The 57,671-nt window shown below is 43.3% G+C and carries 39 protein-coding genes and 1 riboswitch (2 of these 40 running past the window's edge); of the genes, 16 read left to right on the top strand and 23 right to left on the bottom strand.

What is annotated here, in order from left to right; all coding sequences use genetic code 11:
* From GGD38_RS01560 to GGD38_RS01540, 5 genes are all read left to right on the top strand, one after another.
* A protein-coding gene (locus GGD38_RS01560) for a DUF4465 domain-containing protein (protein WP_375299790.1) crosses the window boundary here: on the top strand, window positions 1-1,210 show its 3' portion. The gene continues 44 nt to the left of window position 1, outside the view; only the last 1,210 of its 1,254 coding nucleotides appear in the window; the start codon falls outside the window, past its left edge; its stop codon occupies window positions 1,208-1,210.
* 123 nt (window positions 1,211-1,333) lie between these two features.
* A riboswitch (cobalamin riboswitch) is annotated at window positions 1,334-1,545 on the top strand.
* 163 nt (window positions 1,546-1,708) lie between these two features.
* Window positions 1,709-3,007 (top strand): T9SS type A sorting domain-containing protein, encoded by a 1,299-nt coding sequence (locus GGD38_RS01555; RefSeq protein WP_375299791.1) that lies wholly within the window; start codon window positions 1,709-1,711, stop codon window positions 3,005-3,007.
* A gap of 165 nt (window positions 3,008-3,172) precedes the next feature.
* Window positions 3,173-6,955, top strand: a complete 3,783-nt coding sequence (locus GGD38_RS01550; protein ID WP_375299792.1) for an SBBP repeat-containing protein — start codon at window positions 3,173-3,175, stop codon at window positions 6,953-6,955.
* 3 nt (window positions 6,956-6,958) lie between these two features.
* On the top strand, window positions 6,959-8,962 hold the full coding sequence (locus GGD38_RS01545; RefSeq protein ID WP_375299793.1) for a TonB-dependent receptor plug domain-containing protein: 2,004 nt from the start codon (window positions 6,959-6,961) through the stop codon (window positions 8,960-8,962).
* A gap of 9 nt (window positions 8,963-8,971) precedes the next feature.
* Window positions 8,972-10,036, top strand: coding sequence for a YncE family protein (locus GGD38_RS01540; RefSeq protein ID WP_375299794.1), 1,065 nt, complete (start codon window positions 8,972-8,974; stop codon window positions 10,034-10,036).
* Window positions 10,037-10,117: 81 nt separating this feature from the next.
* Here the strand turns inward: GGD38_RS01540 and GGD38_RS01535 are convergent, their stop codons facing one another.
* Complete coding sequence (locus GGD38_RS01535; protein ID WP_375299795.1) at window positions 10,118-12,505, bottom strand: hypothetical protein; 2,388 nt, start codon at window positions 12,503-12,505, stop codon at window positions 10,118-10,120.
* Between the two features lie 116 nt (window positions 12,506-12,621).
* Complete coding sequence (locus GGD38_RS01530) at window positions 12,622-15,150, bottom strand: phosphocholine-specific phospholipase C (RefSeq protein ID WP_375299796.1); 2,529 nt, start codon at window positions 15,148-15,150, stop codon at window positions 12,622-12,624.
* 192 nt (window positions 15,151-15,342) lie between these two features.
* Between GGD38_RS01530 and GGD38_RS01525 the strand changes: the two genes are divergently transcribed.
* The 4 genes from GGD38_RS01525 (at window position 15,343) to GGD38_RS01510 (ending at window position 25,509) form a co-directional block, all read left to right on the top strand.
* A complete protein-coding gene (locus tag GGD38_RS01525) occupies window positions 15,343-17,268 on the top strand; it encodes a gliding motility-associated C-terminal domain-containing protein (RefSeq protein WP_375299797.1) in 1,926 nt (641 codons plus the stop codon).
* A gap of 40 nt (window positions 17,269-17,308) precedes the next feature.
* Window positions 17,309-18,343: a PorP/SprF family type IX secretion system membrane protein gene (locus GGD38_RS01520; protein ID WP_375299798.1), complete on the top strand. Its 1,035-nt coding sequence runs from the start codon at window positions 17,309-17,311 to the stop codon at window positions 18,341-18,343.
* Window positions 18,344-18,431: 88 nt separating this feature from the next.
* Entirely contained in the window at window positions 18,432-20,960 is a 2,529-nt protein-coding gene (locus GGD38_RS01515; protein ID WP_375299799.1) for a hypothetical protein, read from the top strand.
* A gap of 4 nt (window positions 20,961-20,964) precedes the next feature.
* Window positions 20,965-25,509, top strand: coding sequence for a TonB-dependent receptor plug domain-containing protein (locus GGD38_RS01510; protein ID WP_375299800.1), 4,545 nt, complete (start codon window positions 20,965-20,967; stop codon window positions 25,507-25,509).
* A gap of 73 nt (window positions 25,510-25,582) precedes the next feature.
* Here the strand turns inward: GGD38_RS01510 and GGD38_RS01505 are convergent, their stop codons facing one another.
* From GGD38_RS01505 to GGD38_RS01495, 3 genes are all read right to left on the bottom strand, one after another.
* A complete protein-coding gene (locus GGD38_RS01505) occupies window positions 25,583-26,332 on the bottom strand; it encodes a hypothetical protein (RefSeq protein ID WP_375299801.1) in 750 nt (249 codons plus the stop codon).
* A 259-nt stretch (window positions 26,333-26,591) separates the two neighbouring features.
* Entirely contained in the window at window positions 26,592-28,610 is a 2,019-nt protein-coding gene (locus tag GGD38_RS01500; RefSeq protein ID WP_375299802.1) for a gliding motility-associated C-terminal domain-containing protein, read from the bottom strand.
* 74 nt (window positions 28,611-28,684) lie between these two features.
* Entirely contained in the window at window positions 28,685-29,452 is a 768-nt protein-coding gene (locus tag GGD38_RS01495) for an AraC family transcriptional regulator (RefSeq protein ID WP_375299803.1), read from the bottom strand.
* 412 nt (window positions 29,453-29,864) lie between these two features.
* On the opposite strand from GGD38_RS01495, the gene GGD38_RS01490 reads away from it, so the two are divergent.
* Entirely contained in the window at window positions 29,865-30,296 is a 432-nt protein-coding gene (locus tag GGD38_RS01490; RefSeq protein ID WP_375299804.1) for an SRPBCC domain-containing protein, read from the top strand.
* A gap of 155 nt (window positions 30,297-30,451) precedes the next feature.
* Here the strand turns inward: GGD38_RS01490 and GGD38_RS01485 are convergent, their stop codons facing one another.
* Both GGD38_RS01485 and GGD38_RS01480 read right to left on the bottom strand, forming a co-directional pair.
* The gene (locus tag GGD38_RS01485) at window positions 30,452-31,192 is read right to left on the bottom strand and encodes a GNAT family N-acetyltransferase (protein WP_375299805.1); all 741 of its coding nucleotides are present in this window, start codon (window positions 31,190-31,192) and stop codon (window positions 30,452-30,454) included.
* Window positions 31,193-31,212: 20 nt separating this feature from the next.
* Window positions 31,213-31,536 carry a DUF2306 domain-containing protein gene (locus GGD38_RS01480; RefSeq protein ID WP_375299806.1) on the bottom strand — a complete coding sequence of 108 codons (324 nt, stop codon included), beginning with the start codon at window positions 31,534-31,536 and terminating at the stop codon, window positions 31,213-31,215.
* 33 nt (window positions 31,537-31,569) lie between these two features.
* Here GGD38_RS01480 and GGD38_RS01475 point away from each other — a divergent pair, with 33 nt between their 5' ends.
* Window positions 31,570-31,710, top strand: coding sequence for a hypothetical protein (locus GGD38_RS01475; protein ID WP_375303723.1), 141 nt, complete (start codon window positions 31,570-31,572; stop codon window positions 31,708-31,710).
* A 64-nt stretch (window positions 31,711-31,774) separates the two neighbouring features.
* Here GGD38_RS01475 and GGD38_RS01470 read toward each other — a convergent pair whose 3' ends face one another.
* The 4 genes from GGD38_RS01470 to GGD38_RS01455 all read right to left on the bottom strand — a co-directional run bounded on the left by GGD38_RS01470 (window position 31,775) and on the right by GGD38_RS01455 (window position 36,715).
* Complete coding sequence (locus GGD38_RS01470) at window positions 31,775-33,895, bottom strand: PAS domain-containing protein (RefSeq protein ID WP_375299807.1); 2,121 nt, start codon at window positions 33,893-33,895, stop codon at window positions 31,775-31,777.
* A gap of 50 nt (window positions 33,896-33,945) precedes the next feature.
* On the bottom strand, window positions 33,946-34,335 hold the full coding sequence (locus GGD38_RS01465; RefSeq protein WP_375299808.1) for a response regulator: 390 nt from the start codon (window positions 34,333-34,335) through the stop codon (window positions 33,946-33,948).
* A 118-nt stretch (window positions 34,336-34,453) separates the two neighbouring features.
* The gene (locus GGD38_RS01460) at window positions 34,454-35,083 is read right to left on the bottom strand and encodes a response regulator (protein WP_375299809.1); all 630 of its coding nucleotides are present in this window, start codon (window positions 35,081-35,083) and stop codon (window positions 34,454-34,456) included.
* A 129-nt stretch (window positions 35,084-35,212) separates the two neighbouring features.
* Window positions 35,213-36,715, bottom strand: coding sequence for a PAS domain S-box protein (locus GGD38_RS01455; RefSeq protein ID WP_375299810.1), 1,503 nt, complete (start codon window positions 36,713-36,715; stop codon window positions 35,213-35,215).
* Window positions 36,716-37,142: 427 nt separating this feature from the next.
* Here GGD38_RS01455 and GGD38_RS01450 point away from each other — a divergent pair, with 427 nt between their 5' ends.
* The 3 genes from GGD38_RS01450 to GGD38_RS01440 all read left to right on the top strand — a co-directional run bounded on the left by GGD38_RS01450 (window position 37,143) and on the right by GGD38_RS01440 (window position 44,789).
* Entirely contained in the window at window positions 37,143-37,535 is a 393-nt protein-coding gene (locus GGD38_RS01450; RefSeq protein WP_375299811.1) for a response regulator, read from the top strand.
* A gap of 469 nt (window positions 37,536-38,004) precedes the next feature.
* Window positions 38,005-39,234: a M48 family metalloprotease gene (locus GGD38_RS01445; RefSeq protein WP_375299812.1), complete on the top strand. Its 1,230-nt coding sequence runs from the start codon at window positions 38,005-38,007 to the stop codon at window positions 39,232-39,234.
* Window positions 39,235-39,290: 56 nt separating this feature from the next.
* Window positions 39,291-44,789, top strand: coding sequence for an AAA domain-containing protein (locus GGD38_RS01440; RefSeq protein WP_375299813.1), 5,499 nt, complete (start codon window positions 39,291-39,293; stop codon window positions 44,787-44,789).
* Window positions 44,790-44,842: 53 nt separating this feature from the next.
* On the opposite strand, the gene GGD38_RS01435 is transcribed toward GGD38_RS01440, so the two are convergent.
* The 12 genes from GGD38_RS01435 to GGD38_RS01380 form a co-directional block, all read right to left on the bottom strand.
* Entirely contained in the window at window positions 44,843-45,964 is a 1,122-nt protein-coding gene (locus tag GGD38_RS01435; RefSeq protein WP_375299814.1) for a PAS domain-containing protein, read from the bottom strand.
* Between the two features lie 290 nt (window positions 45,965-46,254).
* A complete protein-coding gene (locus GGD38_RS01430; protein ID WP_375303724.1) occupies window positions 46,255-46,632 on the bottom strand; it encodes a DUF4251 domain-containing protein in 378 nt (125 codons plus the stop codon).
* Window positions 46,633-46,782: 150 nt separating this feature from the next.
* On the bottom strand, window positions 46,783-47,541 hold the full coding sequence (locus tag GGD38_RS01425; RefSeq protein ID WP_375299815.1) for a DUF3307 domain-containing protein: 759 nt from the start codon (window positions 47,539-47,541) through the stop codon (window positions 46,783-46,785).
* A 106-nt stretch (window positions 47,542-47,647) separates the two neighbouring features.
* On the bottom strand, window positions 47,648-48,274 hold the full coding sequence (locus tag GGD38_RS01420; protein WP_375299816.1) for a hypothetical protein: 627 nt from the start codon (window positions 48,272-48,274) through the stop codon (window positions 47,648-47,650).
* 160 nt (window positions 48,275-48,434) lie between these two features.
* Window positions 48,435-49,760, bottom strand: coding sequence for an adenosylhomocysteinase (gene ahcY / locus GGD38_RS01415; RefSeq protein WP_375299817.1), 1,326 nt, complete (start codon window positions 49,758-49,760; stop codon window positions 48,435-48,437).
* A 119-nt stretch (window positions 49,761-49,879) separates the two neighbouring features.
* Window positions 49,880-50,296 carry an Rrf2 family transcriptional regulator gene (locus GGD38_RS01410; RefSeq protein WP_132568144.1) on the bottom strand — a complete coding sequence of 139 codons (417 nt, stop codon included), beginning with the start codon at window positions 50,294-50,296 and terminating at the stop codon, window positions 49,880-49,882.
* Window positions 50,297-50,503: 207 nt separating this feature from the next.
* On the bottom strand, window positions 50,504-51,157 hold the full coding sequence (locus GGD38_RS01405) for a response regulator transcription factor (RefSeq protein ID WP_375299818.1): 654 nt from the start codon (window positions 51,155-51,157) through the stop codon (window positions 50,504-50,506).
* Window positions 51,158-51,705: 548 nt separating this feature from the next.
* Window positions 51,706-52,422 (bottom strand): 4-hydroxy-tetrahydrodipicolinate reductase, encoded by a 717-nt coding sequence (gene dapB / locus GGD38_RS01400; protein WP_375299819.1) that lies wholly within the window; start codon window positions 52,420-52,422, stop codon window positions 51,706-51,708.
* Between the two features lie 142 nt (window positions 52,423-52,564).
* Window positions 52,565-53,218 carry a DUF5683 domain-containing protein gene (locus GGD38_RS01395; protein ID WP_375299820.1) on the bottom strand — a complete coding sequence of 218 codons (654 nt, stop codon included), beginning with the start codon at window positions 53,216-53,218 and terminating at the stop codon, window positions 52,565-52,567.
* 10 nt (window positions 53,219-53,228) lie between these two features.
* A complete protein-coding gene (locus GGD38_RS01390) occupies window positions 53,229-54,152 on the bottom strand; it encodes a ParB/RepB/Spo0J family partition protein (protein WP_375299821.1) in 924 nt (307 codons plus the stop codon).
* A 20-nt stretch (window positions 54,153-54,172) separates the two neighbouring features.
* Window positions 54,173-54,973: a ParA family protein gene (locus tag GGD38_RS01385; protein WP_375299822.1), complete on the bottom strand. Its 801-nt coding sequence runs from the start codon at window positions 54,971-54,973 to the stop codon at window positions 54,173-54,175.
* A gap of 388 nt (window positions 54,974-55,361) precedes the next feature.
* Window positions 55,362-56,063, bottom strand: coding sequence for a metal-dependent hydrolase (locus GGD38_RS01380; protein ID WP_375299823.1), 702 nt, complete (start codon window positions 56,061-56,063; stop codon window positions 55,362-55,364).
* A gap of 74 nt (window positions 56,064-56,137) precedes the next feature.
* On the opposite strand from GGD38_RS01380, the gene GGD38_RS01375 reads away from it, so the two are divergent.
* Both GGD38_RS01375 and GGD38_RS01370 read left to right on the top strand, forming a co-directional pair.
* Window positions 56,138-56,647 (top strand): NADPH-dependent FMN reductase, encoded by a 510-nt coding sequence (locus GGD38_RS01375; protein WP_375299824.1) that lies wholly within the window; start codon window positions 56,138-56,140, stop codon window positions 56,645-56,647.
* 184 nt (window positions 56,648-56,831) lie between these two features.
* On the top strand, window positions 56,832-57,671 hold the 5' portion of the coding sequence (locus tag GGD38_RS01370) for a metallophosphoesterase (RefSeq protein WP_375299825.1). Its footprint extends 405 nt past the window's final position; only the first 840 of its 1,245 coding nucleotides appear in the window; its start codon is at window positions 56,832-56,834; its stop codon lies off the right edge, out of view.

Genomic DNA, 57,671 nt, shown 5'->3' with positions numbered 1-57,671 from the left:
GTCTGGCGCATTAAGTGTTAAAGCGCAACGGCCCGAAGCTGCCTATGTTCGCGCTGGTGTGGCCGGGCAACCGAAAAAAAGAGCTGAGGTTGGCCCTTTAGTGAACAGAAGGTTTGTATCACTGTCAAATGCACGGGTGGCAGCTGATTGCCCAACCTGTCAGCAGATCACCTTTGGTGCTTTCACCCCTAATGGCACATACATCAGTGCGTATGGCTCAGATTCTATTTGGTATAACACCTACAGGTATGTGATCCAGGACCCGGTATGGTCTGGTGGTTATGTTGATTTTACAGCAGGCTGTTTGAACTTTACGCATTATGCCGATACCTCCTTTGGCGCCATGACCTATTGGGATGGTTTTACTGTAAGTAAAACAAATAACTTTCCTTGCGATACTGCCTGTGGCGATGCCTGTAATGGATTGCAAAGCCAGTTCTCTTCCATAACAGGTGGTGGTATAAGCGGTGTTAATGATCCGTATTCAGTGGCGTATTATGGTTATAATGCCATGTTCTTTCCTGAGAACCATACAACGCTTACGTTGAACAGCCCTTCAGCTATTTGTGGTTTGTATGTTACCAACAATGCCTATGCGTACAAATCGATGAAGTGCGGTGATCTGTTTGCGCATAAGTTTGCTGCCGGCGACTGGTTCAAATTAACCATTGAAGGTTTCTCGAGTGGTTCATCAACCGGAACGGTTGATTATTACCTCGCCAATTTTACCGGTTCCAATGCATACATTGTCGATAGCTGGAAATGGGTGAACCTTACTTCACTTGGTACGGTAGACTCACTGGCGTTTTATTTAAATACCAGCGACATGGGCGAGTGGGGGCCCAATACACCTATGTATTTCTGCATAGATGGTGTTAAAGTAGGATCCGATCCGTCATGCGGTACCTGCGCGGCAACCGATAATACCCATGGTTTGGTAAATGCCAGGGTGAATACGCAAAAAATTACTGTTGACGCTTCTGTCGCTACCCTGAGCGTTACGCCTAACCCGGCTTCTACCCAAATAACTGTACAGGCAAAGGTCGGCAGCCAGTTGGAGATCTTCGATGCATCGGGCAACAGGAAGTATGGCGTGAAAATGACAGCCGATAAGCAAACCCTTGCTATTTCTGATTACGCTGCAGGTATGTATATATTACGGGTTAATTATAAGGGAAGCGTACAAAAGCAATCGTTTATAAAGAAATAGTTCTCAGTTTACAGTTCACTGTTCACTGTTCAAAGTGGCTGCCGGTAGGTGGCCACTTTTTTTGGGTGATGGAATATTTATTAGACCGATATTAACATTAAAAGAACGTAACCCTAAAATAACTACCTTGCGCCCGTTATCGGTTCCGGTTGGCCTACAGGCTAACCAGGATTAAAAGGGAACCCGGTGCAAATCCGGGGCTGTCCCGCAGCTGTAAAAGGCTTCACGTAAGTGAAACAGCTTATTCTACACGCCACTGTCCCGACAAAGTTGGGGTGGGAAGGCAATAAGTTGGGCCTTAAGCCAGAAGACCTGCCATAACAATTATTTCGCGGCTTTCGTGGAAAAAAGCTGGTGAAAACAATTGATTCTTTGCAGGCGCAAATTCTCCTCTTGTTTTTACTTTTTTTCCCTTTTTCGTTTTTCCCAATGTGCATGGCCATTCAACCTGTGTCCTATTATGTACCCTATGCATAAATGGGTTGAAAATTATAGCATATGAATAAATTATACATACGGCTACGATGCTGTTTTGTATTGCTATTGCCTGCAGCATTGTGTAAGGCGCAGAACCTGGTGCCTAATCCCAGTTTCGAGAATGGAACCTGTGTGGTTAATTATAACAGTACACCGCAGAAGATACCTACTACTATAAATGACTGGTATAGCTGTACAGGTGCCAGTCCCGACCCGTTTGATGTATGTGGCAATGCTTTGCCTGCTGCATATGATGTATTTGTGCCCGATGTGTTGTTTGGTTACCAATATGCGCGTACGGGTAACCGCTTTATGGGTTTAGGTTTTTACAATGCCCCATGGTACGAATATATTGGAACAAAACTTACTGCGCCACTGGAAGCAGGGGAAACATACCATGTTGAATACTGGGTATCATGTGCCGATCTGATGTCATGGGCAACCGACCAATTGGGTATTTATTTTTCAACCAGTGACATTAGTTACCCTACCACCTCAACCTATGGTGGCTTGTTGAACTACACACCGCAGATCGTAAATACGGTTGGTAATTTTCTTATCGATACCACATGGCAAAAAGTGAGCGGTGATTTTGTAGCGGCCGGTGGCGAACAATACATTGTTATCGGTTACTTCAAACCAGCTATTGCCAGTGAGTTTTATCAATTCCCGGTAACAACTGCCGGACAAAATCCCAAAGCAAATCCTAATTATAAACCAGCTACAAACGGTACCGGTGGAACCGCGCGTGCTTATTACTATATAGATGATGTTTCAGTTGAAAAGCAATCGGCCCTGCCCATTCGGTTAATGAAGTTTACTGCTAAAGGGGTAGAAGGGAAGGTGCTGCTCGATTGGCAAACAGGTACTGAAAATAATAACTGTCGCTTTGAAGTGGAGCGTAGCGAAGATGGCAGCGCTTATCAAATGATAGGTACTGTTGCTGGCGCCATCAATAGTTCTGCAACCCGTTATTATCAATTCACCGATGCGCATCCTTTAGCTGGTAAATCGTACTATAGAATACGGCAGGTAGACTGTGATGGTAAAAGTACATTGAGCAATACGATCTCATTGAATAATGAAGTGACTACTGTGGCGGTATATCCCAACCCGGTAGTGAACAAACTGATCATCGATCGTACTACTTCCATTGCTGCCAGTGCAGCTATTTATGACCTTGCCGGCCGTATGATGTCAATTCATGAACTAAAAACACCCAGGGAAACGCTGAATGTACAAAGCCTGTTGCCCGGGACTTATATAATTAAAGTAATCAGTGAAACTGAGCATTACGCGCACAAGTTTATAAAGAAATGAGAAGGTAGTTGACGAGTTGATGGGTTGACGAGTTAACAAGGTAAAGGAATGGCGAATGGAAATCGAAATATAATAAATTGGGCAGGAAAGCAAATAGCACAGTTGTATTTGCTTTTGGCTTTTAGCTTTCGGCTTTCAGCTGCATTTGCCTGCAGCTTGTTTTTCATGCCTTCTGCATTTTGTCAATGCGGGGGGCTTGATATTTTTATTGCCAACGACCAGAGCGGCTCGGTTGATGCCCGGGAGAATTTGAAAAGCCGGGAGTTCATTACAAAGCTGGCACAGGGACTACCTCTTGTTTATTCACCCGGTGGTTTTCGTATTGCCATTGCCGATTGGGATTATAACCGCAACTGGCAACAGTTCACTTTCCCACAAGCGGGAAAACAATTCACTACAAACATTTCTGATATTATTGCTTATGCTAATTCGCCGCGTATATTTTATGAAGGCACTGATCTCATACTGTCTTTGTCAAGATCTTTTCAAGCCATACAAAACGATGCCGATCAGCACCGGCCTAAGGTAATATTGTTGCTTACCGATGCACAACCGGGTAATACCACTCAACCCGGACTGGTTGAGCTGGCTGCGCAAATAAAAAATAGTGGTGTTTTTATTGCCGTAATGGCTATTGAAAGCGCTAAGTATTATACTGAGTTAATTGAAGTGGCTTCAACCGGTGGTTATTTTTTTGCCGATAGTTATGATGAACTGGCCGGTGACGCTGCCACATACGCGCAATCTATTGCCTATGCAGCTTGTAAGGGCAATGAGCCCACCTTTGATTTGGCTATTGAATTAAAAGCATTCAATGCATTGGGTTGCTATCCCGGCCCCGGTACTTATTCGTTGGAATATGCTATAAAGAATACGGGCAGGAAAGCATGGAATGATGACATCGTTATTTCATTTTATGATAATGACCCGGCGCAGTATGGAAGCAAACCCATTGCAGTTATCAATACGGGTAAAGTGTTTATCGATGCGGGTGGGGTTTATCAAAATGTATTTAGTAGTGATGTGTTGAGTGGCTACCAGTTGGTGAATGCAGTTGTAAATTTTGATGGCAAAGTATCGGGAGTAGAAATGCCGGTTTACCCCTCGCAGGTGATGCCGCTGCTGGTAGTGGCGGGGGAGCGATCGTCTGATAATAATTTCAGTAATCTTATCAGTCGCGTTAATGGCAATGGTTGTATACCGCGGGCGGCTATTTATGTGGCCGTTGAACCAGATGGTGTGGGTTGTGGTAATACGACGGCATATACCGTTCGTATTTGCAATACCGGTAACCTCGATACCCGTATAAACAGTTATGCACCTGTGCCTGATGCCGGTTTTGCATTGGTACATGCAGAAACAAATATCGATAGTGCAAGGACCAGTTTCTACAATACTTATTTCGGTGGCTCCCGCGACGATTATGCTTATGGCGCCGCTGCCGATGCATTTGGTTTTATCTATATCACGGGTCAAACCAATAGCACTAATAATATAGCAACACCAGGCGCTTATCGCACCAATAATGGTAATACGCAGGATGCTTTTCTTGCCAAATTCAATGCAAAGGGCAACAGGATATGGGCTACTTATTTTGGTGGCGTAGGTTCTGAGAATGGTTATAGTGTGGCTACCGATAAAGAAGGTAATGTATATGTGACCGGTGAAACAAGTAATTCGTTGGGTATAGCTACCGGCGGAGCTGCGCAGGTTTCCAGCGGCGGCGGTTACGACGCCTGGCTGGCGAAGTTCGACGCTAATGGCGTTTTACAATGGGCTACTTATTATGGCGGCGCCGGCGCCGATTATGGAAGAAGCATAGCAATCGATAGTCGCGGTAATGTATACCTGGCCGGTATTACTGCAAGCGCCAATAATATAGCTACTGCCGGTGCTCATCAGCCTGCACTCGGGGGCGGTAATGATGCATTCCTGGTAAAGTTCAATAAGAACGGCGTACGGCAATGGGGAACTTATTATGGCGGTATAGCTACCGAAAGTGGTTTTGGCATTGCCATCGATGCAAATGATTATGTTTATTTAACCGGGTTAACAGGCAGCGCCAATAATATTGCTACTGCCGCAAGTTTTCAATCTGTAAAAAGCGTGGGCAACGATGCCTACCTGGTGAAATTCGATAGTGATGGCATTCGCCAATGGGGAACCTATTTTGGCGGTAACAACAGCGATAATGCTACAGGTATTACTGTTGATAAAAACAACGGTGTATATATAACAGGTAATACTACCAGTACGAATTTTGCTACAGCACTAAGCCATCAGGCTGTAAACAATGGTAGTACCGATGCCTTCTTAACAAAGTTCGATAGCGATGGTAAATTAAAATGGTGTACCTATTATGGTGGGGCCGGAACCGAGAACGGACGGCAGGTAAGTGCCGATAGGAATGGGTTTGTTTATTTAAGTGGTAATACAACAAGTGCCACTGAAATTGCCACAGCCAATAGTCTACAACCTGCGTACGGGGGAAATACCGATGCATATTTGGTGAAGTTTGATAGCGATGGCGTTCGTCAATGGGGCACTTATTTTGGCGGAACGCAAATGGATATCGCCAGCGCTTCTGTAACCGATCCATTAGGTAAGGTTTATGCTACAGGCGCTACGCAGTCGTTACAAATCTCAACCCCCAACGCTTTTCAGTTGCAATATGGTGGTGGCGGAAATGACGCTTTTTTACTAAAGATAGATGAGCAGGCCGATTTTGTGATAAAGGCCGGCGCCTGTGTTACCATGCGCTATTTTTATGATGTTACCACTGCTGCTGCCGGCAACCACGATTACAGTTTTACCGTAACAACCGATGGATTGCAGCCTGCTGATCCGGTTGCGGTTATTACACCAGATAATACCGGTTTTAATGGAACGCAACATACTTCAGATAATGTAGCTGTATTAAACCAAACGGCTGCCTGTACACCTGGCGATAAAGTACATGTGCAGTTAGATATACCTCCTGTACAATCGTGCGGAATAGCCAGTTATGCAACTGCTACCATTACTATAAATAATACGAGCGGATTATTGATCCATGATGCCGTGCTGGAATTAAACCTTTCTGGTACGGGCGCGTTTTTCCCGAGTGAGTTGTATGGCCGTTCAAAAGGATTGGTGCTGGCGCAGCCCAATATGGCAGACCGCGCTTACCCGGCTGTTCAAAACGCTTTGCTCGATAAAAGTGGTGCCATCTCTATTCCTGTATACCAATTACCGGCCGGGACAAGCCAGGCAAAAGTTGATCTTTCTGTTGGTAGTGGTTCTGTTTCGTTTGCTGCCCGTGTTGCAGCGCTCACGCCATTCTTTAATGAATCAGGTGTGTCGAATGTTGCGCTGAATAATAGCGCTGTTACCCCAACGCCATTACCTGGTATCAATGGATGGAATTATCCCGCTACAGTTAATGAGGGCGATACGGTGCATATTACCGGTATCAATACTGCCAATGCACAATCGCTGCAATGGGTAAGTGCCACTGCGGGCAATTTATTGAATGATGGTACTACCAGTGAACCGGCATTAAGCTATCGGCCTACTGAAACCGATATTGCCAATGGTTACGCCATGCTATCGTTAACCGTTTTAACGAATGCTGGTTGCGATGCTTCGGCCCAGGCTTATATTTCTATAAAACATGTTCCCTCAGTAAATATAGAATGCGGTCCTTTTGTTCCCAATGCATTTACGCCCAATAACGATGGTCGTAACGATGGGTTCCGGTTGACCTGGAATTGTGGCGTGAGCCAATATAAATTATGGATATACAACCGGTGGGGACAAAAAGTATTTGAATCAACAGATGCAACGATGGTGTGGGATGGGCGTGTGAATGGTTACGAACAACCCATGGACAGTTTTATCTGGTATTGCCAATACCAGTTGAATGGTATTAATCAAACAAAGAAAGGCATAGTAACGCTAATACGATAAAGAATGCGCAGAATTGTTATTGCATATTGTTTCCTGTTTTTGATACCGGTATGTATTTACCGGGCGTCAGCACAATCCGGCGACAGTGCGAAGGTGTTGAATAAAGTAACGGTATCGGGGCTGAAGAAGAAAAGCACGTTTATCGCGGCAACGCCTTTGCAAACGTTGAACAGTGAAACACTGCAACAAATAAATGCGCCTTCTGTAGGTGATGCCGCCCGTTATTTTAGCGGGGTACAGGTAAAAGATTATGGGGGCGTGGGTGGTTTAAAAACTGTTTCGGTACGCAGCCTGGGCGCTGCTCATACCGGCATCCTGTACGATGGTATTCCCGCTTCAGATGTACAGAGTGGCCAGATTGACCTTAGCAGGTACTCTACTACGTTTGTTCAATCGATAGATTTGCAACAGGCGCAACTACAACAATTGTTGCAACCAGCCAGGGCCTACAGCTATGGCGCTGTAATGGCTATTAATACGCCCGTGATGTATGCCAACACCATTGGTGTAAAGCAATGGCGGGCAGGACTGAAAGCAGGCTCTTTTGGCCTTTGGCAACCTTATGGTGGTATTCAGATTCCTGTAGCAAAACAGATGAGTATAAACATCAGTTCCGAAGCTGTGTTCTCAAAAGGTGATTATCCGTTTACGATAAAGAATGGCAATTATTCAGAAAAGAGTACCCGGAAAAATGGGGATATGCGTTCCCTGCAGGGAGAGATCAACCTGGCAAAATTATTCAATGACAGTTCATCTTTACAGGTGAAATTATCTGCGTATAACTCCAACCGGGGGCTGCCCGGTGCGGTAATACTCTATAATGACCGGTCGGTACAACATCTCTGGAATAAGGACCTGTATTTTCAAACCAGGTACCGGAGGTCAATCGGTGCCAATACCGGATTTCTGGCAACAGGGCGGTACAGCCGCAATTATACGCGATATACAGATCCTGATTTTCTGAACAACGCCGGCGGGCTCGATAACCGGTACACCCAACAGGAGGCTTATGCCGCCGCTGCCATCGATCGCAGGATAGGTGAACGAATAGCTATCGCCGCTTCTTCTGATGTTTCTTACGCCTGGCTTGCATCTAACGTGCCGGCGTTTGTACAACCCACACGGTGGAGCTGCTGGAACAATGTGGCGCTTCAATATAATGCTAACCTGTTTCAATTGACCGGTTCGTTATTATTATCAACAGTTAATGATGATGTAAAAACGGGACCGGCTGCGGCCACTATCAATAAAGTAACACCTTCCATTGCAGGTAATTTGCGGTTGGGGCAGAACAGTCCGTTTATGGTGCGGCTGTTCTATAAACATATTTTCCGCATGCCCACCTTCAACGATCTGTACTATAATCGCATTGGAAATTCTGCATTACTCCCCGAATATGCCCGTCAATACAATGCCGGATTTGTTTTTTCGAGATCTTATAACAGAGCAGTTAAACAAATTACTATCGGTATCGATGGTTATTACAACCTGGTTGATGATAAGATCATTGCCATTCCAAATAAAAATCTGTTTGGCTGGTCAATGTTGAACCTGGGCAAGGTAGACATAAAAGGCGTTGATGTGACTGCGGAATTGAGCGGCAAAGTAACCAGTTCGGTAACCTGGTTCAGCCGCATAGCTTATACTTTTCAACGGGCAATCGATATCACCAACCCGGCAGCAGTAGATTATAAAAACACTATTCCATATACGCCCGATCATTCCGGTTCGGGATTATTCACTTTACAATATGGTGCATGGAATGTTGGATATAGCCTGTTGTTTTCTTCAACACGTTATGTACTGGGTGAGAACAATCCATATAACCAGCTTGACGGCTGGGGTACGCAGGATGCGTTTTTGTCGTGGGCGAAAAAGATGAAAGCATTTCGGGTACAAATCAAAGCTTCTGCCGATAACCTGTTGAATAAGCAGTATGATGTGGTGAAGAATTTTCCCATGCCTGGACGTTCCTATAAGATCAGTTTACAACTTAACAATCTATAATCAACTAAAATGAAAAAGTTTCGGATTCTTTTACCCCTGGTAGTGATGATGGCCGGTATGGCTTCCTGTAAAAAAGACGATGTAAAAACAGAGACCCCCTTAGTAACTACGGGCGTTTATGTGCTTAATGAAGGACTTCTTAATGATGGCAATACAACGTTAACCTATTATGATTTTGGAACAGGCAAGCCTGTTACCGATTATTTTGCCAATGTGAATGGTAAGGGTTTAGGCGACACCGGTAACGATCTGCTGATATACGGTGGTAAAATGTATATTGTTATGAACGTTACAAGCCATGTAAGAGTAGCAGAGGTGTTAACCGCAAAGAGTATAAAAACAATAGATTTTACAAATGGCAATGGCCCCGACCGTCAACCCAGAAATATTGTAGCATATAAGAATAAGGTGATCGTATCGAGCTGGGATAACTCGGTGTCCATTATTGATACCACTACTTTGGAAGTGGAGAAGGTGATCACTGTAGGTTCCAATCCCGAACAGATGGTAGTTTCAGGTGATAAATTGTTTGTAGCCAATGGCGGTGGTTTATCCGGTCTCGATTCAACTATTTCAGTAGTAAGCCTCACAACATATACTGAGCAGCAAAAAATAAAAGTGGGCCTGAACCCTTATTGTATGGCTGCCGATAGCGCAAATAATATTTATATTGGCTGTAATGGCGATTATGGAGCTGTAGGACCGAAGCTGGTGAAAGTAAACGCTATAACTAATAGTGTGGTAAAATCTGTTGATACTGCGGTGGGCAAGATCCGTTATTTCGATGGCTATTTATATGCCACCGGTGGTTGGCTGGGCTCCAAGTATGTGAGGAAACTGAACACTTCCGATTTTTCTCAAACCAGTGCCAGCTTTACTACTGGTGATGTTGAAATACAATATGCTTATGGCATTGATATAGATGTAAAAACGGGTGATGTATGGATAACTGATGCCAAGAATTTCCGTAATACAGGTGAGGTTTTCTGCTTCGATAAAAACGGTGCGAAGAAACGTAACTTCTCAGTAACACCGGGCTTGAACCCAAATACAGTTGCATTCATCAGGCAATAACATAATTCAGAAATAAAATATTATTTCCTGAAAAGCCAAAAAAGGGAAGTCCCTCTTTAAGGGGGCTTCCCTTCATCTTTTTTATGCTTCTAAATTAATATTCACTCTTAACGCTTTCAATCCACTTACGCCTTGCAATTCTTCCAGCTCAAGGTATTCCATACCGGGCAGCAATAAGTTTTTGCTTTGCAGGAACAAAATATATTCCTGGTATTCCTGTGCTTCTTTGGGATTGCTGTATACCATGGCTATTTTGCCCGGCTGGGTAAGCCGTTCATTGGTGCCACGGATATTCACTTTGTCGAGCCGTTTCTTCATGATCTCGTAACGAATGTTATACGAACCTTCTACATCAAAACGCCGTTCGTCTTTTCTAAAGCTGATGCTAATGGGCTGGCTATGGATCAAGATCAATTGTGTGGTTTGTAAGGGCACCTGTAAATTGGGAATTAACGCGTGTGTAATTCGTGCGATCTCTGCCATGGAGCTCAACTGCCATAACCTGATATTTTTCAGATAAAGCATGTTAAAGAGATTATTAGGCGCTATAGACTGCCCTATATAAATAGTGTACTCAACACCGTCGGTCTTGTATTTTTCAAAATAGTGCGGGTACGACTGCTGCATGATCTCCTCTTGTTTTTCGAAACTTTGCAGCACCGTGTTATTGATCGTATTGAGGGTGTTTTCGTATTCGTTGCGGTTGCGGTATAAATAGCTGCGTTCATCGTTCACCAGGTTGAAATAGTTATTTACAATTTCCTGCGCCTGGGAATTGCTTGTTTGCAAATGCGATAATACAGGATCGGCTTCCTTTTCAAAAAACTCATTGATGCGTATTTCATCTTCTGCGGCCATGCCGTTTTCAAGGCTTTGTCTGAAGGTAAAGTTCTTAAACTTCAATCCTTCCAGTAAAGGCAACTTTAGCAGCGTTTGCAATTTATCGAGCACTTCATCAACCAGGTCAATATGTTCTTTCAGGTCTTTTTGAATGGCGCGGCTTCTTTCAACGGAAGAGTTGCGAATATCAATGGCGCCATACAATGGGTATACATTATCGAACACTACATTTCCCGTAACAGTGGCCTCTTCATTATTTTCATTATGCAAATATTCCCACGCCACTTCGGCAAACTTCCATTCTACCGCTGGTTGTAAAGGCGTAAATTTTTCTTTGATGATCTTTTCAATACGATTGTTGAAGTTATCTCTGTTCTTTAGCAACGCCAGCGATAACAGCGGTATGGCCGATTCAATTCTGTTCATCACATCCTGGTTCAGTTGACCCGAAATAGTGGAGCCAAGTTCCAGGGCACCAAGTAAACCATCATTATTCTGTATGGGGTAAATAATATAACTTTTAAATCCCTGGTCTAACAGCGCCTGTGTAAATGGCGCTACCGCCAGCATTTTTTCATCAAGTACCGATAGGGGTATTGGTTCAGGATGTTCACTAAAGAACCCGACACACATTTGATAAGTGGCTACATCTTCCGGATTGCTGGCTTTCCAGTTCTTACCAAGAATGCCATGCCGCGTACAGTTCTCATCCATTACAAACCGGCCATTGAGTTGTATAAATGGCGTAAAGCCTACTTCAACTTCATTAAGGCCTATTAATGAATGTATGCTGTTCTTAAGGCTTTGAATTACGTTCAGGTTGCAATCGTGGTGCTGTAATAATATTTTCTTTATAGCATCCAGCGATTCCTGAATGGTAAAGTCCTCGGCAATCCAAACCCCAAAGCCTTCCACTTCAAAAAGATCGAGCGGCATTTTTTCCAATTGCCGGTCGAGGTCAAGTATTCGCAGGGAGTTGAGGCAAACTGCACAATCCTGTATTTGGGGCAATGTGCCTTTCAGGTTTATATCAATAAACCGGCGGTCGTACCGCAGTTTATAGTAACGTTTCAAACCGGTTTTTTTATCTGTTACCGGGTATACCAGGTGCGGGTCTTCATTCAGTTTTATGTTATAGAATTTTGCCAGCACATGCTCGTACATCAGCGAGCATTGGGCTTGCCGCAGCGTTTCATGCGATATATTCTCGGGCAATAAGAACTGTGCCGAGTCATCATCGATGAACAGTTTCCTGAAAGGTGATGAATAATTGAATACCGAAAATTCATACGGTATACCCATGGTGAACATGTTCTTGCTTTCTTCACTTACCACGGGGAACAGTGTAGTGCCCAGCATTTCGAGCAGGTCGTGGTTGTCTTCCAGTACATGTTCATCTGTTACCGGTTCCAGCAAAGCAGGCGTTTCCTCAAATTTCTCTATGAGGTAATTGTATATGCCCGATCGGGAATCGGAGCTTTCGTGTAGTTTGTCTTTTAAATAATTTACAAACGGACGAAAAGAGATCTTGCTATCAATTGATAGATTATTGTCAGGGCCATTTATATTGGCTGCAAGTATTTTTAAATTATCAGTGTGCCTTAAGGCAGGTGCAATCATTTCCGACATGGCGCAGCATTTTGGGGTGAGTAAAATAAATTGAGGCGGTCTATAAAGTTAATAATAAACCTAGTTTTATCCTCAATGTATTTTACTGCTTACTGGCCAAACGTTGAATCAATTGGCTACACCACTCTTCCCATGAAGGGATCGGTCTTGCTTGGTTTGCCCGTTTCAACCCGGCCGGCATACCGGCGCTCAAATTGCTGATTGCCTTTAAGTTTGACGGAAAAGTCGTACCAACCGTAGCTTTTGGCGGTATTGACGCGTATCTGCTGATTTATTTTAGCTTTTCCAGGTTTTACGTTTACGGTTTGTACAGGTGTTTTATACGCATTGTCAATTATTTCAAACACCAGCGATTGCGTACCGGTATTTGTAAAGCGGAGTAATATATTACCGCTGAGCAGGTCGTTCCTAAGCTGATCAGTCTCATAATCACATACAATGCGAATAGCTGCATCGTCTTTTGAGCCGCTCAGTTCTCTAAAGAAGCCATTAGGGCCATACACCTGCAAATGATAACTGCTGTTCTCAAAATCGCTCAGCTTCCAGTTGGCTATTACATCTTTTCCGGCTTCTACAGCGTAAGCCCAGTTTTGATGAACCTGTTGCTGGTATTTGCCCGGGGCGTAAATATGAAAAGGTGAACCTGCTGCCCGCTGTTTAAAAACAACGTTCGAGGCCATTAATGTTATCTCAACGCCAGACTTATCTGCAGTTAAACCGCCATCTGCAAACAACTCATAAGGCAATGCACAGGCATTGCGTATGCCTTTTTCCTGTTGCGGCATGTTAGGCGATGACCATGGCGCTTTATTGATAGCAGCAATTTCTTCCGCCGTGAGCTTTTTAAAGTTTGAAGGCAGTTGTTTGAACTGTGCTTTATGAATACTTTCAATAAAAGCGTCTCTTTCCAAAAATTCGGGCAGGGTGATCTTTTCGCCATTATAGGGTCTGAACACAGAAGTGAGATCACCGCAAACTGTACGGCGCCATTTTGAAATATTGGGCTCTTGTATTTTCTTTCCGGTCTTGTGCGATAGAAATTCTTCAAGGAACCTTATAGATGAAGTATGGTCAAACACTTCTGAATTAACCCAGCCGCCGCGGCTCCAGGGCGATGCTACAACCATAGGTACCCGGTAGCCCAGGCCAATGGAACTTTCGCGCGCCAGTTCTTTTATCGACTGCTGATCTTTATTGGCAACATAATCAACACCGGTATCGATGCCTTTTGAGGTTAAACCGGTTGACGCATTATGCGGATGTGGCGCTACGAATGGCGGCACATGGTCGTAGTACCCGTCGTTTTCATCATAGGTCAATACAAAGACGGTTTTCTTCCATACCTCGGGGTTTTGGGTAAGAATATCCAACACCTCGCTGATGTACCATACGCCAAACCAGGCCGCTGATGGATGGTCGCTAAAGTTTTCGGGCGCAACGAGCCACGATACGGTGGGCAGCTTGCCATTTTTTACATCCTCCCTGAACTGGTGCAGCACATCGCCTTTTGGCGCTTTTGTCTGGCGCTCTGTATCACCATCTTTATAAGTAAGGGTAGTGAGTTTGTGATAGTCGGGGTCTTTTTTATTGGTATCGAAAGCTTTTTCATGCAGGTTCTTTTCCCGGGCCGAAAGTTGTTCATAACTGGCCGCATTATATTTCTTTACATCGGCTTCCAAAACGGCCAGGTTGGCTTTCATTCCTTCAATGCGCTTCTTTACTTTTTCACTTTCCGGTGATCCGTTCGCCAGTTGCGCTTCCTGCTTTTTGATCTGTTCAGCCAGTTGTTCAATAGCTTTTGGCAGGTTTTTCCAATATGGTGGATGAAATTTTACATTGTATTGGGTGAAGTACTCCAGCGGGTTATCGCCAAAGTTGGCCAGCCAGCTGTCTTCTTCGCCTTCAAAGCCAACACCAACACTCAATTCATTCTGGTACACTTTCCAGGGAATGCCGGCGTCCTCAAGCCGCTCGGGGAAGGTTGCCCAGCTTACCATAGTATTATAATCGGCATCCTCGTTCCAAACGCAGGCCAGCGCATTTTCATCTGCTTTATCGCGAATGGTGCCGCTCCAGAAAAATAAACGGTTGGGCGTGGTGCCGGTAAGCGATGAACAAAAGTTTTGATCGCAAACGGTAAAGGCATCGGCCAGTGCATAATAAAAAGGAATGTCTTCGCGGTTATGAAAACCCAGGGTCAATGGCATGGCCCGGTAATCTTTGTTGCCCGAATGTTTGGCATCGAGCCATTTATCATAGTGGCCATTGTTGCGGGCATCAACCTGGTTGCTCCAGCTGTGGGGGAGGGAACTCATCCAGGTGGCCTTTGTATTGTGAATGTCAAGGCGGAAGGGCACGTAGGTTTCACCTTCTTTATTTGTTTGTAACCAAACGAGGTTGTTGTTGGGTTGCCTGATGGCCCGCGGATCGTTAAAACCCCGTACGCCCTGCAAACTGCCATAGGCATGATCGAAGGAGCGGTTCTCCTGCATAAGAAATACAATATGTTCAGCGTCTTTCCAGGTGGTGCCGGCCTCGGGGTTAATGGCCAACGCCCGGGCAATTGATGGCGGTAACAATTGCATTAAACCGGCGCCGCCCGATAGTACGGTAGCTTTTTTTAGAAATTCTCTGCGGGTATCCATGTGTTGTTTTAGTTATAAGACCTGATAAAAATAATAGTATTTGCCTTTCCGGGTTTTGAAAGTATGAAAAATTAAACAGATGTTAATAAAGGAAAATGATCTCAGTAAATAATTGCACAGTATTTGTAAAAGATAAAAGCATTCCCCTCCCCACCGCCCCAATACCCTCTTAATCCATTAATTCGTTAGCCTATGAAGAGGAAATTTACCTTATTCGTATTAGGATCCTTATTGTCGTTACACCAGGCAAGAGCTCAAAAGCAATGTCCTGCTAATATTGATTTTGAAGCAGGCTCTTTAAATAACTGGAAATGTTATGTTGGTTCCACCAGCGTACAGAATGGCGATAATGCCATATCTGTAAGTCCTTCACCACCAGCCACAGGCAGGCATACCCTATATGCCAAAGGCGGCGCTACCGATCTCGATCCATATGGTTTGTTCCCGGTGAACCCGCCCGATGGCAGTGGGTTTGCCGTTCGCCTGGGTAATAACATAAATGGTGGCGAAGCAGAACGCATCACCTATCAATTTACCGTTCCCGCCAATGCAACAGATGCGTCAATTAATTATCGTTATGCAGTAGTGTTCCAGGACCCCGGTCACGACCAGAACGAACAGCCTCGCTTTATTGCCCGGATGCTGGATGTACAAACGAATAAATACCTGCAATGCGCCAGCAACGAATATATTGCTACAGCTGCTCTGCCCGGGTTTAAAATATCTCCGGTTGATGGTTCGGTTAAGTACAAGACCTGGTCATCGGTATTTATTAACCTGGCGCCTTATGCGGGTAAAACACTTCAGTTGGAGTTCACAACGGCCGACTGTACCCGCGGCGCCCATTGGGGGTACGCTTATGTTGATGTGGGCGACTGTAATGTAACAGCTTCGGCGCATTATGAATGTAACCCCAATATTGCCAGCTTTACCGGGCCACCGGGTTTTCAGGAATATAAATGGTACGATAATAATTTCAGTACGCTGCTGGGTATGGGTGAAACTCTGGTACTTAACCCCGCGCCGAAGATCAATAATATTAATGTGATCGTAGTTCCCTATAGCGGTTTTGGTTGCAGCGATACGTTACAGGCCTCCATTTACCCCATACTGCCACTGGCAAATGCCGGTCCCGATACTATAATTTGTCCCAACCGGTCCATAACGATTGGTACGCCCGCTGTAAATGCATTTACCTATAAATGGTATCCTGAAAGCTTTTTGTCAGATCCGCTGGTGGCGCAACCAAACAGTACGCTGCCAACGCCGGCTACTTATATTCTAACGGTTACCAGTACCGAAAGCGGGTGTATTGATAAAGATACGTTGAATGTGGCGGTTTTTCAACCTATAGAAGTAGCAGTATCGCCCGATCAAACTATTTGTGAAGGCCAAAGCGTGAACCTGCTGGCAAGCGGTTCTGCGGTGCAGTATATGTGGTCGCCGGCAACAGCATTAAGCCGCGCTAATGCGGCTAACCCAATAGCAGCACCGAATACCACTACTGCTTACCAGGTGGTGGGCTTCGACGGACATGAATGTTTTACCGATACGGGACAAATTAAAGTGATCGTAAATCCCAATCCAAAGGTTGATGTAGGGCCCGATATAACCATGGCCACCGGCAGCACGTACAATTTTGCACCGGTTACACAAAATGGACCTATAACCACCTGGCGTTGGTTGCCAGGCAATGACCTTAGCTGTACTTCCTGCGCAACACCTGTTGCTTCCATTACAAGAAACAGGACCTATTACGCTACAGTGACCAATGAATTTGGTTGCGTAGCCGCCGATTCAATGAATATAAAAACATTTTGTACAAGTACGCAGGTATTTATTCCAAATGCATTTTCTCCCGATGGCGATGGTGTGAATGATGTACTGATGGTGCGTGGCAAAGGCATTTCGCAGGTGCGGGTATTCAGGATCTTCAGCCGTTGGGGTGAACTGGTGTTTGAGCGAACAAATTTTCAACCCAATGATCCTGCCGCTGGTTGGGATGGAAGAGTGCGGGGAAAGGTAATGCCATCGGAAGTATATGTTTATATAGCCGATGTGGTTTGTGAGAATGATTTAATAAACACTTACAAAGGAAACGTTACACTTCTAAAGTGAAGTTGACGAACTGAATAACTGAACAATTCTAAGTATTTATATGCATTCTTTTTTACGCTATTGTGTATTAATATACCTGGTGTTTCATACATTGAATGTGAAAGGTCAGGATATCCATTTCTCACAATTCTATGAGTTCCCGCTCTTAAGAAATCCTGCATTGGCCGGCATCTTTAATGGTAATATGCGGTTTACGGGTGCTTACCGTAATCAATGGCAAAGTGTAACAGTGCCGTACAGGACCATGGGCATTAGTGCTGAATGTAAAATGTTACGCGGTTTTTCAACAGGCGACTTTATTACTACCGGTTTGCAGCTTACCAATGATGTGGCAGGTGATTCAAAATTGCAACGTACACAGGTATTTCCGCTTATCAATTACCATAAATTATTGAATGAAGATAAAACCACTTTGTTTTCACTTGCTTTTATGGGTGGCCCGGTGAACGAACATTTCGATGCTTCTAAGTTACAATTCGATGATCAGTATATAAATGGAGCTTATAGTGTTTCAAACCCTACACGACAGCAGTTTGGCAGTACTGCGTTTACTTATTGGGATGCATCTGTTGGCCTGAGCTTTAAAACCAGCTTAACCAATAATATCAGTATGTATGTTGGTGGTGGATTGTTTCATATTGCTGAACCACAGGTAGCTTTTACAAAAGAATATGACGTGCGATTAAATCGCAAATGGGGATTGAACGGTGGACTATCTGCCTGGATCAACAATATGGATAAGATCGTTTTTTATGCCGATTATTTTATGCAGGGCGGCAACAGATTGCTGCAGGGTGGTGGCCTGTATACGCATTGTTTTGATGAAGCAGGTGAAGAGGGCGGCTTATCAATAGCTGTTGGCGGCGCCTTGCGTTGGAAAGATGCCTTTATTCCTATTATAAAAATTCATACACATCAATTGGGCATAGGGCTTAGTTATGATGTAAATATCAGTAAGCTCACTACTGCCTCCCAATTCAGGGGCGGCTTTGAATTGTCGTTATCGTACACGGGGTTATGGAAAAGGCTGGCAGAGAGTTTGGAGAAAGTGGAGTGCCCTCTTAAGGTGTGGTGAGTAGTTATTCCATTCCCCGCTCAAATAATTTTTCTAACAAGCTTATGTAATCTCAAAAACAACCGCATCCAGTTACAAATAACTGTACGTGAAACGACTGCTGTTGTTACTGCTATTGCCTGCTTTTACCTATTCGCAGGAGGTAACCCCCATTTTGTCGAATGATTATCTAAAGCTGATCCACAAGGACAGCATGCGGGTAAATCACTTCTGGCCCGATACTACAAACAGTATAAGGAATTCTCCTTTATCAGTCAATCAGATATATAATGGTTTTAGGGTGGGAAGAATAAGGATCAGGCGGGGTGTTTTAAATATTGACCCATTTATTGAAAAAACGTTTACACTAAGTGGTGAATATAGCGGCAGGGTTGAAGTAAAGCGTATTAATAAAATACCGGCCCTGCAATCAGCATATGTTCAGGGCCGCTCACAAAATGGCAACCTGGCCTGGAGGGGTGCTGAAACAGGTGAAATGTTCAGTTATGGGCCCGCGTTATCTTCATTGGAATATGATGGAAGTAATTATGCGTATGATGAAAATGGTAAGCTGGTAGCCGCTGGTACAGGTAACGGCCGTGCTGCAAATGGATATAACAATAGTATTTTCAGAGCAGCTTCACTACTATCACAGTTCCTGCGGGTGCAGGCCCAATATAGAACAAACCATAACCTGTTATTGAGTGGCACCGTGAAGCTGGGAAACTCCAGAGAGAATACATTTATCAGGTATAATAACAATACTTCTAATAGTTTGTCGGGCATACTGGAAGCAAAATGGAAGAAATTAAGCATAATTGGTAATTACAATTTCTTACGCGATGAATTTTCCAATTCAAACCGGTATGGTTTTCTGCATCGCGTTTACCAGAATGCACTGTTAAGTCCGGTAAGTTTTGATGTTAAGCACAATTCCCGTTCGGTAAATCAACAAGCATATGGTAGCCAGGCCGATAACCCGGTATACCTGGTTACTGGTAATGGAAACCCCTTTGGACAAACAAATGAAACGGGTAGTATTATTATTGAAAGAAAATGGCGGCCTTTTAGTTATAAGGTCACCCAATCAATTGAGCGACTGAATCAACATACCCGCGAAGGGTATAGGCCCGGAAGCGCTTTTTTCCCTATGGGTATTGCTATTGACCGTATCCGTAAAGACGTAAACTATTTGCTAACAGGTAATGCTACCTATGAGTATTTTTTTGATAAATACCGTGGTACCGGCAGGCTTGGTTTCAATTATACCTATACCAGTAATCTTTCAACTATTGATTACAGTATACCGGCTGCATACCGATACCAGCGTTCGGCGCATGATGCTTCCTTGTCTTATACAGTATCGCACCGTTGGTATGATGTTCAGGCCGGCGCAAATGTTGCCAATAAAATATATGCTTCAAACACTACGGCAAACAATAGTTTTTTACTTCCCAAAGCCGGCGCTTTTATAAAATGGGATAATCCATTTTATTTATCTGATATCTATGCAAAGCTAAGCGGCGCATACAACCGGTTCAATAGTGAATTACCCATTGGCCGCTCTTTTGCTCAAAACAACTTACTATCATATTCTACCCAACAGGCCTTTCAGTATTTCCCCGTTACGGAAGTGCGCAGCTTTAATGAACTGGATGCTATTAAGAATAATGAATTTACAGGCCGGTTGGAGATTGGGTATAGTTATAAGGTAACCCTCTATGGCGAACTCTTTAACAGGAAAATAACCAATGATGTTTTCCCTGTTATGGATAATGGTTCATTGGTGCTTCGCAATATCGCCAGCCATCGTAACCGCGGGCTTGAACTGGGGCTTGTTGTTTCGCCTTATATACGTAATGTAATTACCGCGCATACATTTTCTTTTTTTACCAACAAAAGCAAGGTGCTCGATGTAAAAGCAGGTTACAATGAAACGCCATTGGCCGGCTTCAGCAACATCTATACGGCCATTGTAAAAGGCGCACCTCTGGGTAGTATTGTTGGCACCAGGTACCTGCGTAATGAAAATAATCAAATACTTATTGGCGCCGACGGTTTTCCGCAAGTGAATAACAACCCGGGTATAATTGGTAACCCCCTGCCAGATTTTATTATTAAAACAACCAATAGCATTAACTACAAACGCTGGAGTTTCGATATGTATTGGGAGTGGAAGAAAGGCGGCCGCATGTGGAATGGTACCCAGGCAGTGCTTGATTATTATGGACGTTCTGCCGCTTCTGCTTCGGCAAGAAATACCACCGGCTTCATCTTCAATGGCGTGTTAGAAGATAAACAACCCAATAATATTCCAGTAGCTTTTTATGATGTAAATGCCCCGGTTGAACAAAACCGTTGGGTACGGTATGGCCATAGCGGGGTGGGAGAGGAATATATTCAACGGGCCGATGTATTGAAGTTGAATAACATCAGTATTAAGTATAAACATTGGATCAATAAGTATATACAGCAACTGACCGTATCGTTGTATGCCAATAATATTATAGTGTATACACCTTATAAAGGCACCGACCCCGGCCAGTTACTGTACGATTATGCCAATACCGCCGGTCTCGATTTTTTCAACCTGCCTTCGCTTAAATCATTTGGTTGTAATGTCTCTATTCAATTTTAAAGTTATGCGTAAATCTATCCGCTATTGTTTGCTGTTGCTTGTTTGCTTTTGTTCACTATTAACAAAAGCACAAAGTCTTGATTATGCAGATAACAAAGAGAAAGTATATGTGCAAACCAGCCATGTATTCTTCAAACCTGGTGAAACCATGTTCTTTAAGTTGTATGTAGTAAATGCCAATACACAAACCCCTTCGTTCCTTAGCAGTGCTGTGTATGCAGAGATCATTGGCCCATCGGGTAATGTGGTGCAAAAAATTAATTATGGGGTTGAGAACGGCTATGCCGAAGGGTCCTTTGAATTTTCGGAACAGACTGCCGGCGGCGTATATAAATTAAGGGCTTATACCACCTGGATGCGCAACGAAACGGAGCAAACCTTTTTTGAAAAGGAAGTTACCCTTATGAAGGTAATAGCGCCCCGTTTGTTAATGAAACTCGATTTTCCCGAAAAAGGGTATGGCCCCGGTGATGAAGTAAAAGCCGATTTTTCTATTCGTAACCTCAACGACTTACCAATAAGGAATTACCCGGCTGTTTATAAGGTATCTATTGCCGGTAAAGTTGAATACACCAATAGCTTTCAAACCGATGAAGAGGGAAAAGCGCAGCTCCGTTTTAACCTGCCGGGCACATTGACCAGCACCGATGGTTTATTGAACATAACTATACAGTATGATTCTTATACCGAGGCCATCTCAAGAAGTATTCCCATAGTGCTCAATAACCTCGATGTACAGTTTATGCCCGAAGGCGGTACATTGGTGCAGGGTATAACTTCGCATGTTGCATTCAGGGCCATTAATGAACATGGTAAACCGGTAGATATAAAAGGCGCGGTGCAGGACAGTAAAGGAAATAAGGTGACTGATTTTGAAAGTCTGCGCTTTGGCATGGGTAAATTTCTTTTTACACCACAAAAGAATGAGACCTATACCGCAACCATCACCACGCCGGCACGTATTGCGCAAACCTTTCCGCTGCCAATGGCATCTGCACAAGGGGTGGTAATGAGCATAGAGAATACAGCGAATGATCAGCTTTTTGTGAAGTTGAGTGCAACCAGCAGCTGCGAGGTAAACCTGGTGGGGCAAACAAAGAATACAAACTATTTAACACAGAAAGTAAAACTGCATGCCGGTGAAAATAAGTTAACGGTAGATAAGAATAAATTCCCTGCCGGTATCGCGCGGTTCACCTTGTATACAAATAACGATCTGCCGGTTGCAGAACGATTGGTATTTTTGAACGAGAACAAGAACCTGCATGTTAGCATCAGCACCAGCAAGCCGCGCTATTTGCCGCGCGAAAAGGTTATCCTCACTGTAAACACAAAGGATGATAAAGGCAATCCTGTACCATCTAATTTATCATTGGCGGTGCTGGATGATAAACTTTGGACGTTTGCCGATGACAAACAGGATAATATACTTTCCTGGTTATTGATGAGCTCCGAGTTAAAGGGTAAAATAGAGGAACCAAATTTCTATTTTAAAAAAGACGAGCCCAGTGCACCGGCTGCCTTAGACCTGGTAATGCTTACGCATGGTTACCGGTATTTCGATTATTCGGCCGGGGTAGAAGAGCAGGGTAAATTACCGTTTCAGCCCGATCAGCCCTATATGTTAAGCGGTAGAATTATAAATAGTAAGTACGATCCTGTAAAATCTACGGTTTATCTGGTGCAGGATATAACAAAAGGTAAAGCCATTGAATATCATACAGGCGCAGATGGGGTATTCTATTTTTCACAGCTTTCACCTAAAAGCAATTATTATTTAGTTGCCCATGCCATTGGTAAAAATGAAAAGGTAACCATTTTAATAACACAGAATGGTGTAGGTTTTAATCCCTTAAGGTATCTAAATGCCAATCAGCAGCCATTGGTGAAATTTAAAACGCAGGAAGCAGGGCCTGCGCTTACCAATGACGTTAAGCCTGTAACGGTGCAGGAATTAATACAACAGCAACCCGAAAAAGGCGTGGTTGATTTTGATTTTTTAAAAGCTAATAATCTTGAGGATGTAGTGGTTGTTGGTTATGGCACTCAAAAGAAGATGGATGTAACAGGCAGTGTGGCAATTATAAGGGCCGATGAAATTCCAAAACAAAACCTTCAAGCCGCTTTGCAGGGCCGGATACCCGGTATCATTGCTACACCCAATGCAGCCAATCCGCTCGATGCACCAAAAGTGGCTATCCGGGGCATCAGGACTGTTACCAATGCCATGGAGCCGTTGCTTGTGATCGACGGCGTTCCTATGGAAAATTTCAGGTTAAATGCAATTGATCGTGATGATATTGCTTCGGTAAACGTAGTGAAAGATGCCGAGGGTACAGCCGTCTATGGAAGCCGCGCTGCCAATGGGGCCATTCTTATAGAAACCAAAAGATCAAAGCCAGGTAAATTTCAGTTTAAAATACCTGACAATAATTATTACGATTCTAAAATGATTATTACCAGTGATGGCCCAAAGTATGCATTAGCCAGACGGTTCTATGCTCCCAGGTACCTTACAACGGAGCCGCGTGAACGCACCGATTACAGGGAAACCATTTACTGGAACCCGGTTGTTCAAACAGATAAGACAGGAACGGCACAGGTTGAGTATTATAACTCCGATGCCACCACCACCTTTAGGGCCATTGCCGAAGGTATCGGTTATAATGGGAAAGCAGGCCGGGCCGAACATACTTATATTACAATGAATGCGCTGCAGGTTGACGCTAAAATACCACCTTACTTAACGGTGGATGACCGGGCATTGATACCGCTGGTTATAAAAAATAACAATATTGTAGATGCTTCTGTACGGGTGAAAGTGTCGTTGCCTGCTACAATGGAAGCGGTTTATTTTCCTGATACTTTTCAGTTACCTGCCGATAGTTCGCGTCAGTTGCTGATACCGGTAAAAGCATTTGCTGCTACAACAGGTGTCATTCAGTTCACTGTTGAAACCGATCAAAGAACAGAAACAGTGAAACTGCCCATAACCGCAGTGGAGAAAGGATTCCCGGTAATAGAGACCTTCTCGGGTAATAAGGCCGGTAAACATGAATTTGCAGTGTCGAAAATGATACCGGGAAGTTTGCATACACAGTTGAAATTATTTAAATCGCTTGAAGGTACCTTGCTCGATGGTATAGAATCTATGTTGCGCGAACCGCATGGTTGTTTTGAACAAACGTCATCAACCACCTATCCCAATATTTATGTGTTGAAATACCTGAAAGAATCGGGCAGGGCGAATGCAGAAGTGGAAAAGAAAGCGCTTGCGTATATAGTAGCGGGTTATAAACGGCTTCTTGGTTTTGAAACAAAGAAGAATGGGTTTGAATGGTTTGGCAACACACCCCCGCATGAAGCGTTGACCGCTTACGGGTTAATGGAGTTTACCGATATGCAGGAGTTTATAAAGGTAGATCAGCAAATGATGCAACGGACCAAACAATTCCTGTTAAGCCGTCGCGATGGGCAGGGTGGGTTCAGTTTATCGTCCGGTGGGTACGATCGTTTTGCTTCTGTACCCAATAAGATCGCCAACATTTATATTGTATATGCACTGAGTGAGGCTGGTATGGGCAGTGAAATAGTGCCTGAATATGAAAATGCCTTTACGAAAGCAATTGAAAGTAAAGACGGTTACCAGATGGCCATGATGGCACTGGCTGCTTCAAATATGAAACGTAATGGCCATTACCTTTTGTTGATGGATGCCCTGCGAACCGCTTATCAAAAGAATGGCCTTGTTTCCGAGACCAGCGTGGTGAATTCGCGCGATGCTTCATTACGGGTTGAAACTGCTTCGCTTTATGCACTGGCATTGATGCGCGAACAAACCTCTGACATAGGCCTTATAGCCCAGCTGATAACACGGGTGCTTGACAATAAATCGTATTATGGTTATGGGTCAACACAGGCTACTGTACTGGCGTTAAAAGCCATTGTTGAATATTCAAAGCTCATAGGTAAAATAAGCGAGAACCCGCGGATCACATTTACCATGAACAATACCAACGTGGGTGCCGACAGCACTTTGACAGTCGCTGTTCAGGAAGGAAAGAATGTATTTAGCGTACAATATGGCGATAAAGCATCGGCCATTCCTTATACCATGCAGGTATCGTATAATACCTATACACCACCCAACAGCGCTAAAGCTGAACTTACTTTAACTACTAAGTTGGCAGCATCGCAAACAAGGGTTGGGGAAACCATGCGTATGGATATTGGAGTTACCAATACAAAGTCACTGCTGCAACCAATGACCATAGCTAAAATAGGTATACCTGCGGGCTTATCGGTTCAACCCTGGCAATTGAAAGAATTGAAAGAGAAAGGCCATATGGCTTATTACGAGCTGTTCGATAATTACCTGGTGTTATATTTTATGGGTTTTGCAGCCGGTGAAACAAAGACCATCAGTCTCGATCTTAAAGCAGATATAGCCGGCACCTATAAAGGAAAGGCCAGTAATACATACCTCTACTACACACCTGAATATAAGAACTGGAACGATGGGGTAGAGGTAACAATAGATGCGCAGTAATATGGATATAAAAGAAGAGATCCTCCGGCGTTAGGAGGATCTCTTATAATAATTTTATCAGTTTTATCAGGGCTTATAATAATTTGGTACTGAACTTCCACTCTTCTTCAGTGTATCCACTTATCAAAACAAGGTTGGTGGGGCTTATTGCTTTGATATTCCAAATGCGTTGCTGGTTTTCGATGGTAACGATAATTGATTTGTTGTCGGGGCCAAAAACCCATTTACCGCTTTCTGTAACCTTTAATGATTGGGCTTCATATTCGCCGTTCTGTTTAAAATGGGCATAAGCGCCTTTAATGAGCTTACTGGCCATTTTAAGCTGCGCTTCTGTACGGCCTGGCACTTCACGACGGGTTAAGTACCATTTTTTGGTTATCTGGCTTTTAGAAACTCTAACGGTTTTTATGTTAGGAAGCGGTTGCTCAATATTGTCTGAGTCGTTTATAACAGTTCTGGTTAAAATAAAAGCGCCTTCGCCCATGCCAAGGATCAGTTGATCACCTTGCAGGCCAAAGATCTTTGATTCGTTTGAATGACCCTTGTAAGAAGTCATCCTCACTTTTCTGCAGCTATCACTTGTGCTCCAAATACCTTCATCGATATTGTTCATCACAAAAGCCTTGTAGTGATTATTGGGTTTGAAGTAAAGGGTCATGGCGCCAAAGTACTCTTTAGCAATCTTCAGGGTGTTAGTATCGTATCTTTGTTTATTGTAAACGTCGTAATATTTCCATTTACCAACCAGCGAGTCAGTTTTCTGGGCTTGTACGGACACGGATAAACCTATAGGAATTAGGAATAGGAATCTAAGTTTTGTCATGTTTGTGGTTTGTACGGCGACACATACCATAACGCCAGGTATGGGTAGGTAATTGCACTTTTAGGGTAAATTTTGCAAGCGGAAGATAATAACTTTGCGTCACGCGAACAAGGGAATGATATAACCTTTTGTAATTCTACTAACGTACCACCCATTAAATTTGATATTCAACAAGAAATAGCCCCGGGAATAATTTTTTTTAGACGTTTACACAATAAATTGAACGATGTTTCTTTATAGTGGGTCGCACATTTTTCTGCTACCTGATGAGTACAGTGGTGCCTCGTTGAAATACCTTCTCGCCAGTGTCAGCCTGTGTGTACTTAAGGAACCACACAAACACGCCGGTCGATTGAAGTTGTCCGTTTATTCGCCCATCCCATTTATTCGTCCAGTTGTTTGTACGAAACACTATCTGACCATACCGGTTATAAATGTAAAACTCAAGGTTCGTGGCCTTCCAGGCATTAAGCGGGTATAAATAGTCGTTCTTACCATCGCCATTAGGGGTAAACCCATTGGGTACAGTGATAAAACAACTATTCACCACCTTCATTTGGTGTGCAACCGTATCAAAACAATGCAAATTGTTCTCGACAATTAATCGTATAGTATACATTTTTGATTTTCCACTGGTAACAAGTGGATAGGGTTCCGGCAATGGATGTTGAAACGAACTGCCATTCCCGTTCCCAAAGTCCCAGTTCCACGCTATCACTTTTCCAATACTACTGTCGGTAAATACCGCTTTTTCTTCAGGGCATAAGATCTCCGGGAATTTAAAATCTGCAATAAGGTCATTGTCGAGCAGAATTGTTCTTGCTACGCTGTCTGTACAAACACCGTTCGACACTTTTAATGTGATAAGCTTCGGACCAAATTTGGTGAAAATAAAACTGGGCTTTTGTAATGTACTGCTCCCTATGCCATCGAAATTCCATTGCCACTGGTTGGTATTATTGTTGGCATCATGAACAAAGTCTAAGGTATCTGCTGTACAGCCATAAAAAAGTTTGTAAGTAAAATCGGCATTCACGGTATCAACGGTAGTAAAAGGTACGGCAGCGCCGGCGGGCGTATGCTGGCCGCACTCATCAATGATCGTATTGCCATCGGTACCTGGTTGTAAAATTATCTGATAGCTGCCGGCTGTTTGTATGGGGGCCGATAACTGAACGAAGATAGAAGTGGTTACGCCATTTACGCATTTTCCGCTTGCACCGGTTACGGTTATAGGGGTAGAACCCGTAACCCTGAAATCACTGCCATTGGCCGCAATGGAATTACAGTTCATAGGCCGGCGAAAAACAAGTTCTAATGTTGAGGGTGCACAGCCTACGGGTTTCATATTGTCCATTGGGGTAGGCTGTACGGGGGTAACTACCAAGGAGATATTATCACCAACCGGCGCCCTGTTATTACAGTTGTCTAGCAGGGTATTGCCATCTGATCCATTTTTTATGCTGATGGTATATGTACCCGGGGGTAATGCATTGCTCATGGTGAGCACAATAGTATCCATATCGAAACTATTGCTACAACCAATACCGGTAGCTGAAACAATTGTGGCAGCTGCCGGTGATAAAGTAAAATCGCTGCCATTGGTGGCAAGGCTGCTGCATTTAATTTTTTTATTCATGATGAGGGTGGCAGTAACACCACCGCACCCCATCCACCCGTTTTTGATGCCAGGTGTAAGCGGGTCTACAATAACACCTGTACCACCATCGAACCATAATTTATAACCGCTTTGTGAGTTTGAAAAATGACTTACCAGCAACAGGTAGGTATGCCCCTGCACAATAGTGGGCATGGTGCTGAATGAATTTCGACGATCTTCCGGACGGGATGCGCATTGAATAAAATTTACCCCGGCGGCAGAAGCGCCTGTAACGCCAAAAGTGCCGGCCCAGTTGCCGGTAACAATAAGCGATCTGTCGGTAAAAACGTCATTGGGGTTGCGATTGGTAATATCGTACAACATCCAGTCGTAATCGTCGCCCAAATTGTTGGGTGTTATTAAAAATCCTAAAGTGCCGGTTTTGTAACAGGTAAAGCGATACCAGAAGGGATTTTTATCAGCATAATCGGCCCCATCGTTTTCACAACCGGGAACTACAATGTAATGGCTAAAACACTCGGGAACGATGGCTTGGGAAAAGGTATCGAGGCCGCAAACGGGGAATGCCGATGAGGGAGTTTGTCCCAGGGTATTACAGTTTTGTGCCCAAAGGTTATTACACAACAACAAAATCAAAGCCAACCCAAGAAATCTCATTTGCATATGTCAATTGACCCTTAAAGAGAGGGTAACGTTGCAATTACGATAAATATTGAATGATGGTTGGGATATTACCAAAGTGGTGGCGTTTTAAAAAAATCGAGCGGTGTTTGTCCCGTGAATGCTCTAAAATCTTTTATAAAGTGTGCCTGATCGAAATAACCGGCCGAATAGGCCACCTGGGTTAAGCTGGAATTGTCTTTATAATTTTCTATTAGGTTTTTTAAACGAATGATAGCTGCAAAATGTTTAGGAGAAGTGCCGGTTATTTTTCTAAACCTTTTCTCAAATGGGTCGCGGCTGATTGGCAGCCTCGTAAGCAGATCTTTTATTTTAATATCTCCCTTCAGTAGTTTGATCTGGTGAATAGCCTCATGAACCAGATGATCGGGTTGGGCCTTCTTCAACTCGGCTAATAAAAAACGTTCTATTATCAGTATGCGCTGATTGTCGTTTTTGGCGGCTGCCAGTTCTTCTTCAATTGCGCTCACTTTTGAGGGATGAATAAGATCATGGAGTGATGTACTGAGGCTACCCAGCTCATGCATTGGTTCTTTAAAAAAAGCAGCGGCCCCGCCCTCGTTAAAGATCACCAGCAGGTTGCTGGCGCCCTTCTCATAATCTACAAGCCGGCTGGTTTCCCTGATGCCTGAAATAACTGTTTGGGGCAAGGTATGCGTCTCGCCATTATCTGTATAACTCACTTTTCCCTTCAGCCTGAATGCTATTACAATGGAAGTATCTGGCAAAATTCGGTTTACCATTCTCTGCTCGCTTTCAATAAGCAGGAAATGTTTGATGTATGGTTGCAGAACAGGAGAAGGGAGGAACCGGGCCATAATTGAGCTGATTTCGGTATCAAAGCTACAAATAGGAAGGGATTAAAAATACATGTTGCACCAGTGATCCACCTCTAAAGGCAGTCTGAGAAATGTCTTATTTTACATCATTTCTACATTTATTATCCATTCATCTTCCATTCATCCTCCATTATATAATGGAAGATGAATGGAAAAAGCATGTACTTATAACATAGTTTAAAAGGAGTTAATAACTATTACAGACCTGGAAAAGACATGGTTTAGAGAGGTCAAATACTTTGAAAATAATTTTGAGTAACCACTGGGTTACACATATATTTGCAACCAGATGGTTACGTAACCGGAACGTAAATCATACTGGCACTGCGCGCGGTGCTGGCAAACAAATTGAAGGGAAATCAATTGTAAACGCACATCAAAAAAATAGTCAATGAAACATGAACCATTGATCGTTGAGCGCACATACAACGCGCCTGCCGACAAGGTGTGGAAAGCCATTACTGATATAAACCAAATTCGCCAGTGGTATTTTAACCTGGCCGATTTTAAGGCAGAGCCTGGTTTTGAATTTCAGTTTGAAGGAGGAAAAGATGACAATGTATATTTACATAAATGCCGCATAACCGAAGTAATACCCAATAAAAAATTGCAGTATACCTGGCAATATGAAGGGTATGAAGGCAATTCTTACGTTACGTTTGAACTGTTTGCTGAAGGCAGTAAAACCCGGCTTAAATTAACGCACGAAGGGCTGGAAACATTCCCAATGAGCAATCCTGACTTCGATAAGAAGAACTTTATGGAAGGCTGGACGGCTATAATCGGCACATCGCTTAAGGATCACGTGGAGAAGGATTTATGATTTTGAGATTTAGAGATTTCGGGATTTCTTCTGGTGCAGCATAAAAACAAATTGCATAAGTTCTGAATCTTTAAATGATTTCTGAGTTTGGAAGTGCGGAATTTTGAGACTTCTTTTGAATTTCGCAAATAAACAAATCTCCAAAAATCTCGAAATCAGAAATTCTTTATTTCGCCTTTTAATCTAAAGCCACAGGGGCGTAAGCCGGCTTTTATTAAAGTGGCTTTTGATGCATTGTTACTGATGCCGCACCGGGCTGCGGGCACGCGGCCTATGCGATAAATTTCTTTTTTAAGTTCCTGAACAATTAAACTGCCGAGCCCTTGTTGCCGGCAGTTTTCTTTTACATCCATATAAATGTCGGCATAGGGAAAATTATAATTGATAAGAAAGCCTCCGTTGGCAACTATTTCGCCGTGTTGCATAAGATAGTAGCCGCCAAAATGCGCAGGGTTATCGTCATCACTGGCTTTACGGCCAAATTGTATACCGGCCATTGGCAGGGTGGTTTCAATAAATTCTTCAAACAAAATAGCTTCTGCATTTATGTTCTTTGCAAATTCATACATCATACTGCATAATTGCAGGTCGTTGCTTTGGCATTCGATAAGGTGAGTGCCGGATGCTGAAATGAATTGATGAAAAATAGACGTATTGTATTTTCTGAAAGGCGGTAATACGTAGTATTCAAAGATGGTATCGCGGTCTTCTCTTTTATCGGTACCCCACACCGCCCCGTAACCGATCTTCATACCATTTGAAAAGAAGATGTAAGCATCGGCCCAGCCATAATAATGACATTTATCGCATACAAACTGAAAGTTGTTCTCCTGCAGAAATAGCTTGCGAAAATCCTTAATATCTTCTGATTGGGCTTTAATGATCTGTATTTGCATAGGCGAATAGTTAGTATAAGTTAACTATTTTCATGCAACTGCGATCTCATTTTCTTATTACGTTGCTGTCTTATAAGCCATTCTGCAAATATTAAATTAGGTACAAAACCCAGCCAGGCTACTATCATGTAGGCATTCAGCGGGCGTAAATGAAAAAGGGCTATCAGCAGCCACTTCCAGGCCCGCAGGGTAAGGGCCGATAATGTTAACGCATAACTGCGGATCATCCATTCTTTGTGTGCTGTAATTTGCCCGCCCATTGCCGATCGCCATGCTTTGATGGTAGTCGCCATCCATAAAATGGAAAGGCTTGTAAATGCAATTCTTGACGGTATACCCGCCATGGTTATTCATTTAAATTACGCGAGGTGCGCGCTATGTTCGATGGCGCAGATTGGTATATACCGGTATCAACCGATGTTCGTAGTAAACTATCTGCTATTGAGGTAAAAAATGAGAAGCTGATCAAAAATTTTGAACAGTATGCCGAGGAGTCGTATGACGATTATGGAAGATAGTTATGGCACATAAAAAAAGCTACCCGAAGGTAGCCTTTCATAAACAGGGGAGGGATAAAAACCATTACAATGAACACTTGGGAATGGTTACTTTCAGGTAGCAACCATTACCAGGTGAGGAGTGCAATTCTACCTTGCCATTGTATAATAACGTTCTATCGTAAATATTACATAAACCAATGCCTTTTGTTTTCTTCAGCGGATCAAAGCCTACGCCATCATCCTGAATAATAAGTTCAACGGAATGCGGGTGATATAAAAGCTGTAACGAAACGTTAGCCGCCTTGCTGTACTGAATGGTATTCTTTAATTGTTCCTGAACTATTCTGTACAGGGCTATCTTTTTGCCTTCGGAAATATCTTCGCTGGCCTGTTTATCGTACAGGAATTTGATCTTGAACTTGCAGGTCATTTTCACATCCTTAACCAATTCGTTGATGCTTTCGGCCAGTGTTTTCTCTTTTAATTTAGGCAACACCATTTCTCTTGAAATGGCTTGTATATCGGCAATGGCCATATCAAGCGATTCAACTACTTTTTTGGCTATTACTTTATTGGCTGGTTCAGCTGGCTTTAAAAGACCCATATACAGTTTGGCAACCAGCAGCAGTTGATTGATGTTATCGTGCAGTTCCTGTCCAATACGGGTACGTTCTTTTTCCTGGGTATCTATTATTGATTTTGCAATTTCTTTCTGGTGTTTGATCTTCTCCTGCATCAGTTGGTTTTCCAGCACCTTCACTTCGGTAAGGTCGAGGATGGAACCAATGAATTTTACGGGTTTGCCATCTTCATAAACCACCACGCCCCGGTCGCGCAGGTTTCGGTAAGTGCCATCAATATGTTTAAACCGGTATTCGTATTGCCAGCTCGATTGTTTGCTATGCCGCAGATTGTTTATAAATAACTCAACCCGGTCCTTGTCATCGGGGTGTATGCGACTGCGATAGTAAGCAAAGGTCAGGTTTTCAGGTTCAAAAGAGCCAATAAGATCAAGCAATGCCTTGCTACGGAAAAACTGATCGGTTTTCAGGTCCCATTCCCAAATAGCTTCTGTAGTAACCTGGGTTAAACGAATAAGACGTTCATTGGCATTGGCAATTTCTTTATGCTCGTTGTATCCGAAAGTAATATCGGTTGCCTCACCTCCTAATAACTTTTTATTTGAATTATTGGGCACCGGAAAAATATGTACCAGGAAATAGGTAGTGGTGCCATTTGCTAATGCATGTTTATGGATCTTTTTACGGGCAGTACCGGTTGCCAGTACATTGCGATGTTCTTTTTCGAATATCTCTACAAAGTAAGGTGGTATTGCCTCCATCGCTTTTTTATTCAGGTCTTTTTCGGTTATACCTAAAAAGCGTTGAAAGGCGGGGTTGGCAAAAATGAGATTTTCCTGTTCATCTATCAGCCAGGTCATGGCTGATGTCATATTCAGAAATTCATTTTGAAACAGTTGTTTGTCGAAACTTATCTGTTCTTTTTTCCAGGGTAGTTCTTTTATAAGCGCAATAAAAGAAAAGGGTACGGAACGCGTGTCATCAAAGAGAGGATGGAAAGTAAAATGTAACCATTTGCTTTCAGGGCTGCCGGCATGCATTTCAATTACCTGCTCGTAGGCCTTGCCCGAAAGCAGGGCTTTCATAGGCGGTGTACTTTCATAGGATATTGGATCTGAAAATATTTTTAAGGGACTGCAAAAGTCTGCCAGTTGTGCATTCAACAGGCTTTCGGGATTGGTGTTTAAGAATGATGCGGCCTGATCGTTGGCATCTAGTACATTTCCCTGGGCATCTGTTACGAGAAGGCCAGTGACAGGTGTATTGGTTGGTTTTTCAATATTCGTTTTACTTCCTATGCAAATGAACACCTCGGGCCGTTGGGTTGCAGTCTTCAATTTGGCAATATGCCAGTTTGCCTTGTGCACCGAACTATTAAAAAGGTCCATTCTTAAATAAAATGGATTGGCTGCATAGCCTGCGTGCTGCAGGGCGTTTTTTAACTGCTTTGTGCCAATGGAAGAAATATAATTGAAGAAAAGGTTGGTTGTACCCCTGCTTTCAATATGAATGCAATTGGCCAACGGGTCGTTGGCATAAATAATTACACCGTGTTCGTTAATAACGGCGAAATAATTGTCTTCATAGGTACCTGCAATCGTTACTTGATCTTCTTTAGTCATACGGGCGACGGGTTTAAGTTTTCACCTAATAACCAATGAAGGGTTATTGATTAATTCTGGTTTTGTATTTCATTTATGATCATGGTTGTCTTGTTTCCGATCTCTTCGAAATCAAATGATTTATCGAAAAAGTGATCTGCCCCGGTTGAAAGGCAAATTTGTTTATAGTGCTCGTCGGCATGATTGCTAACCATCCAAACTTTTGTACCGGGGTACCTGCTTCTTATCAACTTCAGCAATTCGATACCATTTTTGCCAGGCATATTGATATCGAGCATTGCTAAATGCACTTCCGTTTTCAGAAGCAGGTCAACGGCTTCTTCATAATTGCAGGCTTGTAATACCGGATCAAGGTTACGATCGTTGAGTAAGCAAATAACACGTTGTCGGAACATGACAGAATCGTCAACTACCAGTACCGTGAATCTACTACCAGACATAGTAAGAAACTTTCTATCAAATTTAACATATTAGCTTCCCCCTAATAAATAGTAGGTCTTATGTTTATTTTGTAGTATAAATTCGACAACGATGTAACCAGGTGAGGTTCACTGCTTTTCATTCAATAAGCTTTTTCTCAAGTGCATACCGTATAAGATCGGCGTTTGTTTTAAAGCTCATTTTACCAAGTATACGGGCCCGGTAAGTGCTGATGGTTGTAGCACTGAGTGAAAGTGTTTCGGCTATTTCTGAAACCGATTTGCCTCTGGCCAGTAATCTGAATACATCAAATTCCCTGTCTGAAAGACGCTTATAGGGTTCCGGCTGACTCTCATCTTCCAGTTGGGTGGCCAGGGTTTCGGCAAGTGTGGGAGTAATATATTTTTTGCCGGTCAATACTCTTCTTACTGCGTTTACCAGTTCTTCATGGGCCAGGTCTTTGCTGCAGTAACCAGAAGCGCCGGCTTTTAATGCGCGAATAGCATATTGTTCTTCGGGGTGCATGCTTAAAATAAGCACAGGAAGGCGGGGGTGCTGAATACGGATCTGGTGCAACGCTTCCAAACCGCTTCGGCCAGGCATTGAAATATCGCTGATTATAACATCCCATTGGTCGTCATTGGCTTTTTGCACCAACTCTTCGGCATTGGAGCATTCCTCTATTACGCCAAAGGGATATTCATCCAATAAGATCTGTTTTAGTCCTTTTCGCACTATGGCATGATCATCTGCAACTAGAACTTTCATGGTTGGGGGTTATTTATCAATCTTTTTGTTGCCCATATTACCTTTGGGGCGGGCGGGCGGTTTAAAATATATTTCAAAATATCCTTTGATTAATGGTATTTATATAGCATAAACGGATTATCTCATTATTTATTGACCTGGTTGCAATTTTGGCGGCTGTTCTTCCGGTTGTACAGAAGTGGTAACTACAATCGTTGTTCCTTCTCCCGGTTTGCTTTGTATTTCAAAATGCCCGCCTATCATTAATGTGCGTTCTTTCATTCCTAACAGCCCTAATGTTCTTTTCAGGCCCAACGTCTGCATATCGAAGCCAATACCATCATCTTTTATTGTTAGAATTACCTGGTTGTTATTAAGCTTTAGCGTGCTAAAGATGTTTTTAGCATTGGCATGACGTGCAATATTGGTCAATGCTTCCTGGTATATTCTGAACAGGGAGGTGGCTACTGCGCTGGATACAGGTAATGGCGTTGTGCCAGATTTAAATGAGATATGAATACCCGATCTTTTTTCAAATTCCTTGCTTTGCCATTCAATAGCTTCAATAAGACCCAGGTCGTCGAGCATACTGGGCCGCAGCTCTGTAGCTATACGCCGTACGGTTTTAATAGTTTCATTTAGCAGCTTCAGGGTGTCTGCTGTTTTTTGCAGCAGGGGGCCGTCTTCATGCCTTTGTAGCTTTTGATGTATCCAGCTAACATCCATTTTTAAAATGGTAAGCTGTTGCCCCAGTTCATCGTGAATTTCGCGGGCTATGTTGGTACGTTCTGCTTCCCTGATGTTCAACAGGTGATCACTCAGTTCGCGTAACTGGGTAGTGTTTTTGCGAAACTCCCTGGTGGCTTCCAACTTTTCGGTAATATCGATGGCCAGCACCAGGCGTGCTAATTTTTCATTGTAAAGAAAATCGTGCGAATACATTTCAACATCCATTATAGCACCGTCTTTCTTTTTGTGCCTGAACAAACCCATGCTTACCAGTCCCGAACTTATAGTAGGCGTTTGGGAATAGAATTTTTCAAAGTCTTCAACCGGCCTAATGTCAAGCGCCCGTAATAAAAGGAATTCTTTTTTAGAATAGCCGTAAGAAATAAGGGCTGCTTCGTTTACATCGAGGAAGTGAAATGTTTCAAGATCAATTATATACATGGGCAACGGGCTTTCCTGAAAAAGCAGCCGGTGCCTTTCTTCGCTTTGCTTTAAAGCCTGTTCTGTTTTTTTATGTTTGGTAATATCGCTTACAAGTGCAAGAATTTGATTGTTAGGTATTGCCTGCAGTGTAAAGGCCGCATACCAGGTTGCACCATTCTTTGCCCGCATTTTTCTTTCCCATACCAATTTACCACCGGCCTTTAAAGTATTGATATCTGGTATTGGCTGTTGTAACTCATCTATATGCAGTAAGTCGGATAAATGTAAGGTCAGCAATTCATTTTTGCTATAGCCTGTTAACTGGCAGGCATTTATATTAGCTTCAATACAAAGAAGATCGGTGTTGAAAAGAAGAATGGCATCGCCATACTGATTGGGCGTGCTAAAGCTTTTTGCTACAGCTTCACTAATGTGCTGTATAAGCAGCTGGGTGGTTGTATGGTTGGGGTAATCGTTTTCCATATGAATACACGAATTCATAAGCACTTAATTCATTACACTTTTCATAGAAAACGATTCAGCGCAGCAAGATTACCTTAAAAATTTTAATTAACAATAACGTAATGTTGAATTGTGGGTAACTAACAGGGCTTTGTTAATTATTAAAAAAGTGTCACAACGACAATACTCGCATTGATAAATAGAAACCCGTATTTTTCTAAAGTAGTAACATTGGTTTGTTGGTTATAAACGCCTGCATTTATTTGATAGCTCTATAACTAAATTACTTTTGTGTCAGAAAGTATTCTTGCCATTTAACCGTCTATTTTATCCTCACCTTCAATTATCCGGTTAAACCTGTAAAGACCTGAACCTGTAAAGGAATTTGTACTTTTTGAATTCTCTATTGCAATTAATAGGATTTTAATCCGTAAACCGGCAAGGAGATCATTTAATTTTTGTAGTTATGAATAGTAATGGGATTAAGGTAGCCTTGGTTGACGATTCTTCTGTTATAAGGAACAGTATTCAGGAGATCATTTCACTGTGGGGATATGATGTTATACTCACAGCCATTCATGGAAGAGATCTTTTAAGACAATTGTCAATTGGTAAAATACCTGATATCTGTATTACCGACCTCAATATGCCGGTGATGAATGGTTATGAAACCATTGCTGCGCTTAAAGAACAGTGGCCCGATATAAAGATCATTGCATTTTCAATTACCAATACAAGAAGAGAAGAAGAGCGGGCGCTTGAAGCCGGTGCTCATGCTTTTGTTTCTAAATTAAGCTCCATTGTAGAACTGCAAAAAGTTTTGCACGATATGCAGGAACCTGCGGGTAGTGATTGCTGACCTCATTAAACTTTTACAAAAACAAACCTTCTATTACGTTAGTACCTGTTTGAATCTGTTGTGGGTTCGGGCAGGTTATTGCCGTTGCAGAAAAAGAGCGGCTTCCAGGGGCTACCCTTGGATTATGTTAAAAGTCACTTGCTGGTAAAAGTTGTACACCCCCTTGGCCGCTCACACTGAAGGTATGTGGTATGAATTACATTGGTGCCAACAAATAGATGAAACGGACTATTGTGTCGAAGAATGGGTTGTTTTGCACAAAAAAATCATAATTTCTGTGGGGGTGCAAATAAATCATAGAACAGCACGTTTCATAAAAAAGGCATAGTATTTGAAATTATTACAAGTTAACCTGTACCAAAAGATTAAAAAGTTGCTGATCTGTTTGTCCCTTTCTAATATCCTTAGCCGTTAAAGGCTGTTGTTTGTTCCCAAAATATTAATTCTTTTATACTATATATACCAATATATGTTACAAGCGCTTCCATACCACCTGAAAGTTCGGGATCATTTTGCTCAGCAGGCAACAACCTGGAATTTCTTTGCTGCGGTAAAAACAAAAGAAGAACAGCTGGCCCAATATAAAACCGAATTGTTAAAAAATACTTACAAATTCGACGAGCAGGCCGATGCGGGCATTTATGAGAAAGTTAATAAAGCAAAAGAAAAATTAGGGCTTCAGCAATTACCTGTTACTGTTTATCAGGCCCAGTATACCGATGAAATAAATGCAAGCATTGTTTTCCTCAACAATGAAGCGCATATTGTTTTTAGTGGCCGTATTACGCAGTTGTTAGATGAAGATGAACTGTTGGCCATACTGGCGCATGAACTTACTCATATAAAGCTGTATGGCATGCTGCAGGGCGAACTGGAAACAGCCGAACGCATCATAATGGCCATTGCGGGTAATTATAACAGTGATGCGGCCTATTATGAAACAGCCCGTTTATACAGGTTGTATACCGAAATATTCTGCGATCGTGGAGCATACACCGTGGTGGGTGATACAAAACCGGTAATTACTTCACTGGTTAAAATTGCCACCGGGTTAGATAAAGTAAGTGCTGAAAGCTATGTGAAGCAGGCTGAAGAGATCTTCTCTAATGATAACGGTGTAAAAGCAGCTACTGTTTCGCACCCCGAGAATTTCATAAGAGCCAGAGCTATACAGCTGTGGCACGAAAAACAGGAGGCAGCCGAGCCAGAGATCATTAGTATGATAGAAGGCATGACGGATCTCGATCAGCTCGATGTATTTAAACAGAAAGACCTGTTGGTGCTTACCCGAAAGTTCATGCAGTTACTATTAAAGCCAACCTGGTTCAGGAGCGCCCTGGTTACCGGCCTGGCAAAACAATACTTTGACGATTTCTCTTACGATGATTCTATTACATTGGAAGAGGATTTAGTTGAAATGATAAGTGCATCGCATGCCAGCATAAAAGATTACCTGGGTTATATTATGCTCGATTTTGCGTTGGTTGATGGCGAACTGGAACAAATGCCTTTTGGCTGGGCTTTTCAATTTGCCGAAAACCTGCAATTGAATGAGGTGTTTGACGCCATTGTTAAAAAAGAGTTACAACTCACCGATAAAAAGCTGCAAACACATAAGCAAAAAACAATGGCCGCCTGGTACAAAATAAAAGAAGGGGAAAAAGAACAGGTGTACGAAGAAAAAGCGCCCGTTCAATAGCCGCTTGCCACAGAAAATATAATTGATATACTATACTGATCTTAATCCATTGAAATATGTCGATACAGGTTCAATCATTCAGGCAATTTCTGAAAACAGCATTCGATAATGGAGACTATGCCACCGATGATGTAATAGCATTTGTGCTGCCTTTGTGTAAAGAAGTAATTAGCTTTCACGAGGCCGGCCTTGTAGCTCCGTTTGAAAACGAGAGTGCATTGTTCATTACCGATAACCGGCTCGATGTTGATGAACGGGCAGCCCACAAGCCCATGAATGCTATTGGTAAAGTGGTAGCCTTATTTGAAAGACATAAGTCGCGGCATTATGATCCGTTGGGCAATACAAAGCCCGGACTGGAGATCGACGATAGTGCCGTATCGGTAGAGAATGTACAAATTCACCTGAATGGTAACGAAACGCTTACCCATCCCGCCTTTATTCCCGGGTACCGTTGTTTTGAAATGAACCTGGGGCACCACGATGAACTTACCGATATTTTTTGCCTGGGTTGCGTGTTAGGCAGTATGGCGCTGGGTTTGAATTTAAATGAAGAAAAAGACCTGGCGTTGTTTGCAAAATACCGCAGCAACCCCATCTTATACAATCATCGTATTCACCCCACAATTAGCTCATTAATTGCTGAAATGACGGAGCTAAGCAGGCAAAAGCGTATACAGGACCTGTATGATATCGTAAACCGCCTGCAGCATTACCGCGATTATGATCCCGAAAAGCAAACCGACCTTAGTAATATAGCCGGCTGGATCAATAAATCGTTGACCAACCGCAACCAGCTTATTTTAAATAAACTTCGCAACCGCTTATTCGATACCAGCCGGCGTAACCGTTTATTGTATTACAAACCTAATATGCGGTTTGTAAACCTAACGGTGAGCAGTGTACCTATGGTGCTGCATTATCAAAGCATTCGCCCCGAATTATTATTTACCTGGAACAAAGAGATCAGCGAACGCGTAATAGGAATGAAGGAGATCATTCTAAATAAATACCTGCGTTTTGAAGATCATTTGTACCTGCCTTCTTCGCTCGATAAAATACGAATAGAAGCGCAACGCGATATTCAGGAGTATGGCTTTAGCCAGCTGAAGCTGGTGATCGTATACCTTAACTGGCATAACCTGAAAGAAGATCCTGAAGAAAGGATACAAAGCCCGTTGTTGCTGGTGCCGGCCGAATTAAAGAAGAACAAAAAGCTGAAAGAAGACCATTATATTTTAAAGATCACCGATAATGTGGCTGAGGTGAACCCCGTACTGGCCAGCTACCTGAAAGAGCTGTACGGTATTGAGCTGCCCGATTTTGTTGATCTTGATGAAATGACACCCGAACAGTTCTATCAGTTGCTGAAAAGCCAGATAGATGCGGCCAACCAGGGTATTGTTTTAAACTATATTCAAAAGCCGCGGATAAGGCTGGTGCACAATGAAGCCAAACAAACCGTTACCAATTTTAAAAAGCGGTTACAGCGTTCGGGTAAACAATTGAGCAATTATAAAGATGTTGGTTATAGTTACCAGCAGCAGCAATACAAACCGCTGGGGCTCGAAATATTCAAACAACGGGTAGAACCTAAACGTGGCTTTCTGGAGTCATTAGGGCAGGAAGATGCCCGTATTGTACCTTCTCAACTAACGGAAAGTATAGCCGATAAAAGAAGGCCGCTGTTTGAGCTTTCAGAAAGCGAAGGCAATCCGTATAGCTGGGATTTTGACATGTGTAATATTGTGTTGGGCAATTTCAATTATAAGAAAATGAGCCTGGTGCGCGATTACAATTTTGTAATTGACAACCAGGTGCCCAATGAGGTATTTGAACAACTGTTCAGCAACAAGCCAAAACCTTCCAGTGAGGCAACGCAGGAGATGAACAATACCGATGACTGGTATCATGTTATTACTGCCGACCCAACACAAACGCGCGCTATTTTAAAAAGCCGTGAAAAGGAAAGTTATATTATTCAGGGCCCACCGGGAACAGGTAAAAGTCAAACCATTACCAACCTGATTGCCGATTTTGCAGCCCGAGGCCATAGCATCTTATTCGTGTGCGAAAAACGGGCAGCGCTCGATGTGGTTTATCACCGCCTGAAGCAACAGGGGCTCGATGAATTGTGTTGTTATATTCACGATAGCCTGGGTGATAAAAAAGAGTTTATCCGGAACCTGAAAGAAACCTACGAAGATTTCACCAAAAATAAAATGGACCTGGAAAGGATCCAGAGTAGCCGGGGCGCCTTGTTAAAACAAACCAATGAACAATTGGAATTGTTAAAACAGTTTCATGCTACGCATACCGCCATTCCCGAACAAGCCGGCATTGAATTCAGAAAATTGCTCGAAAGGGTGGTTGAATTAAAAGAACACCTTGTTACCCGTTCGGTAAAAGAAACCGATGCATTGCCGCATTATAAAGAATGGCTCGAGTTTGGAAATGTTATTCAGCAACTGAGCAATGCGCTGGAAGAAACCGGTGCCGAACCTACGTTTGCCGAACACCCGTTCAGCAAAATAAATGAAAGCATTTTCAGCAATGAAAACCCGCAAACGGTTTTAGAGAACCTGTTGTTGCATAGCCGCAATTTGCTTACAGATATTACTTCTGTTGTGCGGGAAAACAATATTCCGCCCGAACATACCAACCGGTTAGAGCAAATAAAGAACCTGGTACAGGTTGCCATTGTTTTGAACCCATTGGCCGAAACCGATAACCTGGCATTGGTTGATGAAGGCAATGAAGCGGCCAGAAAATTCGATAAAGGCGTTCATTTATACAAACAGCAACAACAGCTTTATGAACAAATAAAAGATCGTAATAAGAACTGGAAGTTCAAGCTGAGTGAACAGGATATGCTGGCTGCCATTCCATTGGCTGCCAAACATGAGGATACATTCTTTAAATTCCTTAACAGCAAATGGAACAGGCTGAAGAATAAGATCGACGAATGCTACGACTTTTCACAACATGCCGTGCACCCCGGTTATACAACTGTTTTACAACAGCTAAAAGAAGAATACGATGCGGCTAACATGGTAGCCATGGAACGGCACTACCTGCAACAGCAATATAAAGTAGATAATGTTGACCTTACTCACTTAAGCATAGAGCGCATAAGGACCAGAAAAGGCGATAAGGAAATTGATTATTTACTGCATCATACCGAAGCAAATCAACTGGTAACGAAGCTGAGCAAGTTGAACCAGAACATGCAAAAGCTGCAGGTTCAGTTGCAACAATGTTTGAATGAGTATGATACCAAACCGGTAAGCGAAATTTACGACGAGCTGGAAAGCATTAGTATGAATGCCGAAAGCCTGAGCGATCTGTTACCTGCTTTGCGTGAGTATTCAGAATTGCCCGAATCGGTAAAAGAGGTATTAAGAAAAGTGCCGGTTACGCCTTTGCAGGCCGAAGCGGGCATGGCCAATAAAACACTGGCGCACGTTTACCAGAACAATAAACCGTTTGCCAATACCGATATGCACGCCATTGAAAAGGCGGTGCGGCAAATACAGCATTGTTATAAACAGTTATTGAAGGTAAATGCCGATTATATCAGGGCGGCCGTACGTCAACGGTTTTTGAACAATGTGGAATTGAGCAATATCGCAAGCAGCCAGCTGTCGCCCGAGCAACGGGAGTTTAAAAAGAACTACACCGAAGGCCGCAAGATCCTGGAGAATGAATTCAATAAAAGCATTCGTTTTAAAAGTATTCGCGAACTGTCGGCCAAAGAAAGTGGTTTGGTGTTGAAGGACCTGAAATCGGTATGGTTAATGAGCCCGTTAAGTGTTAGTGACAGCTTACCGGTTGATATTGATTTCTTTGATGTGGTGATCTTTGACGAAGCCAGCCAGATAACGCTGGAAGAGGGCATACCTGCATTGTACCGCGCCAAACAAACCATTATTGTTGGTGATGATAAACAAATGCCGCCTACCAATTTCTTTGCTGTACGCACCGAAGATCCCGATGACCTGGAAGTATACAATGACGATAATGATGATGAGCTGTTAAGCAATGATGCCGACAGCCTGCTGATACAGGGCGCCAGAAAGCTGAACAACGTAATGCTTGGCTGGCACTATCGCAGCCGTTTTGAAACACTCATTAGCTTTAGCAACCACGCCTTTTATGAGGCCAACCTGCTTACTATTCCCGATAAGACCATTCATCATACCGAAAAGAAATCAATTGAGGTAACAAAGCCGCAGGAGGCAACCAAACATGTGGACGCCCTGTTCGATCGCAGTATCAGCTTCCACTTTTTGCCCAATAGTGTATATGAAAAGCGCATCAATACCGATGAGGCCGATTATATAGCCTTTATGGTAAAAACCCTGTTGCAACGGAAAGTAAAGGAAAGTATAGGTATTGTGGCCTTTAGCCAGGAGCAGCAGGAAGCCATTGAAAACGCATTGACGCAATTGGCGTCGAAAGATAAAGCGTTTGAACAGGCTTTGGAAGATGCCTGGAGCCGTACCGAGGAAGACCAGTTCACCGGTTTATTTGTAAAGAACCTGGAGAATGTGCAGGGCGATGAACGCGATATTATCATCATGAGCGTTTGTTATGGATTTGACTCCCGTAAAAAAATGATCATGAATTTTGGCCCTATCAATAAGAAGGGTGGTGAAAAACGCCTGAACGTAATTTTCAGCCGCGCTAAAAAGCATATGGCGGTAGTAAGCAGCATAAGACACAATCATATTACAAATGAGTACAACGAAGGCGCTAATTACTTTAAACGCTTTTTACAGTATAGCGAACTGGTAAGCTGTGGCGATATGCGTTCGGCCCGTACCATTTTAGACAGCCTGGTGCTGCATAAAAAAGACAGATCAAAATCAAAAGCAGACAGCATTATTCTGCAACAGATAAAAGAACAGTTGGAAAAGAAAGGGTATGAGGTGGCTGAACAGGTAGGGCAAAGCGATTTTAAATGTTCGCTGGCTGTAAAAGCAAAACCAACCGATACTACCTATAGCCTTAGTATTTTGATTGACGATGACCGGCACTATAAAAATGAGAACCTGCTGGAGCAGTATTACCAGCGCCCGGCCATTTTGCAAACTTTCAACTGGCGAACCATTAACGTATTTGCAAAAGACTGGTTAAGCCAACCCGAGCGGGTACTGGAGCAAATAATAAAACGACTTCATCAGGAAGTGGAGCCCGAAGAGGAGAAAATTGTTGAAGCAGAAGGCGCGGAAGCGCAAGCTATTGCCGCCGGGGAATTAACTGAAACGGCAGGGGTTGAACCTGAAGTAAAGGCTGAGCCACCAAAACCCGAAGGACCGGCAACACCCTATGATCATTTAACATTTCACCGGCTTGTTAATGCAGAAGGGGAAACCAGCCGCTTTTGGGAAGCAGCGCTCGATGGTTGCAAACTCATTGTTCGGTATGGAAGGGTAGGAACAAAAGGGCAGGTGCATGTTAAAACCTTTGCTAAGGAAACAACAGCCCAGCTTGAAAAAGATAAACTGATCAAAGAGAAAGCCAACAAGGGGTATAAAGCAACCTGGCTATAAAACGCATAAGGCAGAACGCTAAACGCTTAACGCTTGCTCGCGAAGTTCAGCGTTCAGCCTTTGGCGTTTAGCGGTATTGAAACATCTAACCGGCATCCTTTACCAGGTGAAGATGATATGCATGCCGAGCCGTTATAGATCTCAACCCGGTTCAGTATATTGGTAATGCCTACTCCTTTGCGCAATTGGCTGGTGTTAAAACCAACCCCATCGTCCTCAATAGAAAGGAATAAGCTTGTGTCGGTATTATACAATTTTATCACTGCTTTTTTTGAGCGGGCATGCCTTATGATATTGGCAAGCTGCTCCTGAATAATGCGGTAAATGGTTTCTTTTATATTATCGGTTAGCAGTGCTTCATTCAATCCATGCGCATTGAGATAAACAGGTTGCTGCTGCGCAATGTTATCTATTGTTTTTTGAATTTCTGCTATCAGGCTGGTCTCTGCAAAACGGGGTAGTACCAACCGGTGCGAAAGGTTGCGTATTTCCCTGATCACTTCTTCAATATTGTTCTTGCATTTTTCAACAGTGCATTTTTCTTCATCGTAGTTCTCAAGACTAAATTCCAGTTGCAGTTTTACCGCGGCCAGTATCTGGTTTATGTTATCGTGTAGTTCACGGCCCAGTTCATTTCGTTCGTTTTCCTGGGTCTTTATCATTAAGCGGTTGATCTCTTTCTGTTGCTCCAGTTTGTTTTTGCGGGCGGCTTCATTGCTGAGTTCCTGGGCGGTAATGTCTTTCAGGGTGGCTATCAGCCCAACGCGTTTCTTTTTTTCGTTATGGGCAAAAGTAACAGTAGCCAAAAGTTGAAATACCTGTTTGTCGTCCCTGGTGTAAACAACCTTGCCCTGCCAACGGCCGGTTTGTTGTAGTATTTGCAGCGCCTGCTCGCGCGTATCGTCCATGTAGTCGTATTGTATCACCTCTCTGAACGGCTGGCCGGTTACCGCTTTCGATTTTATGCCATACACCTGTTCAGCTTTTTTGTTGATGTAAATGATACGCAGGTCCATGTCGGTAAATACAACGGCATCACTGATGTGATCTATAAGAAAGTTCTTTTGAATAAGTAATGTGTTGGTATTGCTTCTGCTGTGAAGTTTGACCTCGCGGAATTGAACAGCCGTATCGGGTCCATAGAAGTTAAGGGTTGAGCGGTTTGTTTGTAGCATAGGGGATGCATTAGATTTTAAATAAAAATACTTCTAGGAACAGGTAAGAGTCAGTGTGTACATGTAAAGTAAACGCAGAAATGCGTTATATCATATGATTATTATCACCTGATGGTATGTTTCTGTAAAGAAGTTGTCGCCGATCAACAGACTGATAAGTAAGTGTATTACCGGGTAATAACCGAAGTGTTAGTAATGAGGGTTAGTATGTTGTAGCAGATAAATGCAAACTCTTAGTTAAGAGAAATGAAAAGGGTTGCTGTGTACCTGCAACCCTTTAAGAACATAATTTATTTTTTGTCGGTAACGTAACCGTTGAATGAAATTGGCTGTCTGTTATAACTGGTTACAACCACTGAGGCTGTACCGTTATCAAAAATGCTCATGGTAAGCTGTCGTGGGTCCTGTACATCTTTGGGTGTAATGGTTACATTCCAGCCACCTTTTTTTCTGTTGGACACAGCGTATTGAAAATCGGTTGAGGTAAAACGCAAAGGCCCTTCAGATGGGTTCAGCGGTGCTGTAAATGCCCGCCCAAAGTAAGGCAGATCGCTAAGGATAGTATCTTTTGAAATGCGCAGGTCAAAGTCGCCGGTGAGCTGCCTGGTAGCCCCACCTGTTGGGAGGGCGCTTTGTGCTTTGAATACATAGTTCTGAGCCTCTACAATGGGCTTCGGTAGTTAGGGGAAACAGCGCAAAAGCGATCACCGCAAGCCACAGTAAGTTGCTGTATTTTATGATCTTATTTTTCATATAACCCCGGTTTGTTTCTATAAACAAAACGGCAGGGGCTACAAATTGTTTGTTAAAGTGCCGGCCTAAGGGAACAGGTGAGGAACAACGGGGGCTGCCGGCGCCGGGATAACACTTCTTACAACAAGTCCTATCAATATAGATAGCGAAAAGCTCATTAACGTTCCTATAAGAATGTATTCGGCCTCTTTGCGTGCTTCGGTACCTTTTATATCATTAAAGCGCAGGATCGATTTGGCGGCTATTAAAAAGCCTATGCCTTCAAAGTGGCTGGTGATCACAAAGGTGAATACGAGTATGCGTTCAAATATACCGATCCATTTACCAGCTTCATTCAGGCTTACCGATGAACGCATGGTTTGTTCCTCGGCCTCGCGTCGCCAGCGCTGTGTGGCGCTTGCCAGTAATAGTGATAGAGGAAAGGTAACTGTGAGGTAGCCGGCTGCTATGGCCCAGGTTGCTTCATTATGCATAACCGATACCCATTGTTGAGGCGCCCAGCCTTTAGGGGCCACAAACACACACCATATACCAAACAGGGTAAGCAAATGCGCCACCTGGTCAATTATAAAGTATACTACTTTGTCGCTCTGGTACAGTTTCCAAAGATCAATTATAAAATGGGTAAGCATTACCAACAGGGGCGCTATCCATAAATTCCAACCGGGTGCAAACAGGTAAACAAGCAGTCCGTGTATGGCGCAATGCGCATAAAGCATCCAGGAGCGGGCTTTCAATCGTTGTTTGTGGCGCACCATGGCGCGCGATTGCAATAAAAAATCGCCTACGAGGTGAGCGAATATCCATTGAAATAAGGTTACCATAATTTTATGCTTAAGGCTAAACGCCAAACGCTTAACGCAAAGACAATGCCTATTGTGGCTTTAGTGTTGGGCGTTCTGCATTATGCGTTCAGCGTTTAAATATAAATTAAAGGGTTGGTATAACCGATTCGAAGCGGGTGAGAATTTTATTAACAACTGCCCAGCCGGCGCCCTGCAGCCGGTAATATACTGCAGGCTGTTTTATTTTTAATTTTTGTGCAATAGCCTCCTGGGTAAGGCTGCCCAATTGCAAATGCATTGCTTCTGATTGTTGAATTGACCAGTGCTGAATAAAGTAATTAAGTGATGCGCTGTGTACCTGCCATTCGGCGGTAAAATGTTCATCGCCGGCAATGCTTATAAGCTCGCCGCTTTTCACCAGTTCATCGAGGGCAGGGCCTGAGGCCTGAAAGGCGGTACCGTCACTGGTGATAATATCTTTGCCTTTGAATTTTATATCACCTACTCCAATGGCCAGCCGCATTTTAAATGCATATTGTATTAAATAACTATGCAACATTAACGATACACGTAAGGCCTGTGTACGGTTACGGGTAAGTATTGCCTGTATGCTGTCACCGCGGTATTGCTGTACCTGAAGATCGGGAAGGCTTTCTTTCATTTGTTCAAAAAAGAAATCGAGGAGGCCTTGCAGCTTCCTTCGGCTTCCGGGCTTTAAAAATGACGAACCAACAATATCGCCGCTTATTACTATTGCTTTTTCTGCAGCCATATACTATTTCCTCTTATCACAAATATAAGCCTATAGGCTTATAATGCCAAATTATAAGTCTATAGGCTTATAAATAGTAATTATAAGCCCATGGACTTATATAATACAAAAACCCCCCGGCCTGGTGGCAGAGGGGTTTGTATATATTGTACCGTAGATATTAATATCTGTAATGCTCTGGTTTGAAAGGCCCTTCCTTGGGTATACCCAGGTAAGCAGCCTGTTCGTCGGTAAGTACATCCAGCTCAACACCGATCTTTTTCAGGTGCAGGCGGGCAACTTTTTCATCGAGGTGTTTAGGCAGAACGTATACTTTGTTCTCGTAGTTCTTGCTGTTAGTCCACAGTTCCAGCTGAGCCAGTGTTTGGTTTGTAAATGAGTTACTCATTACAAAGCTTGGATGGCCTGTAGCGCAACCGAGGTTCACTAAGCGGCCTTCAGCCAGCAGAATGATCTCTTTGCCGTCGATGTTGTATAGGTCAACCTGAGGTTTAATGGTGTCTTTGGTATGTCCGTAGTTATTGTTCAACCATGCTACGTCGATCTCGATATCGAAGTGGCCAATGTTACAAACAATGGCTTTATCTTTCATTGCTTTAAAGTGCGCGGCGGTGATGAGGTCGCGGCAACCAGAAGCGGTTACGATGATATCGGCTTCTTTAACGGCGTCGATCATCTTTTTAACTTCAAAACCATCCATAGCGGCTTGTAAAGCGCAAATAGGATCAATTTCGGTAACGATAACGCGGCAACCGGCTCCTGCCAGGGAAGCGGCAGAACCTTTACCTACGTCGCCATAACTACCAACCACAGCTACTTTACCAGCCAGCATAACGTCGGTAGCGCGGCGGATGGCGTCAACCAGTGATTCTTTACAGCCGTATTTGTTATCGAATTTTGATTTGGTTACAGAATCGTTTACGTTGAAGGCAGGGATAGGTAAAGTACCTTTTGCCATTCTTTCGTACAAACGGTGAACACCGGTAGTGGTTTCTTCACTTAAACCTTTGATGTGTTGAACCAGCTCGGGGTATTTATCGAATACGATGTTGGTAAGGTCGCCACCATCGTCGAGGATCATATTCAGCGGACGGTCGGCACTGCCAAAGAACAAGGTTTGTTCAATACACCAGTCGGCTTCTTCAATTGTTTGGCCTTTCCAGGCATAAACACCTATACCGGCAGCGGCAATAGCAGCAGCAGCGTGGTCTTGCGTAGAGAAGATGTTGCAAGAGCTCCATTTTACTTCGGCACCTAAAGCGATAAGGGTTTCAATAAGCACAGCAGTTTGAATGGTCATGTGCAAACAGCCGGCAATACGGGCGCCTTTCAACGGTTTCGATGAACCATATTCAGCACGTAACGCCATCAAACCCGGCATTTCAGCTTCGGCAAGGCGTATCTCTTTACGACCCCATTCTGCAAGGCTGATATCTTTTACCTTATAGGGAAGTGAAAAATCAATGTTTTTGGTGAGTGTAGACATATCTTTTTGAATGTTTATTTCGGGCGCAAAGCTACAATTTAAGTATGAAACTCTACGCAATTATGATGTAAGGCATGGGGGATGCCTTACAAATAGGTGGTGATTGACAAAATGTTGATTTATACCATCTTTTTGGTAAGGTCGGCAACGGTTTTCTTCTCCAAAATCCGCAGGTTGGCATCCCGTACCAGCACCATCATATCGTGCAGGCCGCATTGCTTTTCATCGCAGTTCTTACACCGTTCATAAAAGTAAAGGCTTACACAGGGTAGCATGGCAATAGGACCGTCTATCAACCGCACAATTTTAGCCAGGGGAACCTCTTTGGGCGATACTTTGAAGAAATATCCACCACCTTTTCCTTTCTTACTCTCAAGTATGCCGGCTTTCTTTAGCTCAAGCAATATGTTTTCCAGGAACTTCAGAGGGATGCGTTTCTTTTTAGAGATCTCCGCTATAAGAATGGGTTCATTGTCTTTCTTATCAGCCATATACATCAAGGCCTTAAAGGCATACTGGGCTTTCTTAGATAGCATGTATTTTCTTTTTAAACACGTAATTGCTCCCACCCCTTCTGCCAGCCTTGCAGCCGGCGGCCGGGGTGGGAACTATAAGGGCGTAAGATAAAATAATTTATTTATCATCCGATATCCAAATTGGATGGATGTAAAAGCCCGCCGGTTACCGGTTGTAAACCAGGCTACCGGAAGGGTAGGGTAATGCCCGATGATGTATTTTTAACTTTACCTGATAGAAACCAGCTTGTTTACGTAGGCGTATTTGATAAGCCCTATTACGCTGGTGGTTTTAGTTTTGCGGAAAATGTTCTTACGGTGTGTTTCAACGGTGCGCTCGCTGATAAATAACCTTTCGGCGATCTGTTTGTTGCTGTACTCCTGTTCTATCAGGCGAATTACTTCAAGCTCCCGGCCGGTAAGATGAGTTGTTTCGGGAGTTACTTTTCTGAGGCGGACAGTAGGACTAGGCATTTCTTTCAAGGTTTTGTCGTTAGTGTAAATATGCTCAATCATGTTTTCCAGTGCTTTGGTTATGGTATGTTTGTCAGTGCTTTTTAAAACAAATCCCAACACAGATCCCTCCTCTATCATGGTGTTCACAATGTTATTCTGTTCTTTTTCAAACAGGGCCACCATTTTTACCCGTGGAAACAGATCTTTCACTTTGTGAGCCAGTTCGTGCCCATTCCTGTACAACATGGTTACATCGGCAAATAAAATATCAACGGGTGTGCAGGCCATCTGGCGAAGCAGCTCCTGGGGGTTGGTGGTTATGATCACTGCTTTGAAATATTCATGTTTGTGAAGCAACGATAGTAAGCCATCGATAACCGTTTGGTGATCTTCTGCAACAGCCATTCGAATCTTTTTTCGTTTCATGTTTGGCAGGTTAAAGATTCAGCCGATAAAGGTTATGGGTTAGATGGCTTTTAGCTTTACACGAAGACTTAACTGCAACAGGCTTCAACATGTTATAGTATCAAATCTTCTGCCACTGCCCGTAAAACGTTAAAAGAGGGAAAATGAAGGTAATGCGGAGGGTATAATTGGCGGACCAGCTGAGGTGCCGTATTCCATGTGTAGCGAAACAGGAAAGGTATAAGCATGGCAAGGATGATCCGGTTTTTGACAGTTCATGTAGGCAGTAGTTTGGTAAATCGCACTATAATTTACTTAAATCCTAAACAAGAAACTTCAATTGAAATAAATATTGAGATATGTCAAACTTTAAATAAGCCACTGTGCTGGTCTGGTCTAATTGCGGTATTAAAATTTGAAGCCGGTTTGTCTATAATTTTTAGAGAAAGTGCTTTTATTACTAAGATCCCATTTATAAAACGCAGGTGCTGTAAGGTATAAAACAAATAATCCCGCATTTGCGGGATCATTTGACAATATATTCCTTTTACTTATTTGTATGGCTTATACTACAACCCTAACACATCGCTCATGCCGTACACGCCTTTTTTATTTTGGATGAATTCGGCTGCCAGTACTGCGCCGGTGGCAAATCCTTTGCGGTTATGGGCTGTATGTTTAATTTCTATATCATCTATGTCTGAAGTATAGGTAATAACGTGGGTGCCGGGGGCTGGGTCAACCCGCTCGCTTATTATTTGCAGGTCAGCTTTATTGGAAGAAGCTTCGTTTACCCATTGTTTCTTTTGGTCTACCGCTTGCAAAATACCTTCAGCAAGGGTTATGGCCGTACCGCTGGGTGCGTCTTTCTTTTGGGTATGGTGTATTTCGGTCATTTTAACATCATACTCCTTGTGCGGGGCCATAAGCTCAGCCAGTCTTTTATTAATGGCGAAGAAAATGTTTACACCAACGCTATAGTTACTTGCGTACAACAGGGCGCCGTTGGTTTTGGTACAATGTGCTTTTGCTTCTTCAAAACGTTGCAACCAACCGGTTGAACCGCTTACTACCGGAACGCCTGCATCGAGCACCCTGATAACGTTATCGAATGCTACTTCGGGACCGGTAAATTCAATGGCCACATCGGCCTTCTTAATATTTTCGATGGTATTGTCCTCAATATTCTCAATGCCTACTTTTAAAACTATTTCATGGCCACGTTGCAATGCAATTTCTTCAATGGCATGACCCATTTTGCCGTAGCCTATCAGTGCAATTTTCATCTATATTAGTTCTTAGTTTTTAGTTCTTAGTTCTCTGTTGAGTTGGCAGGTTCATTAGTTCAGCTATTAGTTATTAGTACAGCACATTGGCAATGAACAATAAACTAAAAACTTAAAACTAAGAACTGGCAGCGCTAAGGTATTAATTTTTCGGCCCATTCTTGTCAAACTTAAACACAAGGCTAACCCCCACAGTTGAATTGGAAAGAAGGGCCGGCTTTATTTGCATACTCAGGTTTTCGTTTACATTAAAGCCTTTTAGGTGGGCGTCAACAGTGGCGTCTACAACATTTAAACCCCAAAAAAGCAGGGTGAATAAAATGGAGTAGTCCATATCTCTGCGGTATTCGTTGCGGTAGTTCAATAAACTCGAGCTTCTTCCACCCACTACAAATCTTTGCAGTTTTTCATGTACCTTTTCAAGTGACTCAGCATAGGCCGGGTCTGCGGGGTCCATACCGCCAACTTCCAACGCATATCTGATACGGTTATACCAGGTACGGTTATAGAAAAAGGTGTAAATAGGTATGCCTACAGCTGCCCATGCAATTGGAGCTTTCCAGTATTTTTTATTGTAGATCTGGCCCAGGCCGGGCATAATAGCAGAATATATAGCCGCCTTGCGTGGTTCGAAAGTGCGGTTACCGGCAGAATCTCTCCACAAGCCCTTCTTCACCTTTGAGCTGGCCACTACCTTACCAGTGGAATCTTTTACAATAAGGGTGTCTTTATGCTGTGACACTGCCAGCGTTGGTATTGTAAGGATAATTGCAATAACAAAGATAACATGCTTCATGCAGGCGAACTTATGCCGAGACACCGATCTGATCCAATATCTTATTCAGTTCCTGAATTGAATAGTATTCAATTGAAATAGCTCCGTGCCCGTTTTTGTTATGATTTAATCGAACCTTGGTACTAAAATGCGTTGCTAAGTTATCTTCAATTTTTTTATAAGCGGGTGGAAGAGAGCTTTTTACCGATTCCTTAACACCGGCAGCCGTGCCGCTCTTGTACATTTTACGAACCAGGTCTTCCGTTTGCCGAACACTCAGGCTGCGGCTTTTGATCTCGTTGAAAATGAACAATTGCTTATCAACCGTATCAACGTTAATAAGCGCACGGGCATGGCCCATGCTGATCACGTTGGTACGAACGGCCACCTGAATATCGGGCGGAAGTTTCAGCAGGCGTATATAGTTGGCCACTGTGCTTCGTTCCTTGCCCATACGTTCGGCCACCTGTTCCTGCGTATAGTTCAGTTCTTCCATCATGCGTTTATAGCTCAGGGCTATTTCCACCGCATTCAGGTCTTCACGTTGCAGGTTTTCGAGCAGGGCCAGCTCAAGCAGCTCCTGGTCGTTTGCCTGGCGAATGTATGCCGGAACATCTGTTAATCCCGCCAGTTTAGATGCGCGCCAGCGGCGTTCACCCGAAATAAGGCGGTACTTACCGGTTGTGGTTAATTGTGAAACGGTAATAGGTTGCACAATGTCGTGCAACTTTATAGAAGCGGCCAGTTCCTCCAGCGCCTGCTGATCGAAATCGTGACGGGGCTGACGGGGGTTTGGCTCAATTTGATCAATGGGGATCCGCAATATGGCAGTAACCGTTTGGGCAACCTCCTGTTTCAGGTTACCAGCTGCGTTTTTCAAGTCAGAATCAATATTCTGCAACAGGGAACGAATTCCCTTACCCAGCGCATCTTTATTTTGTTTGGGGGTGGTCATTGATTGTATATGATGGTTTGTTATTCTAATATACGCTCTTCCTGCTTGATCTTCGTCATGTCGTTCTTTTGCAGAATCTCTTTGGCCAGGTTCAAATAGTTGACAGCCCCTTTACTTTGACCATCATACAAGATCACCGGTTTACCAACGCTAGGCGCCTCGCTGATGCGGGCATTGCGGTGGATAATAGTATCAAACACCATTTCGTCAAAATGTTTGCGCACCTCATTTACCACCTGGTTACACAGACGCAAACGGCCGTCGTACATGGTCATCAATATACCTTCAATGACCAGGTCAGGATTTAAACGGCTTTGCACAATCTTAATTGTGTTCAATAATTTGCCAAGACCTTCCAATGCAAAAAATTCTGCCTGTACCGGAACCATTACCGAATCTGCGGCAGTAAGGGCGTTCACGGTTATTAAACCAAGTGAAGGTGAACAGTCGATAATGATAAAATCGTACAGTTCTTTCACCGGTTCCAGTAAACTTTTTAATACACTTTCCCGGTTAGGATAGTTGATCATTTCAATTTCAGCACCTACCAGGTCAATGTGCGAGGGTATGATATCCAAATTAGGGATCTCCGATTTTAAGATCACATCTTTCATCGGGGTACTGCTTACCATACAGTCGTACAAACTGGTTTGAACATTGTGCAGATCAAAACCTACACCGCTGGTACTGTTGGCCTGCGGATCGGCATCTACCAATAATGTTCTGAACTCCAGAACGGCCAGGCTGGCCGCCAGGTTGATGGCTGAAGTGGTTTTTCCAACTCCGCCTTTTTGATTGGCTACTCCAATTACTCGGGCCATAGTCATTAATTACATTCCTGCCTGCCAGGCAGGCCGTTGGATTTTTTAATTGGTTTCACTTGCTTCGGCTTCCATGCCTTCGTAAAAACACGAAAAATCAGCACATTCAATTCGTTCTTTCCGGTGCCTAAACCGTAGAAAGGGCAAATTTAGGTGACAATATACTCATTTACCGCATTCAATACAGAGCATATGGCCGAAGGTGAATAAAATTGTATCAAACTCAACAATAAAAAGCATCCCCCAAAAAAGGAGGATGCTCCATACTGGAACGCAAAATTATTACATTAGGCTTATTATCAGCATTTAATGTTTTAATATTTTACAAGCCGTTATTTTCCCGCTACTTATGACGGTACGGCTCGGAAAATTACTTTCATCCCCTTAGTTATTGTCCTATTCGCAATTCATATTCAACCACTTCTCCAATCTCTAACAAATGAAGGGTGCAGCCGGCATCGGCAAAGGCTTTTTTAGCCTCTTCGTGGTTAATTTTAATAAAACCAAACGTGTCGTAATGTACGCCAATCACCTGCTTTACTTTAACCATTTGGGCTGCTACTACGGCGTCGGCCACATCCATGGTAAAGTTGTCGCCAATGGGCAGCACGGCAAAGTTCAGGTCGGCCCAGGCGGGTATCAGCTGCATATCGAGCGTAAGGGCGGTGTCGCCACTATAGTAAAAATTGGCATCTTCAGTGTAAACAATAAAACCAAACGGGTTGCCGCCATAGCTTCCATCGGGCAAACCCGATGAGTGCTGCGCCACTACTACCTTTACGGTAAAATCGCCAAAATTCCATTTACCACCGGTATTCATGGGATGCACGTTCGAAATGCCCTGTTTGCCCAGCCATTCGTAAATTTCCCAGCTGCATATTACCTTGGCGCCGGTACGGCCGGCAATACGAACGCAGTCGGCAATATGATCGGCATGGCCATGCGAAACCAGAATGTAATCGGCAGCAACAGTATCTACATCAATTACTTTACTGGCCAGTTCGTTAGGAGTTATAAATGGATCGAATAACAGTTTTGTACCTTTGATGTCGACTGAGAAGCAGGAATGACCGTAATAAGTTAAATTCATGTAGTTTGATTTGTGTGCTAAGAAAACTAAAAATTCAAAACCAAGAACACAGTACTTCGTTATTTTAATATACAATGAGTGAAATTTATACCATCGTTTCCGGTACCAACCGGCCGGGAAGCAATACTGAAAAAGTAGCCCGGCATTATCAACAGGTTTTTAAATCAAAAAATATTACCCCGAATTTCATTTCGCTGGAAGGCTGGAAATACATTGATAAAACCCCTGAGTTTGTACAACTGGAAAATGAAATACTGGTGCCCACTACCAAATTCATCTTTATTTCTCCCGAATATAATGGAAGCATCCCCGGCGTATTAAAGCTGATGTTCGATATTTCTGACTACAAAAAAACATGGTGGGGTAAGAAGGCCCTGCTTACCGGTGTGGCTACCGGCCGCGGCGGCAATTTGCGCGGCCTTGAGCATTTAACAAGTATTTTACATTATCTGCGGGTGGTGGTACATCCCAATAAACTGCCTATTTCGTTGGTTCATAACGTTATGCATGGCACCGGCGATTTTCACGACGCCGGTACAATGAAGGCTATTGAAACGCAAATTGAAGAATTCATACAATTTTAGGGATTATGATTCGTCTACCTCATTTAAAGAGGCAGAAGTAAGATGTAAGAAGTAGGAAGTAAGAAATACAGTTTGGATCTTCATACTTCTTACATCGTACGTCCTCCTTCGGAAACCTATACTCAACAAGGCTTCCGGTAGGTACAAGGTCTCTGGCAAACGAACATATTCAACACAAGAAACAATGCGTAATTCAGGTTTTTTCTTTTTTCTACTGGGCCTTATGGCCCTGCTCGACTTTTATATTTTCCAGGCCCTGCAGGTAGTGTTACCCGCCTCTTCAAAAGCCCGCATGGCCATCATAATTGGCTATTGGGTCATTTCCATCTCGGGTTTAGTGTACTTTATATTAATGCCCTATATGAACACCGACGCGTGGCCGCGCTGGCTGGTATCCTATTCAAGGGCTATCGTGATCGGTCTCTTCGTTTCAAAATTAATAGCGGCGCTCTTTTTTGCCGTTGATGATCTTCGCCGGGGTGGAACCTGGATCTTTAGCAAATTCGCTCAAAAACCGGCTGCTGTTGTTGCCCAGGATGGGGCGGGAATTTCCCGTTCTGTTTTTATGAGCTGGTTGGGATTGGCCGTGGGCGGAACCCTGTTCAGCACACTGGTTTATGGCTTTGGTAATAAATACCGCTACCAGGTGAACCGGCTTAAAATGAACTTTAAGAACCTGCCCGCATCCTTTAAAGGAATGCGCATTGTTCACATCTCCGATATTCACTCAGGCAGTTTTACCGATAAAGAAGCTGTTGAAAAAGGCATTAAGAAAATACTGAAAGAAAAGCCCGATATGATATTGTTCACCGGCGATCTGGTAAACGACCGCGCCACCGAAATGACAGATTATATCGACGTGTTCAGTAAACTGAACGCCCCACTGGGTGTTTACTCAACTCTTGGTAACCACGACTATGGCGATTATGTAAAATGGGAAAGCCATGCAGCCAAAAAAGAGAACCTGGAGCAATTGAAGCAGGTGCACAAACAAATGGGCTGGCGTTTGCTTATGAACGAACAC

The sequence above is a fragment of the Niastella sp. OAS944 genome, from assembly GCA_024809215.1.
Taxonomy (GTDB): Bacteria; Bacteroidota; Bacteroidia; order Chitinophagales; family Chitinophagaceae; genus Niastella.
This window is presented reverse-complemented; position numbering and strand designations above follow the sequence as displayed.

Excerpts from the sequence above, each read along its gene's own strand:
- GGD38_RS01555 (WP_375299791.1), top strand. The coding sequence starts at position 1,709 with ATGAATAAATTATACATACGGCTACGATGCTGTTTTGTATTGCTATTG.
- GGD38_RS01550 (WP_375299792.1), top strand. The coding sequence starts at position 3,173 with ATGCCTTCTGCATTTTGTCAATGCGGGGGGCTTGATATTTTTATTGCC.
- GGD38_RS01545 (WP_375299793.1), top strand. The coding sequence starts at position 6,959 with ATGCGCAGAATTGTTATTGCATATTGTTTCCTGTTTTTGATACCGGTA.
- GGD38_RS01540 (WP_375299794.1), top strand. The coding sequence starts at position 8,972 with ATGAAAAAGTTTCGGATTCTTTTACCCCTGGTAGTGATGATGGCCGGT.
- GGD38_RS01535 (WP_375299795.1), bottom strand. The coding sequence starts at position 12,505 with ATGTCGGAAATGATTGCACCTGCCTTAAGGCACACTGATAATTTAAAA.
- GGD38_RS01530 (WP_375299796.1), bottom strand. The coding sequence starts at position 15,150 with ATGGATACCCGCAGAGAATTTCTAAAAAAAGCTACCGTACTATCGGGC.
- GGD38_RS01525 (WP_375299797.1), top strand. The coding sequence starts at position 15,343 with ATGAAGAGGAAATTTACCTTATTCGTATTAGGATCCTTATTGTCGTTA.
- GGD38_RS01520 (WP_375299798.1), top strand. The coding sequence starts at position 17,309 with ATGCATTCTTTTTTACGCTATTGTGTATTAATATACCTGGTGTTTCAT.
- GGD38_RS01510 (WP_375299800.1), top strand. The coding sequence starts at position 20,965 with ATGCGTAAATCTATCCGCTATTGTTTGCTGTTGCTTGTTTGCTTTTGT.
- GGD38_RS01505 (WP_375299801.1), bottom strand. The coding sequence starts at position 26,332 with ATGACAAAACTTAGATTCCTATTCCTAATTCCTATAGGTTTATCCGTG.
- GGD38_RS01500 (WP_375299802.1), bottom strand. The coding sequence starts at position 28,610 with ATGAGATTTCTTGGGTTGGCTTTGATTTTGTTGTTGTGTAATAACCTT.
- GGD38_RS01495 (WP_375299803.1), bottom strand. The coding sequence starts at position 29,452 with ATGGCCCGGTTCCTCCCTTCTCCTGTTCTGCAACCATACATCAAACAT.
- GGD38_RS01490 (WP_375299804.1), top strand. The coding sequence starts at position 29,865 with ATGAAACATGAACCATTGATCGTTGAGCGCACATACAACGCGCCTGCC.
- GGD38_RS01485 (WP_375299805.1), bottom strand. The coding sequence starts at position 31,192 with ATGCAAATACAGATCATTAAAGCCCAATCAGAAGATATTAAGGATTTT.
- GGD38_RS01480 (WP_375299806.1), bottom strand. The coding sequence starts at position 31,536 with ATGGCGGGTATACCGTCAAGAATTGCATTTACAAGCCTTTCCATTTTA.
- GGD38_RS01475 (WP_375303723.1), top strand. The coding sequence starts at position 31,570 with ATGTTCGATGGCGCAGATTGGTATATACCGGTATCAACCGATGTTCGT.
- GGD38_RS01470 (WP_375299807.1), bottom strand. The coding sequence starts at position 33,895 with ATGACTAAAGAAGATCAAGTAACGATTGCAGGTACCTATGAAGACAAT.
- GGD38_RS01465 (WP_375299808.1), bottom strand. The coding sequence starts at position 34,335 with ATGTCTGGTAGTAGATTCACGGTACTGGTAGTTGACGATTCTGTCATG.
- GGD38_RS01460 (WP_375299809.1), bottom strand. The coding sequence starts at position 35,083 with ATGAAAGTTCTAGTTGCAGATGATCATGCCATAGTGCGAAAAGGACTA.
- GGD38_RS01455 (WP_375299810.1), bottom strand. The coding sequence starts at position 36,715 with ATGAATTCGTGTATTCATATGGAAAACGATTACCCCAACCATACAACC.
- GGD38_RS01450 (WP_375299811.1), top strand. The coding sequence starts at position 37,143 with ATGAATAGTAATGGGATTAAGGTAGCCTTGGTTGACGATTCTTCTGTT.
- GGD38_RS01445 (WP_375299812.1), top strand. The coding sequence starts at position 38,005 with ATGTTACAAGCGCTTCCATACCACCTGAAAGTTCGGGATCATTTTGCT.
- GGD38_RS01440 (WP_375299813.1), top strand. The coding sequence starts at position 39,291 with ATGTCGATACAGGTTCAATCATTCAGGCAATTTCTGAAAACAGCATTC.
- GGD38_RS01435 (WP_375299814.1), bottom strand. The coding sequence starts at position 45,964 with ATGCTACAAACAAACCGCTCAACCCTTAACTTCTATGGACCCGATACG.
- GGD38_RS01425 (WP_375299815.1), bottom strand. The coding sequence starts at position 47,541 with ATGGTAACCTTATTTCAATGGATATTCGCTCACCTCGTAGGCGATTTT.
- GGD38_RS01420 (WP_375299816.1), bottom strand. The coding sequence starts at position 48,274 with ATGGCTGCAGAAAAAGCAATAGTAATAAGCGGCGATATTGTTGGTTCG.
- ahcY (WP_375299817.1), bottom strand. The coding sequence starts at position 49,760 with ATGTCTACACTCACCAAAAACATTGATTTTTCACTTCCCTATAAGGTA.
- GGD38_RS01410 (WP_132568144.1), bottom strand. The coding sequence starts at position 50,296 with ATGCTATCTAAGAAAGCCCAGTATGCCTTTAAGGCCTTGATGTATATG.
- GGD38_RS01405 (WP_375299818.1), bottom strand. The coding sequence starts at position 51,157 with ATGAAACGAAAAAAGATTCGAATGGCTGTTGCAGAAGATCACCAAACG.
- dapB (WP_375299819.1), bottom strand. The coding sequence starts at position 52,422 with ATGAAAATTGCACTGATAGGCTACGGCAAAATGGGTCATGCCATTGAA.
- GGD38_RS01395 (WP_375299820.1), bottom strand. The coding sequence starts at position 53,218 with ATGAAGCATGTTATCTTTGTTATTGCAATTATCCTTACAATACCAACG.
- GGD38_RS01390 (WP_375299821.1), bottom strand. The coding sequence starts at position 54,152 with ATGACCACCCCCAAACAAAATAAAGATGCGCTGGGTAAGGGAATTCGT.
- GGD38_RS01385 (WP_375299822.1), bottom strand. The coding sequence starts at position 54,973 with ATGGCCCGAGTAATTGGAGTAGCCAATCAAAAAGGCGGAGTTGGAAAA.
- GGD38_RS01380 (WP_375299823.1), bottom strand. The coding sequence starts at position 56,063 with ATGAATTTAACTTATTACGGTCATTCCTGCTTCTCAGTCGACATCAAA.
- GGD38_RS01375 (WP_375299824.1), top strand. The coding sequence starts at position 56,138 with ATGAGTGAAATTTATACCATCGTTTCCGGTACCAACCGGCCGGGAAGC.